The organism is Paenibacillus marchantiophytorum (assembly GCF_014640555.1).
In the GTDB taxonomy this organism is placed as follows: Bacteria; Bacillota; Bacilli; order Paenibacillales; family NBRC-103111; genus Paenibacillus_E; species Paenibacillus_E marchantiophytorum.
Genome location: NZ_BMHE01000020.1, coordinates 57,672 through 115,342 on the forward strand (window position 1 = coordinate 57,672; position 57,671 = coordinate 115,342).

45 protein-coding genes and 1 riboswitch (2 of these 46 cut by a window edge) are annotated in these 57,671 nt (G+C 47.2%); of the genes, 12 read left to right on the forward strand and 33 right to left on the reverse strand.

The genetic code is table 11. From position 1 onward, the window contains the following. The 5 genes from IEY34_RS19080 to IEY34_RS19100 all read right to left on the reverse strand — a co-directional run. Positions 1–936 carry the 5' portion of an ABC transporter substrate-binding protein gene (locus tag IEY34_RS19080; protein WP_189014076.1) on the reverse strand. It extends 420 nt beyond the left edge of the window, so 936 of the gene's 1,356 nt are visible here — the first part of the coding sequence; its start codon is at positions 934–936; its stop codon lies off the left edge, out of view. 168 nt (positions 937–1,104) lie between these two features. Beyond that, on the reverse strand, positions 1,105–2,733 hold the full coding sequence (locus IEY34_RS19085; protein WP_189014078.1) for a response regulator: 1,629 nt from the start codon (positions 2,731–2,733) through the stop codon (positions 1,105–1,107). Next, on the reverse strand, positions 2,730–4,526 hold the full coding sequence (locus tag IEY34_RS19090) for a cache domain-containing sensor histidine kinase (RefSeq protein WP_189014080.1): 1,797 nt from the start codon (positions 4,524–4,526) through the stop codon (positions 2,730–2,732). The genes IEY34_RS19085 and IEY34_RS19090 overlap by 4 nt, the downstream gene beginning before the upstream one ends. 114 nt (positions 4,527–4,640) lie before the next feature. Further along, the gene (locus tag IEY34_RS19095) at positions 4,641–6,077 is read right to left on the reverse strand and encodes a family 43 glycosylhydrolase (RefSeq protein WP_189014082.1); all 1,437 of its coding nucleotides are present in this window, start codon (positions 6,075–6,077) and stop codon (positions 4,641–4,643) included. A gap of 555 nt (positions 6,078–6,632) precedes the next feature. Continuing rightward, complete coding sequence (locus IEY34_RS19100) at positions 6,633–6,992, reverse strand: AraC family transcriptional regulator (protein ID WP_189014083.1); 360 nt, start codon at positions 6,990–6,992, stop codon at positions 6,633–6,635. Between the two features lie 627 nt (positions 6,993–7,619). On the opposite strand from IEY34_RS19100, the gene IEY34_RS19105 reads away from it, so the two are divergent. Continuing rightward, positions 7,620–8,468 (forward strand): EcsC family protein, encoded by an 849-nt coding sequence (locus IEY34_RS19105; protein ID WP_189014085.1) that lies wholly within the window; start codon positions 7,620–7,622, stop codon positions 8,466–8,468. 679 nt (positions 8,469–9,147) lie between these two features. On the opposite strand, the gene IEY34_RS19110 is transcribed toward IEY34_RS19105, so the two are convergent. The 9 genes from IEY34_RS19110 to IEY34_RS19150 form a co-directional block, all read right to left on the reverse strand. Continuing rightward, positions 9,148–11,877: an alpha-mannosidase gene (locus IEY34_RS19110; protein ID WP_189014087.1), complete on the reverse strand. Its 2,730-nt coding sequence runs from the start codon at positions 11,875–11,877 to the stop codon at positions 9,148–9,150. A 3-nt stretch (positions 11,878–11,880) separates the two neighbouring features. Further along, the gene (locus IEY34_RS19115) at positions 11,881–14,994 is read right to left on the reverse strand and encodes a beta-galactosidase (protein ID WP_189014089.1); all 3,114 of its coding nucleotides are present in this window, start codon (positions 14,992–14,994) and stop codon (positions 11,881–11,883) included. Beyond that, complete coding sequence (locus IEY34_RS19120; RefSeq protein ID WP_189014091.1) at positions 14,991–16,310, reverse strand: glycoside hydrolase family 125 protein; 1,320 nt, start codon at positions 16,308–16,310, stop codon at positions 14,991–14,993. The genes IEY34_RS19115 and IEY34_RS19120 overlap by 4 nt, the downstream gene beginning before the upstream one ends. Before the next feature lie 46 nt (positions 16,311–16,356). Next, complete coding sequence (locus tag IEY34_RS19125) at positions 16,357–17,277, reverse strand: carbohydrate ABC transporter permease (protein WP_189014093.1); 921 nt, start codon at positions 17,275–17,277, stop codon at positions 16,357–16,359. A 29-nt stretch (positions 17,278–17,306) separates the two neighbouring features. Beyond that, complete coding sequence (locus IEY34_RS19130; RefSeq protein WP_189014095.1) at positions 17,307–18,245, reverse strand: ABC transporter permease; 939 nt, start codon at positions 18,243–18,245, stop codon at positions 17,307–17,309. A gap of 75 nt (positions 18,246–18,320) precedes the next feature. Continuing rightward, positions 18,321–19,799 carry an ABC transporter substrate-binding protein gene (locus tag IEY34_RS19135; protein ID WP_189014097.1) on the reverse strand — a complete coding sequence of 493 codons (1,479 nt, stop codon included), beginning with the start codon at positions 19,797–19,799 and terminating at the stop codon, positions 18,321–18,323. Between the two features lie 176 nt (positions 19,800–19,975). Further along, entirely contained in the window at positions 19,976–21,496 is a 1,521-nt protein-coding gene (locus tag IEY34_RS19140) for a response regulator transcription factor (RefSeq protein ID WP_189014099.1), read from the reverse strand. After that, positions 21,489–23,312 carry a sensor histidine kinase gene (locus tag IEY34_RS19145; protein WP_189014101.1) on the reverse strand — a complete coding sequence of 608 codons (1,824 nt, stop codon included), beginning with the start codon at positions 23,310–23,312 and terminating at the stop codon, positions 21,489–21,491. The genes IEY34_RS19140 and IEY34_RS19145 overlap by 8 nt, the downstream gene beginning before the upstream one ends. A 143-nt stretch (positions 23,313–23,455) precedes the next feature. Continuing rightward, positions 23,456–24,406 (reverse strand): DMT family transporter, encoded by a 951-nt coding sequence (locus tag IEY34_RS19150; RefSeq protein WP_229757727.1) that lies wholly within the window; start codon positions 24,404–24,406, stop codon positions 23,456–23,458. Between the two features lie 141 nt (positions 24,407–24,547). Next, a riboswitch (FMN riboswitch) is annotated at positions 24,548–24,695 on the reverse strand. A gap of 149 nt (positions 24,696–24,844) precedes the next feature. Between IEY34_RS19150 and IEY34_RS19155 the strand changes: the two genes are divergently transcribed. After that, a complete protein-coding gene (locus tag IEY34_RS19155; protein ID WP_189014105.1) occupies positions 24,845–25,003 on the forward strand; it encodes an asparagine synthase in 159 nt (52 codons plus the stop codon). 79 nt (positions 25,004–25,082) lie between these two features. Here the strand turns inward: IEY34_RS19155 and IEY34_RS19160 are convergent, their stop codons facing one another. After that, entirely contained in the window at positions 25,083–25,952 is an 870-nt protein-coding gene (locus IEY34_RS19160; protein ID WP_189014107.1) for a prohibitin family protein, read from the reverse strand. A gap of 991 nt (positions 25,953–26,943) precedes the next feature. Between IEY34_RS19160 and IEY34_RS19165 the strand changes: the two genes are divergently transcribed. After that, the gene (locus tag IEY34_RS19165) at positions 26,944–27,120 is read left to right on the forward strand and encodes a YjfB family protein (RefSeq protein ID WP_189014108.1); all 177 of its coding nucleotides are present in this window, start codon (positions 26,944–26,946) and stop codon (positions 27,118–27,120) included. 44 nt (positions 27,121–27,164) lie between these two features. Here the strand turns inward: IEY34_RS19165 and IEY34_RS19170 are convergent, their stop codons facing one another. Beyond that, positions 27,165–28,385 carry an MFS transporter gene (locus IEY34_RS19170; RefSeq protein ID WP_189014110.1) on the reverse strand — a complete coding sequence of 407 codons (1,221 nt, stop codon included), beginning with the start codon at positions 28,383–28,385 and terminating at the stop codon, positions 27,165–27,167. A 187-nt stretch (positions 28,386–28,572) separates the two neighbouring features. Between IEY34_RS19170 and IEY34_RS19175 the strand changes: the two genes are divergently transcribed. The 4 genes from IEY34_RS19175 to IEY34_RS19190 all read left to right on the forward strand — a co-directional run bounded on the left by IEY34_RS19175 (position 28,573) and on the right by IEY34_RS19190 (position 31,895). Beyond that, complete coding sequence (locus tag IEY34_RS19175) at positions 28,573–29,268, forward strand: response regulator transcription factor (protein ID WP_189014112.1); 696 nt, start codon at positions 28,573–28,575, stop codon at positions 29,266–29,268. Beyond that, positions 29,261–30,346, forward strand: a complete 1,086-nt coding sequence (locus IEY34_RS19180) for a sensor histidine kinase (RefSeq protein ID WP_189014114.1) — start codon at positions 29,261–29,263, stop codon at positions 30,344–30,346. Before IEY34_RS19175 ends, IEY34_RS19180 begins: the two co-directional genes overlap by 8 nt. Before the next feature lie 98 nt (positions 30,347–30,444). After that, positions 30,445–31,323: a M15 family metallopeptidase gene (locus IEY34_RS19185; RefSeq protein WP_189014117.1), complete on the forward strand. Its 879-nt coding sequence runs from the start codon at positions 30,445–30,447 to the stop codon at positions 31,321–31,323. After that, positions 31,320–31,895 (forward strand): VanZ family protein, encoded by a 576-nt coding sequence (locus IEY34_RS19190; protein WP_189014119.1) that lies wholly within the window; start codon positions 31,320–31,322, stop codon positions 31,893–31,895. The genes IEY34_RS19185 and IEY34_RS19190 overlap by 4 nt, the downstream gene beginning before the upstream one ends. Here the strand turns inward: IEY34_RS19190 and IEY34_RS19195 are convergent. Beyond that, positions 31,871–33,907 carry a Na+/H+ antiporter gene (locus IEY34_RS19195; protein WP_189014120.1) on the reverse strand — a complete coding sequence of 679 codons (2,037 nt, stop codon included), beginning with the start codon at positions 33,905–33,907 and terminating at the stop codon, positions 31,871–31,873. The genes IEY34_RS19190 and IEY34_RS19195 overlap by 25 nt on opposite strands. 297 nt (positions 33,908–34,204) lie before the next feature. Between IEY34_RS19195 and IEY34_RS19200 the strand changes: the two genes are divergently transcribed. Both IEY34_RS19200 and IEY34_RS19205 read left to right on the forward strand, forming a co-directional pair. Beyond that, positions 34,205–34,636, forward strand: a complete 432-nt coding sequence (locus IEY34_RS19200; RefSeq protein WP_189014122.1) for a helical membrane plugin domain-containing protein — start codon at positions 34,205–34,207, stop codon at positions 34,634–34,636. A 22-nt stretch (positions 34,637–34,658) separates the two neighbouring features. Beyond that, the gene (locus IEY34_RS19205; protein WP_189014124.1) at positions 34,659–35,840 is read left to right on the forward strand and encodes an NAD(P)/FAD-dependent oxidoreductase; all 1,182 of its coding nucleotides are present in this window, start codon (positions 34,659–34,661) and stop codon (positions 35,838–35,840) included. A 574-nt stretch (positions 35,841–36,414) separates the two neighbouring features. Here IEY34_RS19205 and IEY34_RS19210 read toward each other — a convergent pair. From IEY34_RS19210 to IEY34_RS19220, 3 genes are all read right to left on the reverse strand, one after another. Further along, positions 36,415–37,158, reverse strand: coding sequence for a WecB/TagA/CpsF family glycosyltransferase (locus IEY34_RS19210; RefSeq protein WP_189014126.1), 744 nt, complete (start codon positions 37,156–37,158; stop codon positions 36,415–36,417). A gap of 96 nt (positions 37,159–37,254) precedes the next feature. Next, a complete protein-coding gene (locus IEY34_RS19215; protein ID WP_189014128.1) occupies positions 37,255–38,463 on the reverse strand; it encodes an MFS transporter in 1,209 nt (402 codons plus the stop codon). A gap of 15 nt (positions 38,464–38,478) precedes the next feature. Beyond that, entirely contained in the window at positions 38,479–39,654 is a 1,176-nt protein-coding gene (locus IEY34_RS19220; RefSeq protein ID WP_373291284.1) for a serine hydrolase domain-containing protein, read from the reverse strand. 171 nt (positions 39,655–39,825) lie between these two features. Here IEY34_RS19220 and IEY34_RS19225 point away from each other — a divergent pair, with 171 nt between their 5' ends. Then, complete coding sequence (locus IEY34_RS19225; protein WP_189014132.1) at positions 39,826–40,284, forward strand: Lrp/AsnC family transcriptional regulator; 459 nt, start codon at positions 39,826–39,828, stop codon at positions 40,282–40,284. A gap of 73 nt (positions 40,285–40,357) precedes the next feature. Here the strand turns inward: IEY34_RS19225 and IEY34_RS19230 are convergent, their stop codons facing one another. Both IEY34_RS19230 and IEY34_RS19235 read right to left on the reverse strand, forming a co-directional pair. Beyond that, entirely contained in the window at positions 40,358–41,488 is a 1,131-nt protein-coding gene (locus tag IEY34_RS19230; protein ID WP_189014134.1) for a sensor histidine kinase, read from the reverse strand. A gap of 291 nt (positions 41,489–41,779) precedes the next feature. After that, a complete protein-coding gene (locus tag IEY34_RS19235; protein WP_189014135.1) occupies positions 41,780–42,973 on the reverse strand; it encodes a beta-ketoacyl-[acyl-carrier-protein] synthase family protein in 1,194 nt (397 codons plus the stop codon). Positions 42,974–43,264: 291 nt separating this feature from the next. On the opposite strand from IEY34_RS19235, the gene IEY34_RS19240 reads away from it, so the two are divergent. After that, entirely contained in the window at positions 43,265–43,426 is a 162-nt protein-coding gene (locus IEY34_RS19240) for a hypothetical protein (protein WP_189014137.1), read from the forward strand. Positions 43,427–43,498: 72 nt separating this feature from the next. On the opposite strand, the gene IEY34_RS19245 is transcribed toward IEY34_RS19240, so the two are convergent. After that, the gene (locus IEY34_RS19245) at positions 43,499–44,998 is read right to left on the reverse strand and encodes an MDR family MFS transporter (protein WP_189014139.1); all 1,500 of its coding nucleotides are present in this window, start codon (positions 44,996–44,998) and stop codon (positions 43,499–43,501) included. A gap of 177 nt (positions 44,999–45,175) precedes the next feature. After that, positions 45,176–46,102, reverse strand: coding sequence for a DMT family transporter (locus IEY34_RS19250; RefSeq protein WP_189014141.1), 927 nt, complete (start codon positions 46,100–46,102; stop codon positions 45,176–45,178). Between the two features lie 115 nt (positions 46,103–46,217). Between IEY34_RS19250 and IEY34_RS19255 the strand changes: the two genes are divergently transcribed. Continuing rightward, on the forward strand, positions 46,218–47,645 hold the full coding sequence (locus tag IEY34_RS19255) for an aminotransferase-like domain-containing protein (RefSeq protein ID WP_189014143.1): 1,428 nt from the start codon (positions 46,218–46,220) through the stop codon (positions 47,643–47,645). 39 nt (positions 47,646–47,684) lie between these two features. Here IEY34_RS19255 and IEY34_RS19260 read toward each other — a convergent pair whose 3' ends face one another. The 9 genes from IEY34_RS19260 to IEY34_RS19300 all read right to left on the reverse strand — a co-directional run. Further along, positions 47,685–47,918: a hypothetical protein gene (locus tag IEY34_RS19260; protein WP_189014144.1), complete on the reverse strand. Its 234-nt coding sequence runs from the start codon at positions 47,916–47,918 to the stop codon at positions 47,685–47,687. Positions 47,919–48,234: 316 nt separating this feature from the next. Next, the gene (locus IEY34_RS19265) at positions 48,235–49,314 is read right to left on the reverse strand and encodes a Gfo/Idh/MocA family protein (RefSeq protein ID WP_189014146.1); all 1,080 of its coding nucleotides are present in this window, start codon (positions 49,312–49,314) and stop codon (positions 48,235–48,237) included. A gap of 27 nt (positions 49,315–49,341) precedes the next feature. After that, positions 49,342–50,247 carry an AraC family transcriptional regulator gene (locus tag IEY34_RS19270; RefSeq protein WP_189014147.1) on the reverse strand — a complete coding sequence of 302 codons (906 nt, stop codon included), beginning with the start codon at positions 50,245–50,247 and terminating at the stop codon, positions 49,342–49,344. Positions 50,248–50,291: 44 nt separating this feature from the next. Further along, positions 50,292–51,149: a sugar phosphate isomerase/epimerase family protein gene (locus IEY34_RS19275; protein WP_189014149.1), complete on the reverse strand. Its 858-nt coding sequence runs from the start codon at positions 51,147–51,149 to the stop codon at positions 50,292–50,294. A 12-nt stretch (positions 51,150–51,161) separates the two neighbouring features. Next, positions 51,162–52,346 carry an N-acetylglucosamine-6-phosphate deacetylase gene (locus tag IEY34_RS19280; protein WP_189014151.1) on the reverse strand — a complete coding sequence of 395 codons (1,185 nt, stop codon included), beginning with the start codon at positions 52,344–52,346 and terminating at the stop codon, positions 51,162–51,164. Then, entirely contained in the window at positions 52,333–53,106 is a 774-nt protein-coding gene (locus IEY34_RS19285) for a glucosamine-6-phosphate deaminase (RefSeq protein ID WP_189014153.1), read from the reverse strand. Before IEY34_RS19285 ends, IEY34_RS19280 begins: the two co-directional genes overlap by 14 nt. Continuing rightward, positions 53,106–54,134, reverse strand: a complete 1,029-nt coding sequence (locus IEY34_RS19290; protein ID WP_189014155.1) for a Gfo/Idh/MocA family protein — start codon at positions 54,132–54,134, stop codon at positions 53,106–53,108. Before IEY34_RS19290 ends, IEY34_RS19285 begins: the two co-directional genes overlap by 1 nt. A 3-nt stretch (positions 54,135–54,137) precedes the next feature. Continuing rightward, complete coding sequence (locus tag IEY34_RS19295) at positions 54,138–54,992, reverse strand: sugar phosphate isomerase/epimerase family protein (protein WP_189014157.1); 855 nt, start codon at positions 54,990–54,992, stop codon at positions 54,138–54,140. A gap of 202 nt (positions 54,993–55,194) precedes the next feature. Next, a protein-coding gene (locus IEY34_RS19300; protein ID WP_229757728.1) for a cadherin-like beta sandwich domain-containing protein crosses the window boundary here: on the reverse strand, positions 55,195–57,671 show its 3' end. Its footprint extends 6,214 nt past the window's final position; 2,477 of the gene's 8,691 nt are visible here — the last part of the coding sequence; its start codon lies off the right edge, out of view; the stop codon is at positions 55,195–55,197.

Sequence of the window (57,671 nt, forward strand, 5' to 3'; positions counted from 1 at the left end):
CGCCCCTTTGCCGCTCATATTGCGGAAGTTCGTGCGGCCAAAATCACCATCGATAATCATGCCCAGCGCGCCCGTGGCGAACATCGGACGAAGTTCAGCCATCGCAGCACCTTTCGGCGAGATCTTGTTATTAATTAGATCCTTCATATAGCTCAAAGAATCTTTCAATGCCGTGCCTTGATCATAAATGATAGTCCCTTGATCATCCACGAATTTCCCGCCGTAGGAATACGTCATTCGCAGCAGCATATTGCCTGTGTAGGAATCCGAAGCTCCCGTTTCGCCGATCCCATAAACAGGATTACCTTTCTCATCTTTCCCGAGCGCCGCAATTTTCTTCGCATACTGGATCATTTCATCCCATGTGGTTGGCGGCTTTTCCGGGTCTAAACCAGCTTTTTTGAACAGTGTTTTGTTCCAAAACAGTGCGCTCGGATGCGGTGCCCAAGGCATCGCCATGACTTTGCCGCTGAAGGTGACTCCCGCCTTGCTGCCGTCCACGATGTCATTAACGATATCCGCGCCGAGCACGTCCTGTGCAGGAGCGGCCAATTTGGCCCCAACGAAGGCCGGCGTGAAGTTCTGATTGGACATCGAAACATCTGGCGGATTACCGCCGGCGGAACTGACCAGCACTTGGTCCTTGAACTGGGCGAATGGAATCCCGATGGATTTCACTTTAATATTCGGATGGCTCTTCTCAAAATCAGCGATCATTTGGTTATAAGCCTCTTTGGTTCCGTCCTCAACAGAAATCCAGTTGGCGAATGAAATTTCTACAGGTTTTGCATTCTTCGACGCATCCGTTGTGCTTTTGGGTTCTGCGGAACCAGAGCCGCCTGATGGTGTAGAATTCGTACTTGATCCACAAGCTGTTAGCGCTGTCAGTAAGCTTAATGCTGCAGCACTCATGGCCATTTTATTCCAAACTTTCATGTGATCCCCCGCCTCTATTCTCATTGGTACGGCTTGCTTATCGTGTGCCGATGACTTCATTATATAAAAAGGGTGCCGAAAATTTTGTTCATATTTTCGGCACCTTTGGTCTTTTATTAGCAATAAAAAATCTGGATTTTCTGTCTATTGTTCCACTCTCGGAAATCTTCACACTTTTTTGCGCTTAAACTCCAGCGGTGTCATGCCTGTCACTTTCTTGAATACTTTGGATAAATAGCTTCCATCCGGATAGCCAACTTTCTCGGAAAGACGTCCGATTTGGGTCTCGCCATCGAGAATCAGCTCTTTCACCTTGTTGATCCGCACTTGGGTCAAATAATCATTATAGCTGTTCCCGGTTTCTTTTTTGAACAGCTCGCTAAGGTAGTTGCGGTTCAAATGAACATAATCCGCTGCCTCCTGCAAGGAGACACCCTCGGCATAATGCTTCCGCACGAAATCGCACACTTTGCGAATCGTATCGCTGTATGGATGCTGCAACGTCTCAGCTTCCGCCAGCACATGACCTGCCCTTGCCAACAGCCACGCGCTGACGCGCTCAAATGTCGGCAAATGAGCAATCTCCTCATGCCAGATATCCGTTTCACGCGCGTGAAAAGCCAGCCCAGCCGTTGTTCTTATTCTGCGAAGTGTTCGCTGCAGCAGAAACACGGCTTCCATGCAGAAAGCTTTGACTTCTTTTTCGGTAAATTGCAGTTCAATGCCAATCGCCTCCATCACTTCGCCAATATCATGGAGAGCCGCAGCAAATTGGTCACGGTCCAATTGTACGGACACCTTTTCGAGACAGGTTGGCAGCAGCGTATAATTTCTTGCCGTTGACGTGCTCGGTTCATCCGAGAACCAAGAAATACTTTTGCGCGCATAGAATCGCTTATGATTCAGCACTTCACTTGCTTCTTCAAGCTGCTGCCCCATAGACGCGATATTGAGCGAAGGCATGCTGATCCCTACTGACACAGATATACCCAGCAGATTCTGCAAGCATCCGGAGATCCGATGCGCATACTGCAAGGTCATTTCACGGAGTGATTTTTCTCCCAAAAGCGCGCAATTGAATACAGCCACATAAGTCTCTTTGTCAAAAACAAAACAGCAGCCGCTATTCGCCTCAGTCAGCAGCGTCTCATCAATAATATTGATCACCGCCGAATCCAAGAGATCGGAATCACGTATTTTAGCTTGATTCCTGGCTTCTATCGGATCGTCGCAGCGAATGGCCATCACCATCAGATGCCTGCTTTTGAGTGGAATCCGCAGCGTCTCCATCTTCTCCTCAAATTCTTCGGCGGCAATACGCTTGCCACGCAACAAATCGCCGAAATATAGCGACCGCAGCGCATACTGATTCATATGAATCGTGCTTTTTAAGCTGCTTACTTCCTGGTTGCGATCCCGCTCCCTTTCGATCTCTGCCTTCGCTTTTCGCAAAGCTTTGCTGATCTCCTCTACCGTGACCTCCGCTTTCAACAAATATTCACTGGCCCCGGCTTTCATCGCTTCCGAAGCGTAGTGAAATTCGCTATATGAGCTTAAAATCAAACATTGAATCGAAGGCCGCTCTGTTTTCAACTGCGTGATGAAGGCAATCCCATCCATGACGGGCATTTTGATATCCGTAATCACTACATGGACGTCCATGTTCCTGCATACCTCTAATGCCTCTTTCCCATTGCTGCATGACGCAATCAGATGAACGGGAATCTCTATTTTCTGCACGAGAATCTCAAACCATCGCCGGATTTGAGCTTCATCATCGACGATAATAATGTTCAACGCTGTTTCAGCTCCTCTATTCGAATAAAAACCGGCCAACTTAATAAAATGCTCGTTCCTTGCTCATTCGACTGAATGACTTCCAACCCATAATTAGTCCCAAAATGTGTTCTCATTCGGCTTTGCACATTGCGCAGCCCCATCCCGCCTGCTGTTTGCAACACTGTATCGGTCAAAGAGCCGCCATCTGTTGAAACTAAGGCAATACCGACACCGTTATCGGAGATTAACAGTTTAATTTCCTCATTCTCCATCCAGCCTTGGACCCGAATCTCTCCCGGTCCCTCCTTAGGCTCGATGCCATGAAAAATGGCATTTTCCACGATCGGCTGCAGCAGCAATTTCAACGTCCGGTAAGCACCTATCTGCTCATCGATATGAAAAAAAACTTGCAGCTTATCATATTGACGAGCCATTTGAATGTTAACATAATTATGCAGATTGTCTATTTCCTCAGCAATCGTTATATATTCTCGCTCATCTGAGAGCGTTTTCCTCAGCAGCTTCACCATGGAAACGATCACGTGATCAATTTTCTCTATCGGTTCCGTCACGAGCATGGAGCGAATGGAAGCCAGCGTATTATATAAAAAATGCGTATTAATCTGAGACTGCAGATTCTGCATTTCAGTTTTCCGTTTTAAATCCTGCTCTACAATGACCTGATCCCGGAGTTCCTCGATCCGTCCGACCATCGAGTTGAACTTATTCGCCAATTCGCCAATTTCATCCTTGCTCTGAATTTCCGAGCGTTCGCTTAAATCCCCCATCTCGACACGCTTCATGCTGGTATACAAACGCCGGATGGGTACGGACAACCGACTTGCGATAACATAAGAAACGAGAACAGATAAGAGCAGCAGAACAGCGAGCACAATCAATGTAAGCCATTTGGATTTATTTACATTCTGGAGCAGCGTGTCCAGAGGCGTGTAAGAAACGATCGTCCAGTCCGTACTTTCCACCTTGTGGTAGGTAACTAACATAGGCTTCCCAGCAATTTTCACATTAAAATGACCTGCTATACCGGCAAAATTGGAAAAATAAGAGTCATTCCGAATCGGACTGCCCAGCTTGCTTTTATCCGCCGCCGAAATAACAATGCCTTTATTATCAAAAATAAGCATCTGCTCATCCGCAGTTGCCGCAGCCGCATACTGTTTATATAGAAAGCTTTCACCAACATTGATCATTAATAGACCTAGCGTAGAATTATTTTCAAAATCTTTGAGCAGCCGAATCGCTGATACATAATGCTCCTCATTCACCGTAGCCGCAAGGGTCGGCGCTGGGTTTGAATCCCAGATGATTCCGCCATTTTGTTGCTCGACTTGTTGAAACCAGGGATAGTTTCTTAACGAGCCGATACCAAATTTCGGTCCATTATAGAAGGTATGAAGTTCAACACCATTGAATCCGAAGATCGAGGTATAATACTCAAGCCATGTATAAGCATACCGATAAGTCACAATAAGTTTCGTTAGAAACTGCTGCTGCAGACGCTCCTGATACGCCCGATCACCAGCGGGACTCTGCAATAATGACCTCAGTTCTTCGTTGGAGAAATAAATAGTCGAGATCGCATTCAAATCGGAAGCCATAATGCCCAGCTTCTCAGAAATAAGTCCCAGTGATTTCAGCTTGGCTGCTCCGGCCTGCTCTTCAATTGTATTTCTTGTTATCGTTAACGAAAAATAACTGAACACACCTAGCGGCAGTACAACCAAGGCAAGGAAGGAAATTAGCATTTTGTGCTGCACACTGCTTCGCTTGATAAACAACCAGTTGAACATGACTTCCCCCTCCGATTCTTAACCTATTATAGCAAAATAGTGCACTGCCATCTGCATCGACTTCTATGCAAAGAGAGCCTCCATAGAGACTCTCTTGTCCTTGCCCTGCGATCTTCATTGCAGCAGCCACTTCGTATGATTGCCTGTATTCGTCGTGTCGACCAATCCAAGGCCAGCTCCATACGGGTAAGCCCTTAACCATTGGCCTGAACTTTTGTGCTGCAGCCTGTAATACCCGCCACCGGCATCCACCAGCTTCCACTGCACATTCGCCCCCGTCCATTGGGGATCGATCAGACTCATCTTGTTGTCGACCGCTGGATCATTATGCAAGTACTTGCCTGTTCGCTTATGCTTGAGGCGGAAGTAGGTCCCATCCACATCCTCTTTGATCCAGGTAGATTCCGCGCTGATTGCCGTGCTCATATATGGGTATTCCCCGTCATAGCTAATGCTTAGATAGGTGTTATCGGGGCCAAAATCTTTCTTGATGACGAGTCCCGTATCCACATTTTGATTCCCTTTATGAATATCTCCGGTAGCGGTGTTAATCGAAATTTTGGGATACCAGCTCATGGAGACATTGGTTTGACTATTGAATTGCAGTTCATGCCACACATACTTGCCATAGTTAAAATGATCTCCGAATGCTCCCGCATGCCGATCCGTCATATACAAGTAGCTCGTTTCGTTCGTTCCGGTCACAGGGACAATGTAATTCCCTTGGCTTTCATAGGTGGACGGACTGCCGATATTCATAAGACTTGACCAGCCGCTGGTGATATTCGTTGAATAGGCATATTTGGCTTGGTTATAGCTCCATCCAGTTGCACCTGAAGTCAGCAGATAATAATAGCCGTCGCGCTTGACCATCGCAGGAGCTTCGCGATAGCTGCCCGGCCACAACGTGGCTACCAGCGTGTCAATGCCGAGGTAGTCGGATGTCAGGCGGTACACATTCAAATCCGCATTGCCCTTAGCCGAAGAGATGAAATAGGCGGTACCGTCATCATCTTTGAACAGCGTCGCATCCCGTGACATATGCGTATTCAGCGGCCTAGCGTGGGATAGAAACGTATAATTCCCATCGATCGTGGAGCTTACGGCAACAGCCGCCTGCGCCAAATTGTAATTGTCGCCTTCTTCATAGTGCATCCACATGACGTATTGGCTCGTTGAGGCATTATACACGATTTTGGGCCTTTCAATTTTGCACCAATTCAAATCCGGACTCGAATTCTGCGTTAAAATGGTATTCAAAAACTCCCAATTTTTCAAATCCATTGAACGATACATATTGATTTGCTTAAAAGTCCAATCCGTGTCCATATTCCTTTCTACACCGATCCAGTAGTAATAATTACCCTCCTTGATCACGCCTCCCGCATGAGCTTGAATCGGATTTCCTGACGTATCCTTCCATTGATTCGCATTGACAAGCACTTGCTCTGCCGCTTCAGCTGTTGAGGCAGCGTGAGTTCCTCCTAGCACGATCAACCAAGCGGCCAATACATGGACAACCCACTTCATAGACAGAAACCTTCTCCTCATAACAGTCCCCCTTGAATTGTTGGTTTGTGACTGCGATTTGGTCACCCCCTAATTGTAAACGCTTTAAATAGAGGGCAATTGTCTTTTGTTCAGGAGAATTGGTCATTTCTTCGCCACTGCGAAAGATGGATCGCTCCGCTGAGGCAGTTGGCTTCGCCGCCCTGAGAGATGAGCCTCTTCGGAGTGGGGGGATCCTGTTAAGGGATTCCTGATGAGAAGGGAATCCTGTTAGGGAGGGAATCCCATTAAGGCGAGTCCTCATGAGGAGAAAATCCCGTTAAGGGAGTCCTGTCAGGGAACTATGGTACTCTATTTAGGCAAATAGCAGGGTTGCCAGGGTAGTAGCGGAACTACAGTGCCTTATTTCCACGAAATGCGCTGAATTTCCCCCGCAAATAGCATAATAGCGTATCATAGTTCCCTTACCCTAGAAATAATGCCGCTTTTTGCCACATTAGCGCACTGTAGTTCCCTTTCGTTCAGCTTACTTTATTCCCGGCTCAGCGAACCACGCCATCACTCGTTGGCTCCCAAATGCAGACTTCGGAATAGGATTCACTCGCCGGCACAGCATTCGGAGGAATGAACCGGCCTCGTCCCAGTTAGCGATAAGACTTCATCAACGTAGTTGCCGATTTCGGAAATGCGTTCATCCGTTTCCAGAATTCGCTTGGCGGCAATGACCATTTTTAACTCCGTCAAAAATTCACTCGGTGACTTCCCGGTTTGCTGTTTGAATAATCTTCGCAATGAGGACGTGCTCAGAAGGACCATTTTGCTCATATCTTCAATGGTGATGTTCTTTTGATAGTTGCTCAGCATATGTTCCACGATCAGTTCCACGCGATTATCATTTTTATTATTCGACTTTAAATAATTTAAACGAAAAGCTTGAAGAACATGATGATCAGACATAATGTGCCGCTCCTTTTCCGGGAATTTCCGTGACACTGTTGGAAGACAAAAGGATGTTCCCACCTCTTATCTTAGGTTGAATAGAAAGGGAGCGACATACCTGTATATTGACATTTTGGGGTGTATTTTTACTTCCTGCGTTGTTGCCTAACTGAGCACTTCCGAGACTCCTCCTCATCATTCTGTCATTCTAACGAACTGTATCATGCTTAAAGTCGAGAAAATGGCTACTCTGGCGATCTAATGAACTGGATTATCGTTATGGAGTAGCTATTAGGCGGAAAAGGTGATCATTTGCAGGGAGTAACGTGTCTAGAATTCATTAGATTTTCAAAACCAACCATTTTGATCAAATACAGGTTATTGAGTTCGTAAAGAAATAAGAGCCCTTAGACACCAGACTCTTATGCGCAAAAAGAAGCGCCTATGATCTCAGACCACGCGCTTCTCCGCCTTGCAACTGCCTATTGGAAAATATCCGTATTGATCTTCACAACAACTTTGGATGATACCTTATATACCATCACTTATCATAGTGTAAGGCTAGCTGCTTTTGACTAGGATTCCCTGAAATTGCATCCAAATGTGGATTGAAACGTATACAAACTCAAAGGAGTTGTAACTATCATGAATGACCCTATACCGTTGAATCGACTGGAAACATATAACGAGCTTAGGCAAGCCCTCCACGACATAGAGGCTTGGGAAGCTGAGCAAAAAGATCTTTGGTTTTGGGAAAAAATCGGACGGATTCCTTTTCAGGTACTGGACCGCTTGACACCAAAATTTTTGAACAAGAAAATGGGCGAGGCATTGGACGAAATCGGAAATTATTTGCAAGCCGGAGGCCGCTATCTGATTTCGGAGAAAGGCACCTTGAAACATATCGAGAAAGTGCGACTGCGTCATGAAGGTTTTGAAACGGAGGATTTGACCGTAAACAAAGTGCGATTGCTCCCGCTGTCCATCCTGGATCAAACCGCAGATGAAATCATCCAAAGCAGTACCAAATTTGCCACGCTCCAAGGCGCGACAACAGGAATTGGCGGAATCCTCACGCTCGCGATCGATATTCCAGCCATCCTCGGCTTGTCTTTGAAAACCATCCAAGAGCTGGCGATCTGCTACGGATATGATCCCAACGACAAGCAGGAACGCATTTTCACAATCAAATGCCTGCAATTCTCTTCCTCCGATATCGTTGGCAAAAAGGCCATCCTCGATGAGTTGGCCGATTATGCGGCAATCGATAAGAAGAACACCCAGATGATCTCTCAACTCCAGGGCTGGCGCGAGGTGTTCATGACTTATCGCGATAACTGGGGCTGGAAAAAACTTTTCCAGCTAGTTCCAATCGCCGGCATCCTATTCGGGGCATGGATCAACCGCGGTACCCTCAAGGATGTGGGCGAAGCCGCAAAAATGTTGTATAAAAAGCGGCGGATTCTTGCGCGATTGCAGCAGATTGAAGAATAATCGCCTGAAACCAGCGAAGCCTTCTGGCATGCCAAACACGGACCGAATCGCCGCCACAGCAGCAGTTATCATAACGTCTATCCGAATCGCTGCCACTCCTCATCTGACAACTACTCCTCATATAGTCATCAGCAAGGGCAGCGTTATTATACAAATAGACATCATGGCTCAAGTTAATCCCAAGCCGCGAAAGCGGCTTTTTTTGTTGCTCACAGCCTCAAAACAGCGTCCAAATCTCTGATTAAAGCTTGTGCACCCCCATATGCTTCAGCACAATCTCCCGCGAGCTCGCCAGATCTCGGCACAAGTACGTCAATCTATAGCTGCCCATCCCAAGGAAGCGTTCAATCCGATAGCGATTTTGCAGCACTTCTCCCACGCGTTGCGGATAATCAATCCAAGCTTATTCGGGTTAAAATGCTTCGAATTAAATTCTTACGAGCTCCAGAGTCGCTATGCTATGTAATTGCTCACCAATTCGCCCCTATGCTACTCAATAACGCCGATTCAGTTTCTTAGAGTAAAAAAGCAGCCAATTTTCTAGCTATACACACAATGGAGTTCGTTAGCGCAACAGCCAAACAAATATGAGAGAAACATCCGCCTCTCCCTTAAAAAACAAAAAAAGCCCGCAAAGACCATAGCCTAAGCTACTCATGTCTTTGCAAGCTGATAATGACTACCGCTGAATCCCAATCGTTACGATCTCACAGGGACCCACTGGCAGCGTCAAGCCGTCGTCTGCCTCTACGGCCAAACGCTCACCTTGTGTTTCCAAGATCGTACTCTTATAGAAATTTCGCTGCGGAAGTTGCGTGCGGACCTTAACCTCCGCATGCTGTGAACGCAAGTTGTACCAACGAAGCAGCAAATCGCCTGATGCTTCATTCATTTTCATTGAGGAGAAGGCTAGCCCTTCACCCTGCCATTGGAAAGGAGCATATGTCGCAGCGATTCGACCATAATGGATGCCGGTTTGTGCCAATGTCCAAGGAATCTGGAATTGGTACGCAGCCGTATAAGCTTCATATTGTGCGCCATCACCAGTGTGCGGGAAGATCGCCAAGCGAACCGTATGTTCCCCCAGACACTGAGCCTCCGGAGTCGGGAACAAGCCCCAATCGCCGAGTTCGCCAACCGCACGCAGAAGCGTAACGGCGATCGTATTCCGCCCATCGCGCAGAACTTCGTATTCGTTCAATCCGAGATTGGCAACGACCAAGCCCGCTCCCGCTTCGCTGACATCAACGAATGCCTGTTGATGCTGGGTATTGCTTGGGTTCTCCCACTCTGCAGCCGGCGTATTATCCCGCTGCACAACTTCAAACATCGAATCGACATGATGCGTTTGCGCAGTCAGATCGGTTGGGAATAACATCCGCAGACGATGATCCTTCGCCTGATTGTTGAAGGATGACTCGATCTCAACCCCTTGTCCGGCGCGACTCAAGCTAACCACCGTGCGGATGCGCATCGGAATCATGCGCGTTGAACGCTGCGCTTGGCGATGCGGGTAGTAAACCAAGTCACGTTGTTCAATCTCCAGCATGTCGTCGCCTGAGGCAGGAATTTCCCAGTCATGGACAATTTCGACGGAAGCTTGGTAGGCCGTATCTTGAAGCACACGGATTTGTGCTTGTAATCCGCTCGTCGTCAGCGGCTTTTCGCCATCCGGTTGGCGGAACATATACTCGTTGCCGATATCTCCGGTATTCTCGTATACACCCAAATCCCGGTACGTGCGGCCGCTCTTCTTATCCGTCAACGTGAATGAACCGTTATCTGTTATTTCAATCTTGATCGCAGCATTTTCCATTGCCCGCTCACCTGCGAACAACGAGGAATCAGCCCATTCAGCTTCCCTCTTCACCCATGCGTAAGTCTTCAATCCTAATGCCGGCACGTTGCCTGCTTCGAAAGTCAATCTTACTTTCCGGCACATATACGGCTGACGGAACTTGTCGTCCGGCAAATCATATCCGAATTGCAGGCCAAGATCCTCGACCGTGCATGGCAGAGGCTGCGAAGTCGCATCCACGAGTACTCGTCCTGTGATATCCGCCGCTTTGACAAAAGCGCTTGCTTCTTCCAGCGTATACCCATCTCGGAAATAGAGGCGTAAAGCATCGATCTCGATACTTACAACCCCCGAGCGTTCCCAACCCGACGTATTGAACACGACTACGGGCAGAGCACCTTCGCCTGCGAGCGTAAAGTCGGACGTATCGATCATATCCGCAATGGCTTGCTTGCTGTCATCTACAATGGCTTCAGCAACATGACGGCTCTTATCGAAACGCGTGACCATTTCACGGTGTACTTCGTCCACGGAGCAGCCGCAGATGCTGTCATGCGGATGGTTTTGCATCAAGGTTTTCCAAGCATAAGTGAATAGATGATGCGGGTACTTCTCCCCGACTTTGAGGACATGGGCGAAAGCCGCCAGCGGCTCTGCCACTTTCTCCAACATCGCTTGTCCAAGCTGATTCATCTGTTTCAAATACACGCGCGCCGAAGCCGTATTGACAAGCGTTGACCATCCGTCCGTCCGCTGGCTGCGCAGCTCGCCTTTGACCGTCGAAAGTTCCTGCTTGCCTGAACGCTGAACTGCCGCCAAGTAATCGTTAAAATTCGAATGAACAAAGGTTGTGTCCGGGAAAAGCTCACTCGCAGCTTGAATCGCTTCCGGCAGATCCAACTGAACAGGTTGATGATCGCAGCCGTTCATGAAGAGCAGTTCGCCTGTGGAAGCGTATTTCTCAGCGTCCGCCAGTTTGCGTTCCCAATATGCTTGTGCCTCTTCCTTGTCAACCGGGATCTCATTACCGTTGGAATACCAGTTGGCGAATAGAATGCCCAGCACCTGGGAGCCATCAGGCCCCTCCCAAATCAGCTCCGAGAAGGAGGATTCAAAATCACCGTCGGAGACCGTATTATTGAATCCCGTTGGCTTCACGCCTCGGCCGAACAAGGCATTCGTGATGCCCGACTGCTGCATCAATTGCGGCGTCTGACCGACTAAGCCGAACGTGTCGGGAAAATAGCCGATTTTCGACACATCGCCATAGGCTTTCGCATCTTGATGTCCAATCTGCATATTGCGGACATTGGCTTCCCCGCTCGTCAAGAAGGCATCCTGCAAAATATACCAAGGTCCGATGAGAATGCGGCCATCCCGAATGAATTTGCTTAGGCGATCCTTCTGCTCGGGTCTGACCTGCAAGTAATCCTCCAGAATAATCGTCTGACCGTCCAGGAAGAAACTGCGATAATTCGCATCTTGATCCATTTTATCTAATAAAGTATCTACGAGTTTAACTAGACGCACATGGTGCTTCTCATAAGGTAAATACCACTCCCGATCCCAATGGGTATGGGAAATGATATGAGCCGTTCGCTTGGTACTCATGGGTTAGCTCCTCTCAATATGGACTTCATCTGGGCGGTAAATGGAAATAACTTGCCCTCGTCTATCTGCGGCAAAGAGCACAGAACGCTCTTTCTCCAGGGTAAAAGCATATGTCGTCTCACTATCGGTGTCCCGAACTTTAACCGTGACATCCCAGGCAAATTCGGAGACAAATACATACAAGAAACCGCCCTTGAACCTCAGCTTCCTTCCGTAAACCCCAGCGATATCGCCTTGAATCCACTGCAATCCGCTGCTGCAACCCGCGGCATTCACCGCATATCGGTAAAGTGCCGCTACCGTGTCCATTCGGTCGTTTAGTTCCACTGGCAGCGGACTCCAAATCAATCGGCCATTGCCCAAAGGAAGATCGACAACACGATCCCCAGCAACGCCTGACTTCGCTTCCAAACTTCCAAGCCGCACCTCTTTTAACGTTTCAGCAATTCGGCGCCGACCATAGGAGACATGAAGCGAAGTACCATCCAGCTCAAGCATCTCTTCACGACGTACATTGTGAAGTTCAGCTTCACCCAGCTCACCCTGGAGTCGCGGCATTTGCTTCCAGTACGCGTCCAGACTGATTGGACCTGTTGCCAATAATGTCGCACCTGTGCGCTTTACTATATCTATCAGCTTATTCCATGCTTGTTCATCCAAATTATGCGCGCTTGGGAGCATAATCAGCTTCGCCGGCTGCTGCTCCAGCGCCTCCAAATGATACTCCGAAGCCGCGCGGAACGGCAGCTTCAACTCATACGACAGCACGCGAGTCATGGACGTCGTGGCATCGAACGCCAATTTTCGGTTGGAGAAATCGTTGGAATAAGGGAATACAGCCACGATATCTTCCAGCTCCCGCTCCTGGAATAAATCTCTGATCTCGGCCATAAAGCGGCCGAATTCATACGAAACATCCGCTTCCGGCTTCTCCGTGCCATCGGCACGAAGCGCTCCGATATGCGACTCGTTCGCGTTATCCATATAGAAATTGGTGTTCCAAATCCAATGAATAGCTCCCGCGCCTCCGGTTGCGAAGGCGTAGGCATATTTGCGCTCCAACATGCTGCGCAGCTCGATCTCCGAACGCTTAGCACGTCCATCCGGGGTTTCTACATACATAATGCCAGTCTCTTGAATGACATTCGGTTTATTCGCTGTTTTGGCAAAGATGCCATCCCAAACGAGGTTATCGTTCAACCACCACGAATGGACAGTTGTGTAATCCACCGCTTCTTCGTAGAAAAGCGGTGAAGGCCGCTGCGCGCCAAGCGCTTCATCCTGACCAACTACTACGAGATGTTCAGGCACGATTTCTTTGATTGTGTCATACAGCTGTTTGGCCCACTGGTTATGCATCTCCATGGAGAATAAGCAGTAATCCAGCCAGCGTGTCCCCTTTTTCGCCCGGTGCATATCCTGCACGTCGAAATTGATGTCAGCCGCCTCTGGAATCGCCGCAGCTTCATAAGTCGGAAGCTGCACAGGCGTCATATTCCAGCGTTCTTGCAGCAGTTCGATGCTCTCATGACGCTGCTTGAGCCACGTGATGAAAGCTTCTTTCTCATACTTATCCCGACTGGAACGAGGGCCATCCGAGAAAATCTGAGCTGGATCGAACATCGATGGCTCGTTGATCAGATCCCAATCCACATGAGTCGTTGCCTGATGTCGGGAAACGATGGAGCGGATAAACCGCTTCTGAGCTTCCACACTTTGCGGATCGAGATAGGGATTAACCCCTTCCCAAGTTTCGGGTGTGAAGGAGAAGAAGGTAAACGTCACCTGCAGCTGATGTTTTTTGGCCGTCAGGAGGAAGGCGTCGATGGCTCTCAATACTTCTTCTGAAGCATGGCCATCCACCTGCATGATATTACGGTAGGCGGTCCAAATGCCCGTACGAATCCAGTTGATGCCTGCTTTGGCCATTTGGGCCATATCCCGATCCCAGACATCGCTATTAGGCAGGAATAGGAATTTGCGAGCCACGTCGGACGTCATGTACGTCATGCCAACCACGGGCAGCGGACGACCATCCTTGATGAAATAATCGCGTCCGCAAGTGATTGGCTGTCCCTCTGCGAGCAGTCCCGCATCATGCCCCCAGAATCCTTGGCGGAGATTACGCAGCTCGCCATCCTCTGAGGCTGCCTTGCACGTTACCCGATATAATCCTTGCTGTATATCAAGCGGTACCGGAATGCGCACCACATTGAATTCTTTGTTGACTTGAACGGTTAGACGATGAGTCCAAGCATCTTGTGTACCCTTCTCATGCTCGACACGAAGATCCAGTGTCCACGCCTTAGCGCTATCTTGATCCCCGATAAGTTGTGTCTGAATCGTCAGCATCGCGTGCTCGCCAGGTTCATAACTGGCATAATTCGGCTTAATCCACAGCTCCGTCACACCGCTCGCACAGAATCTCGCCCATTGGACCAAGCTCTGCGCACCGCCTTCGCTCCAGAACGAGGGACTCAGCGGCACATTGACGAACATCCACCGCGAACCGATAAACACACCGCGCGAGTTCTCCCATAGGACGACAGGAGCCGCTACTTCGCGGCCTGTCTTGCCGATGCTCTTCAGCAAGGGATAAATCTGCGTGCTCATCGTACCCGCCGCGCCCATCTGATGAGGCAAATCACTGTCACGCGTCGTATGCGGCACCATATTCCAAGTATCAGCAAGCGCGAATAAGGATTCTTCCCCTTGCAGCAGCGGTAAAGTTTTTAATGCGCTATAGGAACGGATTGGTGTACCTTCAACTCGCAGAATTTCATGAATATGCAGCTGCTGGTGGTAGCCAGTCTGCTCAGATTCCACCTGCCAATTCTCGTCTTCCCAGCGGACAGGGCGCTTGAAGGCTGCGCCGCCAATACTCAGCAGGCCGCCGCCGCGCTGCAAGAACGCCAGAATATCAGGCCACGCCTCTTTCGGGAAATACGGCGCATGCAAATTGACGAAACATCCGCCAACTGCTGCTCGCAGTGCCTCTCCAAGTGCATGGGCACCTACCACAACCGCCCCTTGCGCCGTCAATTGCTCGATATGCACATCGCTAAATGAGCTGCTCGGGAATCCGGGTTCATGGAATATAAGGACAGGACGACTCATAGAAGACCATCCTTCATCGCTTGATAAACTAACTGAGAGAACAGGCTGTTCGACCATGCAAACCATTTGCGCGTGAAAATCGTTGGATCATCGACGTGAAAACCTTCATGCATGAATCCTGTATCGGCATCTGTCGCTTCCAGCATCGCTATCATCGCCAGCTTCTCTTCCGCCGTCGATGCCGTAATGCCTTGCATGGACAGAGCCATATGCCAAATGTAGTCGTCCGGCGTATGCGGACTGCCGATTCCTCGAGCTACCTTGCCTTCGAAATAAAACGGGTTCTCTTTGCTAAGCGCAAAGCGCCTTGTGTTTTGATAAATAGGGTCGTCCGCGGCCACATAGCCTAAGTAGGGAATCGACATCAGACCCGGAGTCCCTGCATCATCCATGAGGCAGTAATTGCCGAAGCCGTCAGTTTCATAGGCATAAATAGGACCAAATGTCGGATGACGATAAATCCCATACAATTGAATCCCATGATCAATGTCCGCTTCCAGAGCTTTGAGTTGTGCCAGGAAATCCATATCCCGGAACACCCATTCCGCGAATTCTTGCATATGGCGCAGGGCAACTACCGCGAACATATTCGCTGGAATGTTGTAGTGAAAGTCACACGCATCATCGCTGGAACGAAAGCCTGACCACACCATCCCCGTATAATTCACCGGCATTCCCAAACCATTATTGCGCAGAGAATCGGTCGGTATCCCGTTATTGCGGGTAAACCGATAAGGCGACTGTTCGAAGTGATGCTGTTCGGTTAGGAACAACTCATAAATCTTAACCATCGCTGCTTTAAAGCCAGCATCAAAAATATCCGTCAATTCGGTTTCCTTCCAATACGCATAAGCCAAGCGCATCGAGAAGCACAAGGAATCGAGCTCAAATTTACGCTCCCATACCCATGGCGACATCTCCGTTTGATCTGCCTTGTTCCAATGCCAGTCATTGGCCGACTCATTAAACGCATTCGCATACGGATCGATGTGGATGTACTGAATATGACGCTTAATTAAACCGCTAATGATGCGCTGAAGATCCGTATCTTCTTTGGCAAAAGGCACGTAATGCATGACCTGTTCGACAGAATCACGCAGCCAGGACGCCGGAATATCTCCCGTGATTACGAAAGTGGTGCCATCTGGCATCAACTTAGTTGTCGTTTCTAATGTATTGGGAAAACAATTTTTAAATAATTGCAAAAGTTTAGGGCGATGCGCCAGCTTTTCTTCAGCTTCCAACAAGACATCTTGAATGGCTTGTGGCAGTTCCAGCTTGGGCATCGGAATTTTCGGCAGTCTGAATTGTTCCATGGTAAATCCTCCACATCTCTATAGTCCACGAAGTTGGTTACAGCACTTACTCTTTTACAGCACCGATCGTCAAGCCTTGAATAAAGTAGCGCTGGAAGAACGGATAGGCGAAAATAATCGGTCCAGTCGCAAGCACAACCATAGCCATCCGCGAAGTATCCTGCGGCAGCGATTGCAGCAAGCCTATGCCAACCGACGGGTTGCTCGTGTTCTGGAGCAGAAACTGCATACTGTTCTCAATCCGCATCAGCATCGATTGCAGCGGCACCAAATTCGGCGTGTCGATGTACAGCAGCGCATTGAACCAATCATTCCAGTACCCCAAGGTACTGAATAACCCGATCGTCGCCAGCCCTGGCAGGGATAGCGGCAGCACGAGCCTGACGAAGATACCGAATTCGCCGGCTCCGTCAATTTTGCCGGATTCAATAATAGCATCCGGTACGGATGTAACAAAAAAAGTACGCATAATCATGATATAGAAGGCGTTGCCCGCTAATGGCAGAACCAAAGCCCACAGGGAATCCTTGAGCCCGAGCAATTGTGTCATGACAATATAAGTCGGCACTAATCCACCGTTGAAAAGCATCGTAAAAAAGGCGAAGAAGCCAAAGAAATTACGGAATTTAAAGCTTTTCCGGGAAATCGCATAGGCGAACGTAGCGGTGAGAATCAAGCTGACAAGCGTACCTACGACCGTCACAAGGATCGTGACCCCATAGGACATCAGCAGTTGATCGCCAGCTTTGAAGAGATACCGGTACGCTTCCAGGCTCCATTTCTCCGGGATGATGCGATATCCGTTCGTATTCAGCGATTTCTCATCGGTGAACGAAATAATCGTCACAAACAGAAACGGGAACACACAGGCAATGGTAAAAAGACCCGCGGCCACATGAGCGAACACATTCAACAAGGGCGGTAATTTATGAAAATCTTGTTTTTTCATCGCTTTGACAGCATTCATAGCCAGTTCCTCCTTTCCACAATCCTAGGTTAAAAGAGTGCATTGTCTTTATCAAATTTTCTAACGACATAGTTCGAAGTCATCACGAGAGTGAAGCCGATCACAGACTGATACAATCCAGCCGCTGTACTCATGCCGATTTCTCCTGTAGATTTAAGGCCGCGGTATACGTACGTATCGATAACATTTGTTACGGGGTATAACGTCCCTGAATCTCTAGGCACTTGCAGGAACAAACCAAAGTCAGCATAAAAAATTCGTCCGATCGCCAGCAGCGTCAGAATTGTCATTAATGGTTTTAACATGGGGAAGGTAATGTTGCGGATTTGCTGCCATTTGCTCGCGCCGTCAATCATGGCTGCTTCATAAAGCGATTTATCGATCCCCATGATCGCCGCCAAATACACAACACTGCTGTAACCGACTGATTTCCAGAGGTAAACGAGAACAATGATAAGCGGCCAATACGTCTTGTCGTTGTACCAACGAATCGGATCCACGCCAAACCAGGGAAGTATATGATTAAGCATTCCTTTATCCACACTTAGGAAACTGAATACGAAATAGCCAACGATGACCCATGATAAGAAGTAGGGCATGAACATACCTGTTTGATAAAGCTTAGCAAGCTTTTTATTCGTAATTTCGGATAACACAATGGCAAGTCCAACGGACAGCACCAGACCTGCAATAATGAACACAATATTGTATAGCAAGGTGTTGCGCGTAATGATATAAGCGTCATTCGTACTAAAAAGAAATTTGAAGTTCTGTAAGCCAACCCACTTGCTCTCCACAATACTTGCCCAAAAACCATCACGGCTGTAACGGTACTGCTTGAAAGCAATCACCATGCCTGCCATCGGTAAATAAGAGAAGAACAGGAACCAAAGTGTTGCCGGTAATGCCATGAGCAGCAGCACTCTGCTTTGTTTAACATCTTTGAAAAAAGTTCCTATTCTGTTCATACAATCACCCCTTCGCTGATGACAAGACAAAGATCAGGTGAATGCAGAACATTCACCTCATCCTTAAACTTGCCTCTATTTTTTATTAGCTGTTTTCCAAGCATCAATTTGGCTTTGTGCTTCTGTCATAATTTTATCCAATCCGGCTGCTTTGAATTTCTCGTTTGCCAGCGGAATGTATTTGTCTGGATCAACGGTACCCGTCATGAGTGTTGCCCAGAACTCTTCTTTCACGTTCTGTACAGCGGCGATTTCGTTGATTACTTTGGTAGGATCGAAGTTAAAGCCAAGCAGCGGAGCAGGTACGCCTGTATCGTTAAATTTCTTGAACTCTTCCCATTTGTTCGCAGGATCTTTGACATCTTTGTAGGTTAACAACACATTACCAAGGGAGAAAGTCGGCATATCATAGTTTTTGGATGCCGGTAAGTTTTCCATTTTGTCGTTGTCGACTTTTTTGTAGTGCTCGCCTTCAATACCGGAATCGACCATGTTGCGAAGTACAGGATCTGTGTTGAGCAGGTTCAGGAATTCCATCGCTTTTTCCGGATATTTGGAGTTGGCCGAGATCGCTTGCATGGAGCCCATAACGGACCAGTTATAAATTAAAGCTGGGCTTGCTGGTTTGGATACGACCGGGTACCCATAGCTTGCTGACCAAAGGTTGTCCGCGAAAGGTTGATTTGTCGCTTTATCGGAGAACCACTTGCCAGTCACTTGTACGTCATTCAACGATGTCAGCGTGGACGCTTCCGTTGGAACGTAGCCAGCTTTGTAGTATTTATTCATTGTTTTCAAAGCTTGTTTCATTTCTGGCGTATCCAGAATGTTAACAACTTTCAAATCTTTGCTGTCTACGCTAACAGCCATTGGCATTTTCTCAATGATGTAGTCATATGGCACATAAGGCATGTAGTTTTTATCAACAGCCAGTCCGTAAATGTTCGGCTCTTTGGCTTTAATCGCTGATAGCAGCGGCTCTAAGCTTTCCAGTGATTTCACGTTATCCAAGCTAAGGTTATATTTGTCAGCCAAGTTTTTGTTGAAACGCCATACGTCTTGTGCTGGCAGCTCTTTATTCGCTGGAACTCCGTAGTTATGTCCATCTACTTTGGAACCGTTTAGGAAAGCAGGGTCCAATGCTTTGACAATACCCTGTCCATTTTTTTGCAGCAGCTCGTCAATCGGCTTGAAAGCGCCTTTACGCGCATTTTGCACATAATCAAATGCCCATGAAGACGTGAACATAATGTCCATAGGTGTGCCTGAAGCGGTCATAACTTGCATTTTTTGAGCGTAATCGCCCCAATCCGTCATATTCATTTTCACCGTAACACCGATTTTCTCCGCGGTGTACTTGCTGACTTCAGCCATAACGCGATCCACATCTTTCTGTGGCGTTCCGATCGTATACCAAATTAATTCAACGGGTTTATTCGCTGCCGCATTTCCTTTTGCATCGCCGGCCTCTTTGCTGCCGCAAGCGCTAAGCGTCATGGAAACAGCTAACGTCAATCCTAATGTAGTGACCAAGTTTTTTTTCATCTTGCTCATTTTTTGAATCCTCCCTAGTGAATACTCGTTTGTCTACGCCCGTAGGGGCTACATTTACAGTACCGCATGAAAGCAATTACAAATAGACGATAAACTAAATGAACCCTGTCTAAAATAAAGAAAAAAACGCTATCATATCATTTTCGCGCAAAAAAAAGACTGCTTCTAAGTTTTCCCTAGAGCAATCCACGATAATCCGTCGGCGAGATACCGACATACTTTTTGAATTGTTTATAAAAATAACCCAATTCGGAGTAGCCTACCTCTTTGGCAATCTGATGAACCTTCGCATGCGTTGTCTTGAGCAGTTCTTTGGCCTTCTCAACCCGGAAACGATTCATATACTCCGTGAATGACTCATTAATCTCTTTGTGAAACAATTGCCCTAAGTAAACAGGATGGATGTGGTAGTGAGCGCCCAGCATTTTGAGCGAGAGCTCCTCCGCATAGGACTGTTGAACATATTTCAACACCTGCTGCACAATCGGACTTCGAACGTCCGAAATCAAGAAGCCAATTGTCGTCTCGGCAATCTCCAGAATGGCAGCTTCCAGTTCTTCCAGCGCGACCGCCGCGCGAATCTGGTCAAAGGCAAGATGATAGGCCTCCAGTTCTTCTGTATGGCGGATTGCTTTGATTTCCAGCTTGAAATGAATGACCATCTCGAAGGCGATATTCTGAAAATCGTGCGGCGTAATTCCCGGCAAAGCTTGAATTCGCTTGAAGTCGCTACGAATGCAAGCACGCAGGTTTTCTATATCTTTGGCAATAATAAGCTTCGCATAGGCCGGCCAATCAATGATCGAGAAATCCACCTTCGGATTGTCTTGGTGCATGGCCAACTCCTGATAATCAATCAAGGGCAGCTCAGGGTAAATCCAGAAATACTCCTGTGCTTTTTTGGCGGCTTCATAGCTTTGCGCGACCTGATCCGGCAGGTGCCCGAGTGTCCCCATCGAGATGCGCACCGTTTGGTCTTGAAGCGCGGCATACAGCTGCTGAAGCAGTGCCGTCAGTTCTTTTTTCCCCTCTTCCATCTGATCCATGGACGCAAGCAGCACGATATCTCCGTCCAAATCGAGGAAGACGGTCACCCATTGGTGAGCATCCAGCCGGGCAGCGATAAATTCCAAGCCCTTATCTGCATCGATAGGCATTCGCAGAACGGCTGCTACCATATAGGCGCACGCTAAGTTGATGCCTAGAAGTTCTGCACGTTCGTAGAACTCCAGCGGCGCAATCTGATGCGTCAACCAACGATGCAGCGTGTTGTCCTTCAGAATTTGCTTGCTGTAGGCCTGAACCAGCTGAGTCTCGTTCATCGTATTCAGCTTCTCAACGGTATTTTGCAGCGAAGCCTTGAGTTCTTGAATGTTAATGGGCTTGAGCAAGTAATTTTCGATGCCTAGCTGCATGCCCTCTTTCAAATAAGAAAACTCATCGAATCCACTGAGCACGATCACTTTCAATTCCGGGTGAACCGACCTTGCGTTCCGAATCAAATCCAGCCCATTCATGATCGGCATGGAGATGTCGGTCACCAAAATATCGACGGATGTTTCCTGCAAAGCGTCCAAAGCCTTCTGTCCATTGCTGGCATGCCCCACAATTTCCAATCCCACTTCCGCCCAATCAATAATGTCATACAACCCTTCGATAATGAAAGGTTCATCGTCCGCAAGAAAAACCCTAAACATCGTCCACCCCCGCTCCACCGTCCATCGGCAACCAGATATCAATGATCGTTCCTTGGCCTGGTTGGCTATGTAATTTCACGCCGTACTCACTGCCGTACAGCAGTTTAAGCCGTTGATTAATGCTTCGCAACCCGAAAGACTCCCCTTCCAATTCCTCATCTTGCAGAAATAACGCCAATTCATTGAGCCGCTGCGGCGAAATCCCGTTGCCATTGTCTTCTACCTGCACATGTAGAAACGCCTCTACCTGCTTCACCCGGATGTGAAGCTGATTATCCGAGCTTTCGCTTCGCAAACCATGCACAATGTAATTCTCAATTATCGGCTGCAGCGACATTTTCATCACACGCACAGACCCGAGCCGCCTGTCCCAATCCATAGCATACGTAAATTTATCCTTATACCGAATTTGGAAAAGTTCCAGGTACAGGCGACAGGCTTCCAACTCATTTTTGAGCGTGTAGATTTTCTTCTGTTGGACAAAACTTCGGAACAGCGCCGATAGGCTGTAGATCATTTCCCCAACGTCATGTGCGCCTTGCGAGATTGCCCGCATCCGAATCACTTCCAGCGTATTGTACAGGAAATGAGGATTGACCCTAGCTTGCAGCGCCGTCAGTTCTGTCTGCTTTTGTTTGATATTCGCCTTATAAACCCGATCAATATAAAGGTTCAATTCCTCAATCATCTCGTTAAAGCTCCTTGAAATTTGCCCGATCTCATCCTCGCGCACATCGGGTATCCGCACGCTCAGGTCGCCTTGCTTCACCTTTCGCGTGAATCGGATGATTTGATTGGTCCGCTTGGCGACACTCATCACCACCAGGAACGGAATCAGGATGGCGAAGAAGATGCATATCGCGCTGATGAGGAGAATCGTACTGCCGATTTTCTTCGAAGAGGCATCCAGCTCTTTGCGGGGGATGATGCTGACAGTGCTGAAATTCCCTTTGCTTTGCGTAAGCTTCGTCACATAGTCGCCTTGGCTGGAACCACGGTTCTCATACAACGCATTGATCTGATCCATGTGAGGATAGGGCTTCCCAACGTACTGATTCGAAGAATCGAACAGCACACCGCCGTCCGGGGCCAAGACAAGAATGATCCCTTTCAGCTCATCCTTATCGTTCTGCAAAATCTTCCAAATCCCATCCGTGCTAAAATAAACGACCTGCTGGCCGATCGTCTTCAGCGTTAGCTTGTCCGTGATCGGCGTTCGGATCGCATATAGGTTCTGATCCCATTGACCGATCGCTTCGCGCACCCAAATATTCGGCAGTTCCACACTCTTGCTTTCGAGAGCCATCACATCCGGGATATAAGAGCGGGCGCGATTGGTGGGAACGAATTTCATCTGCCCATTTTGCCCCAGTGCATATAAAGTCTGCTGATCCTCGCTATATAACAGCAAATTATGGATATCTTCGTTATCTTCCACCTGATTTTTAAAATATTGCAGCCCATCATTCCACATGCTGTTGCCGCCCAGATTATACTGTTCCAAACTGTGCTGCACATACTCTTGAAAAGGATGCTGCAGCATAAAAGATACACCCGAGGCCAGCGAACTATCCCGGTAGAGGCCAAACAGGATCGACTGGGCTGAATCATATTTTCCACCCAAATAATTGTTAACGTTCGTCAGCGCTTTCTTCTGTATATCCAACTCGCGATTGATCGCCGCTTGCGACATCGAATAGTACATAAAATAAGAAAACGAAATAATCGTTACGACCGTAATCATGGAAAAGAGCAGCAGCAGCCTCATAAACAAATTATTTTGCAAATAATTCCGATACATCTTGCGCAGCGCCATCCAGTTATCATCTCCTGCTGTTAATCCGGTTCATTATAGCATAACAATCGCGAGCAGATGAATCTAGCTCCATGCACACAAAAAAACTGCTCTCATGAAGTCGTTGAAGACCAGACGGGAGCAGTTATTATTTTATTGCTAAATTAAACGGAAACATTCCTTTGACTTCGACTCATTAACCACAGGGTTAACCAGATAAGGATGAAGCCAGCTAGCTGCCCCATCGTCAGCTTTTGACCAAAAACGATCCAATTCAAGCATACACCCATGGCTGGAAATGCGAGTTCGGCCAGTGTTGCAAAGAACGCTTTAGTCGATGACAACCCTTTATAATATAACAGCATGCTGAGCAAGCCAGGGAAAAAGGCTTGGAACAGCAAGTTTACCGCGATCATCGTCAGTTCACTGCCGGATCCAGTAACCTTCCAAACATCGCCGCTTGCCAGAAGAATAACGGACAGCAAGGGGATGGCTAACAGGAACCGGAGCGCGGTCACGACAGGGAAATCTATGTTTTTTTGCAGCAGGAATTTCCCCATAACGGTAGACCCGCCCCATAAAACAGCTGCCAATATTGAAAACAAGCAGCTTATTGTTCCCAAATCCTTCAAGCCCATTTGCGGTGAAGCAAGACCGAATGTCAACAAATACGTGCCCAATAGCGCAATCCCGATATAGGTGAAAAATTTGGCTGGCAGCGTCTCTTTCAGCATCACGCGAGCTAAAATGATCGCAAACAAAGGCTGCAATTTCTGCAATAGCAGGACAGCATTGGCACTGCCGTGAGAGAAGGCCGCGGTAAACAATACGGTGGCAATCGCCGACCCCCCCCAAGAGATGAAGAGCAGCGCACCAATCACGCCGAGCGTTAATTTGCCGGTTAAGGTCTTGCGGTATTTGATTAATACCGGCAGCGCATAACAAGCCAGGAGCAAATGTTCAATAAATACAATTTGTGCAGAGGTAAAACTTTTCAACAACAGGATGCGAAATAAAGGATCCGCCCCCCACAAGGCAGCGCCAAGTGCAACGTACCAAATTCCGTTGATGGCGCTCGTGCGCGAAGTCAATCCATTCACGCGCTTACTTTCCAGCTTCCATGCATTTTCCAATTCAAAAACCTCCTGAGGAATGTTTTGAATTGAACCTTTCAGAAAGAAATAAGGCCCCCGCGAATTCATCTGCGGGGGCATCGACAAACAGACTTGTTAAACGACTGCGTTTAACAAGTTGTCCTTCACCTTCTCCCATCCGGACTTTCACCGTCGGCCCTGGAATTCCACCAAGTCAGTCCCAGCCGATTAAGCTGGGAGTCGCGGGCTTGAGATACGCATTCGTATCCTCACCGCCGGTAGGGAATTGCACCCTGCCCTGAAGGTTCAATCTTATAAAATTCACTTACTAAATATAAGTAACGTTGAAATTTATATTAACACCATAAAATGAAAAAAGCAAGGATTTTCATGTTTATTCATTCGTTTTTGAAGCACACTAAGATGTCTCACCAAACAAAACCCAAAGGAGTGTTGTATATGCGTGAAGGGTTGATTCCTACTGTTCTTGGAACTGTGGTTTCTGCTTCAGGTGCTACACTGCTAAGCAGCAAGTATAAACTTGTTGGAATCGGCGTCCTCGGCTTTGGTCTTGCCCATGTTGTTCTAGGCGCAATTGATTTGGTTGAACATCGGTAGGTTTGGCGAGATAAGCAGGGAGGCTTCATCGCCTCCCTCATCCATAGGTCATCAATTCCCCGCCCGCCCGCTTAAAAGATTACTTCTTAGCAGCTTCAGCAGGCACCGGAGTTTTACTCGGCAGCATGTTGATTAACGAACCATTGCCCCAAGCATCAGGAACATCGCCTTTCCACGTTTCAAGGAATTTATAATCTACCAACTCCGCAGTAATTGACTTCGCTAACTCCAAGTTACCCTTTGCCTTTTGTTGCGCTACATATAGATCAGCATCCGCTTTAGCTTTCGCGGCAGTAGCGTCTGCTTCTGCTTTAACTACATTTTGTTGTGCATCGATCTTTGCTTTATCCAAATCGTTCTGAGCTTTCATTGCATTTTGAGCGGCGATTTGTTTCTGCTCTATCGATTGGTTGAAGGCATCGGAGAATGTGAAATTAACAATGGAAATATCCCCTACTTGAATGTTATAGGCCTCCAGCGATTTCTTCAGCAACTCGTTAGTCTCTAAGGCAACTCGTTCACGTTTTGAGATTAACTCCTCTGCACTGTACTTAGCGGTAACTTCCTTAAATATCTCCTGCACGTGAGGACTGATTACTTTGGCGTCGAAGTCTAAACCTACGTCATGAAGCAACTTGTACGCTAGTCCTTTTGGGATAGTAAAGTTAACAGCTACATGACTATGGACAGGTTGCAAATCTTTGGATGACGCCGCTGCATCAGATTCTGACTTCGCCACTTGCGTATTGACTTCTACAATGTTTGAAATAAACGGCCATTTCCAATGAGGCCCTGGCTCAAGTACAGTGGGGCTAACACTTCCCAATGTTTTTCTGAATCCAACATGGCCGTTCTCCACCGTGCTAAATGCAGTTAAAGCTATAAGAATTATGGCTGCTCCGCCTACGCCGTATGCGATCACTTTTCTTACATTCTTCCCTGTTTCCATGAAAGCACCCCCTGATTAGTGAATGGATGGAACCATACCTGCTACATTCAAAATATGCGTAATTCACACATCTCATCACTGGAGCCTAGGAGAACACCTCTTGCATGGCGCTTTCGTTGAAAAATCACTACAACTTTCAGAAAAAAACTTCAATTTAACGAGTATTTTCGACATTTTTTGTTAAAAATCAGACAGAAATTAATTGGCATTCTTGTTATGATGGACTGACTACAGTAAAAGGCGATGGTACATATGGTACAAGGGATATGGTTGCTGATCTTTGTCTTGTTCTTGCTTGTTGCATCCGCTCGTAAAGACTGATGATAGTTACTCTTTTATTCAAAGCCCGACTGTGCCAATTAACTAGTTACTCCAATCAACTACCAATTACCAGACGTGCCGCCGCACAGTCCGGGTATTTCAGCTACTTTCCCTTGCATCTACTCTCACCTTTCTTCCAACCATCTGTCTAAACTAGCTAACTTCCATTCTGCACCAAACTAACAGGAGGAATATCATTACATTGGATTTATCCAATGTAATCGTGAATTTGGCAGCCCATCGGGCTGTTGGATTGGATTTATACATTGGAATCCTCAAATGTGCAGCCTATATGGCGTTTTTTATCAGATACTATTGGATAAATCCAACGTAGATGCGAAATTAAGCGCCTATACGGCTGTTTGATTGGATTTATCCAATCAACAACGTGAAGCGCCCCTTAGACATTGGACGTGCTGCCGCACAGTCCGCGTATTTCTGCTACTTTCCCTTGCACCTACTCTCAGTGTTCTCCCAACCATCAATCTAACTTCACCATCTAGCTGCCAAGGAATCGTAGAGGCGCTATATGGGCAAAAACAGCCCAAATAGCGTCTTCTGAAGATCGTCGTCCCTTTTCAACATCACCATTTCCTGCTTTGTGCTAATGAATACAAAAGGACTATCCGATAGATAACATGTAAGATAATCCATTCGAAGGAGGAACCTCATGGACATTCCTGCTCTCTCAATGTCTTTAGCGCAGAACAATTTAGGCCAAGCTGTTGGATTAAGTGTGCTGAAACTGGCTAAAGATCAATCAACTGAACAAGCACAACAAATGGTTCAAATGATGACACGTAGTGTGCAACCAAATTTAGGTGGAAATCTCGATATCAGTGTTTAATTTTGAAGGAGTTGTGCGAATTCGTCGTACGGCTCTTTTTTATTTCAAAAGACAGTTAATCTTTCCCCGCGCTTTCCTCTCCCCAGAAACACATTCAACCGCTCCGAAAACAAGAGCATTGCCACGGCTGAGAGGCCGATAAAATAAGGGAATATCCCGATTGTCGCAAAAGAAGCCAGCAAGCCGAGAAACGGAGGCATGAACGTGCTGCCCGTGTAGGCGACAGCCATTTGGTAGCCCATGATGGTCTGGGCGTGTTTTTTTCCAAAACGTTCAGGAGTCTCATGCAGCATACATGGAAATATCGGTGCCAAACCTAAGCCTACAATCATCAAGCCTGCAAGCGAGAATTCTGTCGGCAAAGGAAGGAATAGCAGTGCTGCGCCGGCTAATGCTGTCACTTGACCACTGCGAATGAGAGTAAGATTGCTAAGTTTGAACGTAATAAATCCGGTAATAAATCTACCGATTGTAATGCCAGCATAGAAGAGGGATACCCATTGCGCCGCTGTGGAGGCCGGTAATTCCTTGCTGTTAACGAGAAAGCTGCTTCCCCACAGCCCCACCGTTGCCTCCACCCCGCTATAAAACAAAAAGGATAACAGAGCGAACTTGACTCCCTTTATGTGCAAAGGTTTAATTGGTTTGGAAGCTGCATCCTCAGCGCCTATTGCTATATCGCCATCCGCTTGCGCTGAAGCAGCTTTACTTATTTTGGCAACCCGATCCCATAAGGGCAATGTGAAAAACAAGATAATAACCAATAGAATCTGGATTCCTGCAACCGTTAGGTATCCTTGTCTCCATGCGTTTTGCCCCGAGATATACTGGGCCATAATCATGGGGCCAAGCGTAGCCCCGACTCCCCAGAAACAATGCAGCCAACTCATGTGATGCGCTTTGTAATGAGCTGCAACATAATTATTAAGGCCTGCATCTACGGAACCTGCACCTAATCCGAGCGGGATGGCACATAGCATTAACCAAAGAAGTGATGGTGATAATGAGAACCCTAGCAAGGCACCAGCAGTCATTACACAACTGACCAGGGTGACTTTCCCCGTTCCGAATCGCTGAAGGACTGTTCCGCTCAACAAACTGGAGACAATGGTGCCAGCTGCTATGGTCATAGAAAGCAGTCCTGCCGTCTCCAGCGGTGCCCCAAAATCCACTTGCATAACGGGCCAAGCTGCTCCTAACAAGGAATCAGGCAGCCCCAAGCTGATGAATGCCAAATAAATGATGATCAAAAAAAATGTAGCCATATCTTTTACCTAATCTCCTGTTTCTTTTCTAGTTTCTAGTTTCTTTTGAGTTTCTTGTTTCTTTTAGCTTCTTGTTTCTGAGATCATTCAAGCTTAAAAGTAGAGCTTAAGAGGATGAATCGGTTAATATAAGGATGCACGGCTTACACTAGTCGTTTAGGTTACTTTATTATAGGAGCTGGAATGGATGAAACGAACCACGATTTTGATCGCGGATGATGAGAAGGAAATTGCAGATCTGATCGCTTTGCATTTAGAGAAAGAGGGCTACCAACTTATCCAAGTTTATGATGGGAAAGAGGCTCTTCATGCGATTCAATCGCAAGCGATTGATTTGGCGATTTTAGATATTATGATGCCCAAAATGGATGGGTATGAAGTGACTCGCCAAATTCGCGAGCAGTATCATATGCCGATCATTTTCTTAAGTGCCAAATCCTCTGATTTGGATAAAATTACTGGATTGGTCATGGGCGCGGACGATTACATGACCAAACCGTTCAACCCAATGGAATTGGTTGCTAGGGTGAATGCGCAATTACGCCGATCTACGCGTTTGAATCAACCAGCGTCTGGCCTTAAATCCGTCTTGGAATCAGCCGGCTTAACGATGGATCCCGACCAACGAACCGTTATTCTCTATGGGAAACAGGTTGAATTAACACCCAAAGAGTTTGATATTCTTTATCTGTTAGCCAGTCATCCTAAGAAAGTTTTTAGTGCAGAGCATATTTTCCAGGGGGTCTGGGGGGAAGCCTACTATGAAAGTGGCAACACAGTTATGGTGCATATCCGTACCCTGCGCAAAAAACTTGGTGAAGACACCAACAAGAACAAGTTAATCAAAACGGTTTGGGGGGTGGGATATTCATTCCATGGCTAACATGCTTCGCAGTTTCCGCTCCAAAATGATTCTCCTATTAGGTCTCAGCATGGCGCTGTCCGGAACTATGACCTTCATCCTGTATAAGGTGCTTCAACTTTACTACACGGGCGTTCGATACGAAGATCCCTTAGCCAAATTTCGCCATATGATTTACAAATTTGGGGATTTCAACTTCTTCCTGATTGTGTTTATTCCACTGGCCATCTTGTTTTTCTTTTTCCTCACGAAGCCGTATGCAACCTACTTTCAAGAGATATCCACAGGCATACATCGTCTGGCCAATGGGGATTTCCAAAGTCGGGTTCACATTTCCTCGAATGACGAGTTTAAGGCGATTGGCGAAGACATCAATATGGCCAGCGAGAAGCTGCAAAAGGCGGTAGAACGTGGCGATTTTGCGGAAAGCAGCAAAGACCAGCTGGTCTTGAATCTGGCTCACGATTTGCGCACGCCGTTGACGTCTGTTCTAGGCTATTTGGATATTATACTTCAAGATGATCAATTGACGAAGGAACAAATCAAACATTATACGACGATTGCTTATACCAAGTCCCAGCGGCTGGAGAAGCTGATTGATGAGCTGTTTGAAATCACCCGGATGAACTATGGCATGCTTACACTTGAAAAAAAGCCAATTGATTTAAGCGAACTCCTCATCCAATTGCAGGAAGAATTATTCCCGGTCTTTGAGAAAAATCAGCTGATTGCCCGCATAGATGTCCTTCCGCATTTGGAAATCCTAGCGGATGGCGAGTTGTTGGCACGCGTCTTCGAAAACCTACTGACGAATGCCAATCGTTATGGAAAAGACGGCCAATTCGTCGATATCCATTGCCAACTAGACGCAGAAGACGTGGTCGTACAAGTCATTAATTATGGCGACAGCATTCCAGAGGAAGATCTGCCACATCTCTTTGATATGTTCTATACCGGGGACCAAGCGCGAAGCCATCAAGGCGGGAGTACGGGTCTGGGCTTATTCATCGCAAAAAATATTGTTGAGCAGCATAACGGAAAGATTTCGGTCCAAAGCAATGTCATTCGTACACTGTTCGAAGTGCGATTGCCTCTGTGAATCGCCAAATTTAAGAAAAATTTTATTTTTGCCCCACTTCTTTCTTAAACTGTTTTCCTTATCCTGAAAGCAAGCAAGGTGAAGGAGGAAACAACGAAATGAAGAAGTGGGTATTTTGGCTTGTTATTGTTCTATTGCTTGGTTTTGAAACCTTTTATCAACAGCCAGATGAAGTCAATAATAATCCTATTGAAGTAGCAAATGTTCAGACGAATGAAGCGACTCCCCAAAAGGACGATCTACCGATAAAAGTAGGCAAAGACCAAATCTATCAAGGAAATCTGGTGTTGATTAATAAAGAGTATCCCGTACACCCGGCGGGGATGAAATCCGATGTGGTCAACTTATTTCAGCATAAAGAATTGATCAAAGGGTTCGGATTGCTGGATAGTTCGATTCGCTTGTCGCAGAATGTTGTACAAGCCTTTTCCACGATGCTCGCGGCCGCAGACAAAGATGGGATTAACCATTTTATCATCAATAGCGGTTATCGTGACAATAAAGAGCAGAGTCAGCTTTATAAAGAAATGGGGGCTGATTATGCACTTCCAGCGGGATACAGCGAACACAACCTGGGACTAGCGCTTGATATTGGCTCTACGCAGATGGAGATGAATCAAGCCCCTGAAGGGAAATGGTTAAAAAAAAATGCGGGCATCTATGGATTCATTTTGCGGTATCCCAAAGATAAAACAGATATCACTGGCATTCAGTATGAGCCATGGCACTTTCGTTATGTGGGTCTGCCGCACAGTATGATCATGCAGCAAAAGAATTTAACTTTGGAACAATATCTGGACTTCCTCAAGGAACAGAAGACGTATTCAGCGAAGATTTCCGGCAAGTCCTATACGATAACTTATTATCCTATTTCCAAAAATACAACTATTGGAGTGCCGAAGAACCGTCATTATGAGCTGTCAGGCAATAATATCGACGGCGTTATCGTTACGGTGTCTGGCGAGGTAACCAAATGAAACGCCACCAATTAAAAGATGATGTTATCGCGCCTGCAATATTTGCCTTATATCTCTATGCGGTTTTTAAAATTATTTTATTTAAATTCCAAGCGATTGATTTCAACTTTTTATGGCATCAGCTTCAAAGGAATTTGGGTGATCTTTCTTTTATCAAGGAGCGTTTGCACAGAGCAAATTTCACTCCATTTCAATCCATATCGAGTAATGTGCAGATGGTCTCCAGCCATAACATAATCAATTTGTATGGGAACATTGCCTTATTCATTCCTTATGGTATTTTCCTGGTTTACCTAGCCAAAAAGCAAAGAATTTCATTCCTTGGCGTGTTTATGCGCGCTTTGGCCCTAAGTTTGAGCTTGGAAATCTTGCAGGTTGTTTTCGCTATCGGAAGTTTTGATGTCGATGATCTTATTCTAAACGTATTCGGCAGCTTGATTGGCTGCTTCGCAGCCAGGTTATACCGCTTCTCGCCGCGGATCTTCAAAGTAAAGAGCCCTCCTCCCCATGTTCGCAATGGTTCAGACGGCTCCTTGATTCAATCCGATCAACCAATTTCCTCAAGTTCATAGAGCGACGCTTCTCTGTTGCGGATCACTCGGCGAAGCAAGGCGGCCAAATCACGTGTGATATCTCCGCGCTCGAAGAATACCTGCACCGCATCGCGCTCCGCCTGAATCGCAATCCAGTGAAGCTCGCGCCGGCAGTCCTCGAAGGACCTGTCTTTGCGCCGCGACCCCATTGTGAATCTGCGAAGCCTTTCGAGCATCTGCTGATAATAGTCCAGCACGCCTTCGGTGGCTTCATCGCTTTGAATGGTACAGCGTCTGGAGAACTCATCAACGACGGCTTGGCTGCATTGCATTTTGAGCGTGCGCAGCGCTGCCATGTCCGGCTCAATGAAACCATTGGCTATGCTTGGCTTGCGTATGATTAGCAGCATTTTGAGACGCCGCCATAGGGTCTTCATAATAGCTTTACCCAGATCCAGCTTGTTGGCCAAAATAAGTTCTACTTGCTCCAGCATTTGCAAATAATAATTCGCCTGATCACGACTCACCTGACCGCTTTCCAGTTGATCGTTCACATATTTGCGTTCAATCCCTAGCGCCATGAGACGCATGCCTGCTTGTTCCTGCTGGTATCGCGGCAGGCGTTTTACTTTGCTGTCCTTTTGACCGAGCTGCTGCATCATAATCTTGTAATCGCTGATCACCGTAGTAACCGCGAACTCATTCTTCTCATTGCTCGACCCCTGAAGAGCCTTCACAGCGGCAGTCATAACCTCGATCTGCCACTCTCGCTCGATGCGTTCCTTCTCCGCATCATCGGCCGTACTTTTCTTCTTCGCCAGTAGCGGCAGCACGATGCTGGCTGTCAGCAAAGATAACAGAATAACGGATGACGCCAGGAATAGGATGAGATCTCTTTGCGGAAACGGCTCGCCATTTTGCAGCAATAGCGGAATCGAAAAGGCACCGGCCAAGGTGACTGCGCCACGTACGCCCGATATGGCGGTTAGCATCAGAATTCGCAGACTAGGCACTTCCTTGCTTTGGTTCCCAAACCAACGTCCTCCTCTAGAGAATAGGAACGTCCAGCCAAACCGAAGAACCAGTAACATCGCATAAATAAGAATGGCATAACCGATAACTCTGTAATTATTGAAGGTCGGGTCAATGAGGATTGTGTTGGATACGCCTGGGATCTGCAGCCCGAGAAGGACGAACACCAATCCATTCAGAACAAACAAAATGACCGACCATGTCGGATTGGAGACGTTTTTGAGATTGGGCATCGTAAACGCCATGCGTTCATTCTCGATGGCATGTACCAATCCGCCTGCTACCGCGGCGAGAATCCCCGACACCCCTAGCTCCTCAGCAATCAAATAGAGCAGGAATGGCGTCAGAATTTGCAGCAGCATATGCATCGTTTCATCCTCAAGACCTGCCCGGCGCAGCAGCTGTCTTAGACCGATGATGAGGAATGCAACCAAGGCTCCTATAATCAAACCACCGATAGAAATAACGAAGAAGCTTAAACTTGCCTTGGGAAAGGAAAAAACACCTGTGACCGCCGCCGCAATGGCGAACTTAAAGGCAACTAAACCCGAAGCATCGTTCATCAGAGCTTCCCCTTCGAGCAGCCGTTTCAAGCTGCGCGGCAAATGGATACGGCCAGCCAAGGAACCGACTGCTACTGCATCCGTCGGAGACAGGATAGCGGCTAATCCGAAAGCAGCCGCGAGCGGGATCGAAGGTATCATCCAGTGGACACTGTACCCAACGACGAGCACAGTAATGAAAACCAAGCCCACAGCCAACAGCAATATAGGAGCTCGCAATCTCCACAGTTCATCCCGCGGCGTATGTTTGCCATCATTGTACAGAAGCGGAGCGATGAATAAGATGAAAAACAATTCTGGCTCCAAATGCAAGTGAATACCGAGAGGTACCATCACCAGAGAGGCGCCCAGCGCAATCTGGATCAGTGGAATAGGTATGAAGGGCACGAAGCGATGTACGACATTGGACACTCCGATTAGAACGAGCAGCATAAGAATAATAATAAATACTTCCAAATGGACTTCCCTCCTATTGATAACATCTCCTACTCGCTATCTTTTAACACCCTATTTACATCTCAGATTAGCGTACAAACAAATATTAGTTTCATGTTCACGAATTTGCAATATTTTCTTTTTAAATTTTTTGTCAAAAGGTGTAGAATATCTAGATACGGTTTAAATCCAATTGTGTCGATGTTGATGAACATTTTACTATGTGAAAAATGTTACAACGATTGTAAAAGATCGTATCGGCTTTTACACATTGTGACAGTACCCGATTATTTTAACCCGCAAAGGAGGATTTTTCATATGTCACAGACATCTGCTGTTCAAGAAGTAGCAGCAACACTTGCTGCTGAACCCAAATCATTAGACGTACTCGACCAATTGCTAAAGCCTGAGGTGCAGCAATCTTTGACAGTGCTGGTGGATAACCTGCCCAAAATGGTAGAAATGATGAGCGTGTTAACAAAAGCCTACGATTTCGCACAAAGCGTAGCTACTGACAAAGTATTGATTAATGATTTTGCTCAAGGTCTTGGTGAATTCATCAAACCTGTTCAGGACAAAGCGAAAGACATCGCATCGGCAGCGATTGAAGCTGGTGAACGTTCACAAGCTGAAGCAGGAACAACAATCGGTCTTTTTGGTATGCTAAAAATGTTGAAAGATCCTGAAGTGCAGAAGACTCTTCGTTTTGCTCAAGCATTCTTGAACGTGCTCTCCGAACGCAAAAACTAATACGGGTAAGGGATGGATAATGATGGCTAAACAAATACTTATTCTTGGCGGCGGTTATGGCGGTCTGCTTACCGCTTTGACGGCACGTAAACATTTGACGGCTGGAGAAGCCAACATAACGATCATCAACCGTTATTCAACACACCAAATTATTACTGAATTGCACCGCTTGGCGGGTGGCACAATCAAAGAACAAGCGGTTGCGCTTCCTCTTCAAAAATTGCTTGGCGACAAAGATGTCAATGTTGTTGTCGACACAATCAAAGAAATCAAACCTAATGACAAACAAGTACTTACAAGCAGCGGCGCTGTTCACAAGTACGATACGCTCGTTGTTGCTCTGGGCAGCGAAACCAACTACTTCGGTATCCCAGGTCTCGAAGAGAACAGCATGATCCTCAAATCCGCGGCAGATGCTAACCGCATTCGTGAGCATGTTGAAGCTCGTCTGGACGCTTACAAGGCTTCCGGCAACAAAGCAGATGCAACGATCGTTGTTGGCGGCGGCGGTCTAACGGGCGTTGAGCTTGTAGGCGAATTCGCTGATAAGCTTCCTGAAGTTTGCCGCAGCAAAGGCATCGATTTCAGCGATGTTTCCATCTACTGTGTAGAAGCTGGCCCAGCCATCCTTCCTGTATTCCCTCCAGTCTTGATTGAGCGCGCGGTAACGAGCCTTGAGAAGCGCGGTGTTACTTTCTTGACAGGCGTAGCGATTACAGAAGCTACCAAAACTACGGTTGCTCTGAAGAGCGGTCAAACCATCGAGTCCAACACGATCATTTGGACTGGCGGCGTAAAAGGCAATCAAGTCGTTGGAAGCTGTGGAATCGCAGAAGATCGTGGCCGTGCAACGGTTACATCCACCCTGCAATCAACTTCCCATTCCGATATCTTCCTAGCAGGCGACTGCGCGGTAGTATTCCCTGAAGGCAGTGAAAGACCTTATCCGCCAACCGCACAATTGGCTTGGCAGATGGGTGAAACGATTGGCTACAACCTTGCGGTTCAAATTAAAGGCGGCGTCATGGATAAGTTCGTTCCTGTATTCTCTGGAACATTGGGCAGCTTAGGCCGTAAAGACGGCATTGGTACAATCGGCGGAAACAACACGAAGCTCAAAGGCTTACCGGCTTCGCTTATGAAAGAAGCAAGTAACGTTCGCTACTTGTCCCACATTCATGGTCTGTTCGCTTTAGCTTACTAGAACGAAGTATAAAGAAAAACGGCTTCTCCGCCCTGATAGATCAGTCTTTTCTTAGCGGCAAAACCTTGTAAGGGAACTAGAGGACGCTAATTAGGCAAAAAGTAGGGATGCGTGGGTAATAGCGGAACTACAGGGTCTTATTTCCACGAAAACGTTGAAAATCCCCATATAACAGCAAAATAACGGACTGTAGTTCCCTCACCCCCGCGATATGGGTACTTTTGGCTAGAATAGCGGACTGTAGTTCCCTCCCACTGTTCGCACAGGGCAGCTGGAGTAACTCCGCGTTCACTCCAAAACATATAAACTCTTATATTTTGAGAAAACCTCAATCGAGGCCATTCAAAGATGAGCGAGCGCGTTTAGAGGTAGGTTTTATCGCCAAAACAAAAGAGGCTGCTCCCTAGGTTTTCAACCTTCGGAGACAGCCTCTTTTGTTTTACAGCATTAGCGCCATTAAATGTTCATCTGCGTATTGCCCATTCGTGGTCAGCGAGCTCAAGCGTACTTCTTGGTACAACTTCGCATCGGCTTCCTGCAATATTCGTTTGTTCATGCTTCACTCCTGAGTCTTCTATTCGAGTTTTCGCTCTTTGAACAATAAGGCTCGCACTGCGAAGCGGGGCAGAATTAATTGTCTTCGCCATCTAGAAGGTTGATTGATTAATCGATACAGCCATTCTATGTTTAACTTCTGCCAAATAGCGGGTGCTCTTTTTACAGTCCCCGCAATGACATCCAGACTTCCCCCAACTCCCATAGCAACCTTCGCATTCAGTGTATTTTTATATTTGTGAATCCAGAATTCAGCTTTCGGAGCTCCAAGCGCAACGACTAGAATATCTGGACTTAAGGCGGCAATTTCAGCAACAATGCGCGGCTCATCCTTTTGCTCAAAAAAGCCATGCTGCCTGCCCACAACGGATACGTTGGGGTATTTCTTGCTGATCACTTCCTGCGCCTTTTCACTCGTTCGCTCATCCGCGCCCAATAGATAAACGGACCAATTCCTTTGGGTTCCCCGCTCCAATAAATGGATGAGAAGATCACACCCTGTCACACGTTCAGGAAGCGGATTACCTTTCAGTCGGGAGACCATCACAATCCCCGCACCATCTGCCGTTAAGTGGCCTGCCTCGTCGATGACGGCTCGCAGACGTGTGTCATGTTGACAGGACATCGTGATTTCCGGATTAAGGGTTACCACATGAAAAAGCTCCGCTTGCTTCACCGTAATGACTTGATCAATTAAATCGACGGTATTTTGCATTGTTATTTTGGGTACTGGAATTCCCATGATTTGCGAACTGCTATGCATTGCATCCATCCTTAGCCTTTTTGACCATTTTAACATAATCCATTATCTCAAACTACGCAGCGCTCCCAAGTGAAATTTTCCATTACCATTTAGACGTTATTCCTTTTTTCCGGGAAATCCGTGATCTCTAGCACGCAACGCTGCTAGCAGCGCAAGGAGTAGTAGAATAAACAATACCCATGGGAAAGAACCGACGCCAAGTGTTTCGATAAGTATACCGCCTATCACTCCCCCGCCGCCAATGGCAAGGTTCCACGCTGTTACCAGCATAGATTGGGCCACATCTGCACTCTCCCCAGCAGCTTCGGCTACTGCTGTCTGCAGCAAAGTCGCTGCGCCCCCGAACGTCAGCCCCCAGACAGTAACCACGAGATAGATGACAAGTGGCTGACTGCTGCCAATTGCTAATAGGAAGGACGCCAAGGAAAATGCCGCGAGGCTGATCAAAACCAATGGCCGCAGGCTGCGGTCGATCCAAACCCCGATAACCCAAATACCCGCAAACGCTGTAACGCCAAAAATAAGCAAGACCAAGTCCACACGTTGATTAAACCCAGCCTGGACAAGATACGGCGCAATATAGGTGTATAAGATGTTGTGTGCCAGCACCCAAGTCAGAACGACAAACAGTACCGGTCGAACTCCTGGGATAACGAAAACCCTTCGGAGAGGGAGCCGTTTGTTTGCGGCCTCTCCGGGATAATCCGGCAGCTTCCACAGCACCCAGGCAATCAATAGAAGAGACAGCAGTGACATCAACCCTAAGACAAGGCGCCAGCCAATAACGGAACCAAGAAGTGTTCCAGCAGGAACACCAAGCGCCAAGGCTAGCGGCGTGCCGACCATTGCCAATGCCATCGCTCGTCCTTTAAGCGACTCCGGTACCATACGCCGGGCATAGCCTGCTATCATTCCCCATAGGATACCAGCGGAGACGCCCGCGAAGAAACGGGCTGCGAGCGTCAGTGTATAGTTGGCAGAAAGTGTGGTGATCGTGTTGAATACGAGAAAACCAACGATGCACATGAGAAGCAGCGGACGACGACGCCACCCGCGCGTCGCAGTGGTCAGTGGAATTGCAGCCACTAGCGAACCAAGGGCATACAGGGTGACTAGTTGACCTGCAAGTGCCTCCGAGACTCCAAGCCCTTCACCTATCTGGAGCAATAAGCCGGATGGAATCGTTTCGGTTAGAATACAGATAAACCCTGTCATTGCAAGGGCGAGCAACCCAGCCCATGGAAGACGGCCTGAAGAGCTGCTGTTGGAGATACTCTGTGTGGCAGAAGCTGTATGTGAGCTCATTTCAGAAACACCTCTTTAGTTTTTTATGCTGTCATAAACAGCTTCACAAAGGTCAACAGTAAACTGACCTGACATTCCTTCCAGTGCCGTGTTGGTGAACGCCACTACGCTGAGCCGCTGCTTAGGATCGACGAACCACGAATGGCCATAGGTCCCCCCCATGCGCCATGTACCCGGGGATTCCCGAGTGTCAGCAGCGACTGGATCCTTGAGCACCGTAATGCCTAGCCCGAAACCTCGGCCCGGCCAAAAGGCCATTGGCAGATCACCGATCTGGTTGGTTGCTAGTTCGCTAACCAGATACTCAGGCAGCAGAGGGGCTCCGCCCTTGCGCAATGTTTCCAACAGTAGCAAGAAATCTCCGGCGCTGCCGACCATGCCCGCTCCACCAGAAGGGTAGGCAGATCTGTCAATTGCCCGGCCAGGAGCAAGCGTGAAGCCCGCCGTGTTCTCCAAGAAAGCGACTCTATCTGGGTCATCTATAATCCGCGGCTCTGGCACATCATTGGTGTACGCTCTGGTAAGCCGTTCTGGGTCAACTGCGAGAAAACTAGTGTCGCTCAAGCCAAGCGGCTTTGTCACCAGCGAGTGTATAGCCTCGCTGAGCGATGTCTCTGCAACTTTGGCTATTACCGCTCCCAGCACATCTGTCGCAATGGAATATTTCCACTCGGTTCCTGGTGTATAGAGAAGCGGTACAGAGGCTATACGACGCAGGTTCTCGTCCAGGGTAACTCCAGAATTGTCCATTCCATCCGATACGCCAGCTCGCTCATAAGGACCATTCTCTTCTTGAAAAAATCGGTAAGTCAGACCGGCGGTGTGCGTCATTAAGTGGCGAATTGTCATAATCGCAGATTCGCCGTTCGGCAAAAGTGGCTGAAACGCTGGAAGCCAACGATCAACGCGGTCGTCCAACTGTAAGCGACCTTGCGCAACTAGAACCAGGGCCGCCGTTGAAACGATAGGCTTCGTAACCGAGGCAAGTCGGAATAACGCATCTTCTTGCATGAGCCGGTTCATCTCTCGATCGGCATAACCAGCAGCTCGGCTATAAACCAGTACCCCGTCTAACGCTATTTGAATGACAGCGCCGACCAACCGCTTGTCAGCAAGCGTTTGATCGATTACCTCGTCAATGCGACCTGGTGGAAATTCTGAATTCATTCGGTTTGAATATAACTTACTCATATACTTCATCCTTTCGGGATAGTTAAAGTGATAATCACTTTACTATTGTAAGTTTATTATATAAAATTAGTTATACTCATTACATAAAGAAATGAATTGAAATATACGGTTTAACGATGAAAGACAAGGTAGTTTGCAAGGAAAACCTTAAATTTAAAGGAGTCGAATGTGATGGACCAGATTGACAAACAAATCCTTTTTCACCTTCAAAATCAAGCGAGAATTTCTATGACGGAACTAGGAAAGTGTGTCGCTTTATCACAACCCGCAGTAACAGAACGAGTTCGACGCATGGAGGAAAAAGGGATCATCAGCGAATACCGCACGATTGTCTCCCCTGAAAAAATAGGAAAACACGCTTCAGCCTATATACTTTTTCATTCAAGAAATTGTACTGCTTTCCTTGAATTCTGCCGCTCGTCTCCCGATGTTGTCGAATGTTACCGGATTAGCGGGGAACACAACTACTTATTGAAAGTCATATCCGACTCTACGCGATCTCTTGAGGAGTTCGGAAATCAATGTGATAAATACGGAACCTATACGATTCTAATCGTCATGTCGTCGCCTATCGATCATAAATTTGTTCTCCCTTCCCTAGAAGAAGGAAACCTAAACTTGCTGAGTTAGATAAACATAACAAAAAGGAATCCGGTGTCGAAACGGATTCCAAGCTCTTTACACCCTATTCAACTCGAGTCAACTATCTGGCTACATCCATGATTTGTTCGTAGTCGATCAAAGGTATCGTGACTTTAATTTCAGTTCCCTTTTCATCACTCTTTACGATTTCAATATATCCGCCGTGAGAATTAAGAATACGCTGAGAAATGGACAATCCCAAGCCCATACCTGCTTCTTTGGTTGTATGGAAGGGCGCAAATATTCGATCCCATTCATTCTTAGGGATTCCTGATCCCGTATCTGTAAACACAATATTCATGGCATTGTTGCTGGCATAGATCGTAATTTTGATTGTTTTCTGCTCTTTTTCATCCATTGCTTCTATGCTGTTGTTGATTAGATTAATGAACACTTGTCTCATTTTATCTTTATCTATTTTCACAATCCGACTTTTTTGTTCATTCACATCAATGAATACGTTCTTTTCTTTAATTTTAATAGACGTTAATACAAGCGATTCTTTAATAATTTCCATGACATCGGCATCTTCTGGATTAATCTTACCACTTTTAATGAATTGATTATAATTTTTGATGATACTGTTCATATGGGTACCGGCTATTTTAATTTGACTAACCATTCCTTTGGCCTGAACATCCAACTGCTCATTCCGTGACAAAAGATCTGAATACCCTTTCATTATCGTCAAAGGATTACTGATCTCATGAATTAACCCCGAGGTCGTTATTTCAACTTGTTCTTCTTTTTCTTTCCTTTTTAGTATCTGGGTCGTTTCTCTAATCATCTTGGTGCTCAAATGCACAAAAATAAAGAAGATAAAAATGGAGAAAATCATCACAGCAATTTGACTTGAATAAATAAATGTTCCTGCTTGTAGATTTAATACGCCAATCATATACGTCAATAGGAACGTTAGACTGAATAAAGTCAGGAAATTTTTCACATATTTATCCGTCACTTTTCTGCTCGAAATCAAGGTTAATAGAATACTGACAATCAGTAGTTTGATGTGGTTGACAAATAAGGAACTCAAGTCTCCGTAAACTGGGTAGAGAACGGTAACCGTGCTGCCAAAACCTTCAATATTCTTTAAGCCTAATAGACCGTGATCGGTCCAATTAATCAAATAAATGAGTAAAGACCAAGTTGCATAAGCGAATAGGGTATATTTATTAATAATCCAGTTCATCCATTTCGCTTCTTCTTTGCTCAGATATTTCAGTATGACATATCCCACATATAAAAAAGCCGGAGGAAGCATAATTGAACCTATTCGAAAAAGTTTAAAAAGAAAAAATATGACATCTTTATTTAGTATGTCGACACTATATAAAACACTGACATCCAATTGCCATAAACTCACAAAAATCATGAATACTAACATGGCGTTTGTTAATTTTGTTTTAAACAGCAATTTACAGGACATTCCCAAGAACAGCGGTACCAAGGACATTGCTGCCATAAGGATAAAATTCATACCTTAACCTACTTTCGATACCACAATTGTATTATTATTTCCGCCGTAGCCATGAGAAGTAATTGCGATATTTTGAACGTCACAAAATGTAGTCTCTTTGACAATGTTCAGGTGCTCATACCCGATGAAATCACTATTTGTTGTTGCAGGAATAAACTGATCTCTTAAACTTAATAAAGATGAAATTAGCTGCACAACCCCTGAGACAGCGAAAGCATGACCGATCATCCCTTTTATAGATGTGATTGGCGCAGAAGTTCCCAGCTTTTTGAGATGATTTTTGGCTTCATTGGCATCTTGCAAATTCAGTCCCAGTGCTAAACTGCTTGTATAGGAAATGATTTTAGTTCCCACAGCCTGATCCAAGGTTTGGTATAATCGCTCCCCATCTTCGTCCATTTGATGAATATTTACACCGTCATTATTCGCCGCTGCGCCTGTAATATAGCCATACTTGGTTTTGCTTTGTTGGTCTGCATGCTGCTCCGTTTCCAAAACAATAACCGCAGCCCCTTCCGAAATGACAAATGAATTACTATTTTTGGAAAATGGATTGCCTGTTTCTCCGATATTGGCATTGAATTTAATTGCTCGCTGCTTGGCAAAACTTGCAATGGCTGAATCACAAATAGGTGTCTCAGCTGCGCCGACAATGCATATATCAACAATACCATTTTCTAATAAAGTTTTCCCTAAAAATATCGCATCTGACCCCGACGCACAGCCGTTGGTTAATGTAAATACAAGATTGCCATCCCCCACGCCAAAATAATTGGCTATCCCCGAAGAAAGACTATGGATGTTGGTCATTCCTGCATTGAAAGCACTTATTTTATTGTATTGATTATTTCTATACAGATAAGAACCTTGTTCAACTTCAGGAAGACTCGCGGTCGAAGTCCCCATAATAACGGCTACTCTAGCTTTAGGACTCGCGATTCTTGCATGTTCAACTGCCTCTTTGGTCGCAGCGATACCAAGCAGCGCCGCTCTTGGATATCCTCGCAGTTTTTTTTCCTTGGCTTCTTCCAGTTCATCTTCAATAATTCCACAAACCATACTTTCTTTTTTGGGGCCTATTCCAGTGACAATCGATTGTGTATTAGTACCATTTCTAAGCACTTTTTCGAATTGCTCAACGTTTTGGATTTTAGGTAGTTTGAGTCCAAAACCTGTAATTACTGTCTTATTATTCACAGTCTGTAGCCCCTTCACTTGCAATAAAATAGACTTACAACGGTTTATGGTTGTAAGCCCAGATCGTGTTAATTGGTTATATGTATAGGTCTAACGCTTCACAGTTACTTGATAGATTCTCTATTAGAGAATTTAATACGCGAGAATTATACCATATCTTTCTTTCTTGTGGATATGATAATTATTGCTTATTGCAAAAGAATTTAACGTCATGAATAACGTTGTCTGAATAAAAACTTGGTAATGTGGAAAACTATTCCTTGTTGTTATTTTACTAAAGGAGGTGTTCACATGCCCAATTCAGATCATCAGGCAACGAAGGCAGAAGCGCAATCAACGGAGTTAAACAAATTACCTGTTCCAGGTCAAGAGGATACGGAATTTTCCGCAGAAGAAGCGGCGGAGGCATTTCAAGAAAATCAATCCTCCAGCAGCAAATCTCAAGATCAATAATTAACAATGCTGGCAAAAAAAAGCCCGGTTCCCCATGAACCGGGCTTTTCCTCTTTGAAAAACAATGTCTGATTAATGACCCACCATAATTGGGATTTCGGCACCTTCTGTGGACTCGCCCTCTGCTCTCTTAGGCTTGCGAAGCATAAGTCCAAGCAGACCACCGAGAACTGCGATGCCAAGCAGAATTAAGAATGTATATCCGAAAGAAGAAGCATACAAATCTAAATCAGGCTTTTGTTTACCTGATTCAACCATAAGATTCTTCATCTTGGTTGTGAAGATCGTCATTAGAATGGCGATTGCGAAGGACATCATAACTTGCTGCGCGGCATTCGTGAGAGACGTTACACGTCCCACCAAATTCTGCGGCGCCGATTGGATCAAATGGTTATTGAGCGGCATCATAAACAGTCCCATTCCAGCTCCTAGCAAGGTAAGCGGCAGGATTACAGCACCTACGCCTGAATCGCCGGAAATATTGGACAGTAACAAGGCTGAAATCGTTGTAAGAGCCATCCCAGCTAAAACTAGCGGACGCGCGCCGAAACGATCGGACAATTTACCGCCAATTGGCATGAATAATCCGGAAGCCAGCGCTTGCGGAAGCATGATAAGTCCTGTTTTCAATGGACTATAGCCATGGGCTTGTTGTAAATACAGCGGAACAAGGAACATCGTTCCGAACATCGCAATTTGAGAGATCCATTGCACGATGATCCCTTTGGTAAAATTCCCTGAGCGAAAAACGCGCAGCTCGAGAAGCGGATTCTCACGTCTCAATTCCACAATAACGAATAAGATGAGCGCCACAATTCCGATTCCTGAGCCGATCAGGGTATCTGCATCCATCCAAGTGGATTTCCCAGTAATCGGGTCAATACCACCATTAGAAACGCCGTATACTAGCGCTGCAAAGGCAACTGGCCCCAGCAGCATGCCAAGTAAATCCAAGGAGGCAACAGATTGCCGCTGGATATTCGGCAAGGTACGAATGCCAAGGATAATACCGATGACACCGATAGGCAAATTAATCAGAAAGATCCACTGCCAGCTGTGATATTCAACTAACCAACCTGCAACGACGGGTCCAAGAGCTGGTCCCAGCAAAATTGGAATCCCCATCATCCCCATCACGGCCCCAACTTTTCCTGGTGGCGACAGGCGATAGATGAACGCCATGGCAATAGGTACAACAACACCGCCACCCAGACCCTGGATGATACGGTAAGTAATCAGCATTTCAACTGTATTAGCCAGCGCACATAAACCAGAACCGATTGTGAAAAGACCTACCGAGATCAAGAAGATTTTCTTGGCGCCAAATCTGTCTGAGAGCCAGCCCGCTAATGGAATAACCGCCGCTTGAGCCAGCGCATAGCCAATCACGGTCCATTGCACCAAGGACAAATTCAAGAGATTAAATTCTTCCTGCAGCTTAGGAAGAGCAACGTTTACCGCTGTTCCATCCAAAATGACCATGAAAATCCCAACGACAATTGCGACCAGCGGCCCTAATATGCTGCGCATAGAAAATGGGGCGTCTGCTGCAATCGTTTTTTCTGATGACATCTAATTCCCTCCATCCGATTCGAGCATCCTTTGTTTATTGTGCTCTCTCTTGTCTAACTTTTTTTACGGACAATTGTCCGTATTACAACACTGATGCTAACCAAATATTGTTTGTTTGTCAATAGAACGACACGGCTTCACAACCATAGCTTACCATAGTAATACTTGCTTTATTTCTTATGGATTGCGAATTTTGGATAAAAGAACACGCCATCCAGGAGAATGCAGCTTTAAATTATCCGAGTTGGCATAAATCGTTCCAGCTATAATGATGATTACGCCAACTGCCGAAACCCACGTGATCCTTTCTCCATAAAACAATACCCCGCATGTGAGGGCGATGGTTGGCGAAATATAAAGCCATGTGGCCGGAAAGATCGGGTTCGTTTTGGCGACAAGCCAATAGAACAGACTATGCCCCACCATGGAACCGATTATGATTAAATATAGAAGCGATCCGATGGCTCGAGGCGTTAACATGCCTCTGACATCTATATGCTCCGTACATAAAGCCAATGCGAGAAGCAATAAGCCGCCATAGATCATCTGGACGGCATTAAGTGCGATAGGCGATGCTTGCGGGAATTGTTGAATGACTTTTTTCGCATAGAGAGCGCCACCCCCATAGAAAATTTGCCCCAATATAATAGCGCAACAACCTAGTAACCACATGATATCAGCAGTTACGGTTAGCTGCGGAAGCACGAGTAGAATGATGCCAACAAACCCAAGAAGACAACCGACAATAGCGTTAGCATTCGCTCTTTGACGCCATACTAGCATTTGCAGCACTAAGATCATCATGGGTGCTGTAGCCGATAATACGGCAGCGATCCCGGAAGAAACATATTGCTCCGCCCAATACAAGGTTGCAAATGTACCAAATGTCAATCCGATGCCGGTAAGCAGCATTTCTTTGTGCAGGAGAAGTTTAAAGCTGGCTTTCTTCCTCCACACCATCCATAGGAACAATAGAAGACCTGCCAGAAAGAAGCGGATTCCCGCTGAGAAGAATGGTGGCGCCGAGGCGTCGACCCCCACTTTTATCGCCAAAAACGTCGTGCCAAAAATAAGACATATAAGCAAGTAATTAATAATGATCATGGATGCTCCCCCTTTTGCTCTGTATTATACAAGGCCTCGAATAGAACAGATGCAAGATGACAGAACAGATCATTCGCTTTTGCTATATAATAAAAACAGAAAGGGAGAACGCGTGATGATACTACATACACAATCTTGGACAGATACAAACAAATTGCTTTTTAAACAAGCCTACGCCCATATCGTTGCCCGAATCGAGCGCGGAGAGTTGAAAGCTCATGACAAGCTGCCTTCGATTCGAATGCTCGCCCAGGAGCTCCAAATCCACCGGTTAACGGTTTTCCGGGCCTACCAACTTCTGAAGGAACATGAGAAAGTGTATGTCAAAGAGAAATCAGGTTACTATGTACACCCTGGCTTTATGGAATCTGACCTGCCCGAGCAGACTGACAGAAGCCCTGTCCCTTCTTCCGGCTTTTTGAGCAACGCTTTGTCCGAAATTCAGCAGATACCGGTTATCTATCAATTCTCGCAATCGCTGATCGATCCCAATTTGCTGCCCAATCTGTTTCTATCTGAATATGTGAAGAAAGTTTTCGACATTTATCCGAAATTAATGGGCACCTACTCCACTGCTCAAGGCGATGAGGAACTTCGTGCGTTTCTTTGCAGCTATATGAAGCAGCACCATCGCATTGAATTGACTGAGAGCGATCTATTGATAACAACAGGCGGGCAGCAGGCGATTGACTTAATCTGCAGGGTCTATGTCAGGTCGATGGATCATATTTTGGTAGAAAGACCCACCTACAGCGCAGCGCTTGACATATTCCGGCAACAGGGAGCGCGATTCATCTCGGTGGATATTCACCCTGACGGCTATGATTTGGCCAACATTGAAATGCTGATGAAACAGTACCGACCTCGCATTTTCTATATGAATCCTACTTTCCATAATCCAACAGGGTTCACGGTTCCCGCTGCTCAACGCAAGCAATTAGTCGAACTGGCTGAACGTTATCGCTGTTTACTGATTGAAGATGATGCGATTCACGAAATGTATTTTGACCAGCCGCCTCCTGAGCCTATTTTCTCTTATGACACCGATGGTTGGGTTGTGTATCTTCGCAGCTTCAGCAAATATGTAGCGCCCGGACTCCGTATTTGTGCTGTCATGGGGCGTCCTTCAGTCATCAAACCACTCACTACCGCAAAATCATTGGCTGATAATGGCACCCCTCTGGTTAACCAGAAAATTTTCTTGCATTACTTCGACTCCGAGCGAATAAGAACACATTTGGATAAACTGCGTATCGCGCTTCAAATAAGAAAAGAAATTGTGGAGCAGGAATTAGCTGGCACTGGATGGACTTGGATCAGTCCAAAAGGCGGTTTTAATCTATGGTTAAAGCTGCCCGAGAGCATACCGATGGAAGAATTCTTGAACGAAAGTATCCGGCAATCGATTTCCTTTGTACCCGGACTAATCTGTGATCCGCTTAGAGAAATGCGTTCTTGGATTCGTTTAAGCTATTCCTTCGTCAATGAGGACCAATTGCGGGAAGGCGTCAGACGACTCGTTGCTCTTTCTCGCAAATATTAGCAGGGGAGAGAACGTCTCCTCTGAGGGACCGTAGTGAGGCTATTTCCCCACACCCCAGAGCAAGGTAACCACTGCAAATAAAGAAGTTGCGGCAATAACGATAGATGTATCGGCTAATCCAAGCCCCCAATTATAGCTAACTAATGCCACTGCATCGAGAATCCCCACCTGCATGCGGCCAATCCAAACCGTCCCCCCCCCCCAAGCACAGCTTGCGGATAGCGAAGTCCGAAGAACGCCGCCCCCAACAAAAGCGCAGCCAGTATCGCACATAACACGCCGCCCTGATAGATCAGTCTCCTCTTAGCGGCAAAACCTTGTAAGGGAACTAGAGGACGCTAATTAGGCAAAAAGTAGGGATGCGTGGGTTATAGCGGAAATACAGGGTCTTATTTCCACGAAAACGTTGAAAATTCCCATGAAACGGCAAAATAGCGACCTGTAGTTCCCCCCTCTCGCGATATGCACACTTTTTGCTATAATAGCTGATTGAGGTTCCCTTATCTCTCGCGAGGCCGCTGGGTAACGCCACGATCATTCCTTTTAAAAAAAGCCTCTTAACCGAGGTTTCGGTTAAGAGGCTGTTCATTTACGTCAAATAAATGTGTGGATTTTGTTTTTGACACTCTTCGATGACCAACAACTGCTGGCGTACCTGCTGCGGTGTAATTTCAAGATGAGCCCCTTGTGTCAGCGTCCGATGGAGCATGAGGTACAATTGCTCCGTCATATGGCTCATCGTATCGCGGTCTTCGGCAAGCACAAGATTCCAGCTGTCCGAATGCCAAGTCAGTGTTTCGCTGCAATAAGCAGGCAGACCGTTCGCATTCACCAGCGGCTCCTTAATAAGCTTCTGCTCCGGCGCTTCCTCCGGAACAAAGTATTTCCATTCCAGTTCCTGGCCTGTTCCTTTCAACCCGCCATTCGTGCCTTGGATGTGAAAGGTTTCACGCGGGTACGCACACGTCGAAGAGATTTCCAGATCAATCGTCGGACGCCCCGCTCCACGCATGATCAACTTCACATAATCTTCCGCATCTCCGAAAGTGTTGGCCCGATCCATGATACACGTGATGAGCGGCATGGTGTCCGTCCCAAACAATTGCAGCGCTTGATCCAGGGGATGAGGCCCCGTATTCATTAAGCTTCCGCCATTGTTGCTTTGCAGTGTTTGCCAATCCCACCTGCGGGCGAAGTTGTTCAACGTGAAATTAATCTGCACAATCCTTCCTAAGACGCCCGACTCCATCACTTTGCGAATTTGCACAAAGGCTGGCTGGTAACGGGATTGTTGAAAGACAGCCAATATTTTCCCATTTCGCTCAGAAGCTTCTATTAATTGGTCCACTTCTTCGGCAGTTTTGGCAAGCGGCTTTTCGCAAAGCACGTGGAATCCCCGATTCAGCAAGGCAAGGGAAATCGAGAAATGATGGTGGCTCACAGAGGCATTAACAACCAGATCGAGCTCCTCTCGTTCTACCATTTCCTCCCACGTGGAGTAAGCGGCACAGCCATATTCTTGGCGGGCGAGTGCTTGACGCTCAGGGATGGCATCAGCAACGGCGACAATCTTGTAGTAATCCGTAATTTGGGCCAGCAAATTTCCATGGATATCGCGACCACTGCGTCCTTGTCCAATAATGCCAATTTTCAATTGTTGATGGCTCATATGTAAAGACCTCTATTCTAATCAGATTTATGGGAAATTACGAAATGTTTTCTTATACTCGGTCGGCGTGATCCCGGTTCGCTTCTTAAAGGTGCGAATAAAATGGCTCAAATGATGGAAACCAACCTGAAAACCAATCTGCGTAATCGAGTGCGCATCTCGGCGTATTAGCTCCATAGCCCGCTCGATACGAACTTCATTGACGAAATCAATAAACGTCTGCCCCGTTTCCTTCTTGAATACATGACTGAAATAAGCCGGTGCCATATTGGCTAGAAAAGCTCCATGCTCGAGTGGGATGTCTTGACTATAGTTGTCATTGATATAACGTTTCACTTCATCAATCGGCTGCTGCTCGACGAGTGTCGGTTGTTTAGCCGGTTTTCGTTTGGCCTTGCGACACTCACGATCGAATAAGATGAGCAGCTTGGCCAGCGTTATCCGGATCGCATATTGATAGCCGAGCTCCCTATGCTCAAACTCATCTTGCATATCTTGCAGGAGATGCTCGAACAATATTTGCTTGTTTTTCCCAATATGCAGCCACGGTTGTGGGATTGCTGCGCCCTCGACGTTGTCCTCAGAAGGGTACAGCAGCGGCCCTAAGGTACCTGAAAAAGGTTTTAATTGTTCAGCTATAAGAAAAGGCAGAAAATCAATTAGCACCAATTCAAACTCTTTGTCTTCGATAGCACGGAAACTGTGCTCAAGGCCCGGAGCAATAAGGAAGACGTCACCTCGGCTTACGGTCAATGATTTACCGCGCAACTGGTGATTGCAGACGCCATTAAGCACATAAGCGATTTGAACGTAATCGTGAATATGCATAGGCTGCTTAAATAGCTGACTGGAGTAGCGAAATATTTTGAAAGGAAAATCCTGATTCAATTGGGACTTGCTTTGCAAATAGGACATGCCATTCCCTTTATCCATATTCCGACCACCTTCCCCGAGCTGATTGACTACCCAAGCATATGTTATGCATGTTCCCAAGACAACATTTTTTTGACTATTTGAAAATCATGCGCAAGCCGCTCGTAGGCAGGATACGGCGCATGACATTCCAAGGTTATCCATCCGTTATAACCGACTTCTTTGAGCGCATCGAACATGGGCTGATGATCGGCTGCCCCTTCGCCCAAGCGACTTTGCAGAAAACCCTCTTCTCCGCGATGCGTCAGGTTAAGGAAAGTGCCCGGTGCTCCAACCTCCGCCACACGAATCTCATCTTTGACATGGACATGGAACAAATGCTTGCCCAGATTCACGATGGAATCCCTGCCATAATCCGTCTCCGTAATATACATATTACCCGCATCATGAATCATCCCGACATGGTCATGTTCGATCAGATGCAGCAGTTTCAAGCTGCTGTCTACGGTTTCTACAAGCGACTGATTGTGAATTTCCAGCACGAGTTTTATTTGATATTCTTGAGCCGCCTCGGCGCATTTATTCAGCCAGTGAGCCGCTTTGGCATAATGGTAGTCGTGCGCTAAGAAAGCATTCGGCCCTCCCGGTGCTACTCGAATCATCGATGATCCCAGTTCTCCGCCCATGTCCAACAAACGATTAAAATCGTCAAATGCTTGCTCACACTCTTGATCGCTCGCTGTCGAGAAGCCGCCCATATAGCCGGCAAGCACCGGGATTTCCAGACCCAAATCCGCTGCTAGCGCCTTGATTCCCTTGATCCGCGGAGCACTCGTTGTGGGTGAGAGATGTGGCTCGCGAGCAGCAATCTCGATCCCATCCATGCCCAGCTTTTGGGTCAACTTCATAGCTTCTTGAATGCTGTGTGCAATAAAAACACCGCTAAATGCCGCAAATTTCAAAGATAGCTCCTCCTAGTGATGAAGTGAATTCCGCTTGAATACACATTCACCTGATTTAAACGTTTGTTCCACGCGAAGACGGCTTCCTTCTTTACTGAACAAGACGAAGTCAGCAGGCGCGCCGGGCGACAAACCTGCCGCTGATGATAAGTTCATACAACTCGCGGGTCCGAGAGAGGCCATATTCCATGCGTCAGCCAAGCTTGCGATCCCCCGATTCAACAGGTGCTCAATTCCCCAAAGCTGCATTTGCGCGGAACCAGCCAGCAATTGCTCATTCTCTGCCATATGCAGCCTACCCTCAGGGGTAAGCACAACGTTACCACCGATATGAGACGTGTACGCGCCTGGCGCCAATCCGCTGATAGAAACCGCGTCACTGACAAGCACAGCCTTGTCTCCTTTTACTTTAAGCACGACCTTTAAGATTTGATCAGGCAAGTGAAAGCCGTCAGCGATCAGGCAGCTCCACAAAGACTCCTGTGCAAGCTGCTCCCAGATGTAATTGGGATGACGCGGCAGGGATAGCTGTGCACCATTCCCCAAGTGGGTAGACATGCGCGCTCCACACGCGACTGCTTCCTGAATTTGTTCCGATGCTGCAGACGTATGTCCGATCGACACCGTAACGCCGCTTTCCGAGCACCGAAGGATAAAATCACCGCTCCCCGGCCATTCCGGGGACAGGGTGAGAAGGCGAATTCTTCCTCCGGCAGCTTCCTGCCAACGGCAGAACAACTCCCATTCCGGAGCCTTGATATACCTTAGGCTATGCGCCCCTCTTGCGCCGTCATGCGGAGAAATGAAGGGACCCTCCAGATGAATGCCTGCGATGCCGGCAGCAGCAACCGGGTCTTCCTCACAGGCGCGAGCTATCGCTTCCAGACCCTGCGTAATAGCTTCATCGCTGTTCGTTATCAGCGTTGGATAGCTGGTTGTCACACCTTCTCGCCAGAGCATTCGGATCACATTGCCGACCAGATCTTCAGGCATCGAACCTTGGTTGAAATCACAGCCTGCATAGCCATTAATTTGCAAGTCGATCAAGCCTGGTGCGACTATCGCCAGCTCGGATTTCTCATGCTCCTGCAGAAGGACTGGCTCTATTGACTGGATGAATCCGTTCTCGATATCCATCACAACGGGCTGCTCTGTCGCATAATCGATGGCCTTCACTTGCGTCTTAGACAGGTCCATAAGCGTCACGATCCACATATAAGGTGCAGTCTGAGTGGTTCCTTAGTATCGTCGAAGGACATTCCGTGGAGATAGATCCATCCAATGTTCGCCTAACCGCTTGATGCTTCGTCCTGCCCGGAACGATACAAAATAAATGAGCGCCAGCGAGAAGAGCAGGAATCGTAAGGGTTAAGGCATGCGTTGGGACATCTGCAAAAGAAGGGAAACAACCATCATTTACCTGCTGCTGACGGCATGCGTCGTCCAGTTCAACTCTTTTGATCAGCAAAGGATCATTGAAATCAGCTACTGGCGGATCATTAAAAGCAATATGTCCATTCTCCCCGATGCCCAGACAGACGATATCAATGGGAGCTTCCTGAATAAGTTCGCTGTAGCGAAGGCATTCTGCCGCGCTCGAATTCGAGCTGTCAATCAAATAAACAATGCCCGGATTTACGCGTTCAAAGAGGCTTTTGTTCAAAAAATGGCTAAAGGTTTGCGCACTATTTTTCGGTAATCCGATATATTCATCCATATGAAAAGCTGTGATACGCGACCATTCAATCGTGTTGTCTGCCACCAAATGGCCTAGCAGTTCATTCTGTGAAGGTGCAGCAGCAAAAATCATCCGAATCGATGGTTTGACCAGCAGCAGCTCTTTGATTTTCGCGGCAACGTCAGTTCCTGCTGCAGCTCCCATGACATAACGATCTGAATAGACCAGTACCTTCAATGCGTCCACGACGTGCTTCGTACCCTGCTGTTGCTTACTCATTATGTTCCCACCCCGTTTTGTATCTGCGCGCCTATTGCCGCACTCTCATAGATCATTTCAACCAACTGCAGCGCCTTCCAGCCATCTTCCCCGGTTACCAACGGTTCTCCCCCGGTTTCAATCGCTGCGATCACATCAATGAATTGACTTTGATGGAAATCAGAAACAATGCTTCGCGGATCTGAGATGCCGCCATACATATGGCTTTGTGTCCAACTGGGCTCACTCCAGCCCGGCACCGACCAATGGACAATGGTAGATCCTTCCAACTTGATTGTCCCCTTGTCTCCGTACAGATTCATGGTTGCTGGGAATCCAGGCTGAATGCTGGTAGATGCCATGATCGTTCCGAATGCGCCATTCTTGAATTGCAGCAAAGCAAGTCCCAGATCCTCTGCTTCCATTTGATGCGTTTGTGTTGCTATTTTGCCGAATACGCTCTGAATCTCTCCTGCAAACCACAACAATAGATCCAGCCCATGAATGCCTTGATTCATCAAAACGCCGCCATCTTCCTTACGGGTGCCGCGCCAATCAGCGCTTTCATAATAAGCTTGGGAACGAAAGAACGGAATCGACAATTCTGCCAAAAGCAGCTTGCCTAAGCCTCCCTCATCAAGCACGCGCTTTATCGCCTGATTCTGCGCTTCAAATCGCCTCTGCGAGATGACGGAGAGAATAACACCGCGTTCTTTTGCTGTACGTACGAGTTCCATTGCCTCTTGCGAATTCATCGCAATGGGCTTTTCGATGATGAGATGCTTGCCGGCATTCAGCACATCAAGTCCAATGCGGGCATGACTGCCGCTGGAGGTCGTCACACAGACGATATCGACATCCGCACGGCTCAGCAGCTCATGATAGTCCGTCGTCCAGGCACAACTCTCTTGTTCGGCATTTTTTTGCGCTTTCGCTTCGTTGCGGCTCGACACGCATGTAAGCTCAGCTTCCTCCATCTGGCGGATCGCCTCGATATGGAAATCTGCGACTGAGCCGCAGCCTATAATTCCGAATCTCCATTTCGTCACGGGCTACACCTCGCTCATTAGAACACGAAGTGCTTGGAGTGACATCAAGGTACCCATCATCTGATTGCCCCCGACTGGCACATAATGTGTCTCGATCGTAAAAAGTCCGTTATAATCGTCTGCGAGCAGCGCTTTCAATTGAGCAATCACGGGCACATTGCCTGAACCTAGCGGAACACAATGAGGCTGTCCGTCTTCACGGATATAGGCATCCTTGAGATGAACATGCGCAAGCACATCCTTCATAGCAGCGTATCCAGCTGGAAATGCCTCCAGACCGCCGTAGGCCTCATTGCCCGGATCCCATAAACCACGAAGAGCAGGCGATGCAACCGCACGGACAATCGCCGCCACTTCTTCCGCATAACCCCCGTTGCATGCTGGCTCATTCTCCAGTAAAAGCTGAACACCCTGGACCTCTGCCACCACTGCCGCCTGCTGCATATAACGAACGATTTCATCTCTATGCAAGGCAGGGTCCGCTTCCCGCCAAAATGAAAAGATACGAATTCTCGTTGTACCAAGCATTTTCGCAATCGTGATAACCCGGTCTAATTTAGCAAAATGCGACTGCACGCTTTCTTCCCTTTGACCAAAAGTATCCCCTGCGGCAACTTGCCTTGAAGGATCCAGCGCACACTTAAACAATGGCGAAGCAATTGCTGAGATGAACAATCCCCGCGCCTCAACCTGACGCCTAATTTCACTTACTTGCTCGTTATCCAAATCGGCTGCATTCTGTCCGTTGATTACGCGAATTTCAACATGCTTCAAGCCCTGTTCAGCTGCCCAGTCCAACGCCTCTTCGAAGTGGGCAGACACTTCATCCGTTAATACGCCCAAACGCTCCCATATCACCCTGAGCCCTCCTCATTGACCTGTTCCCAAGTTTCTTCTGATCCTGTCTACTACTATATCAACATTGCTTTTCTTAAAGTTGACTTTTCTTTCGAAATAAATAGACATTTTTTATGGTTCGCAGGCGATATGGCAGCAGCAAAAAGAGGGGCTGCTCTCATGGTCATGTGACCCTGAGAGACAGCCCCTCTGCAATTAACGCTTATTCATGGTTTGGCACTATTTTGACACGGCCACCTGGCAGCAATTCTACACTGCCGGAAGCCGACTCAATTTCCTTGAGTGCCCAATGATCTTGGTGAACGTCTGGCCAACTGGAAGCCTGTACAACGGCCGTCGGTCGTCCAAACAATCGGTTCAGCACTTGCACCGCTTCAGCGCGATTCAGTCGGTTATCAGGTTGGAACGTGCCATCTGGGTAACCTTGCAGAATACCCATTTTCGACGCTTGTCGGATGGCTTCCGCAGCCCAATGCCCCTGAGTATCGCTATAATCACCGGTCTGTGCAGATCCATCCGCAGCAGTTCCAGCTAGTCTTGCTGCAATACTGGCTATTTCCCCGCGAGTCACTGAATCTTCGGGGCGGAACAAGCCATTGTTATCGCCAAGCATCACGCCTGATCGCTGCATATGAGCGATAGCTTCCATCGCCCAATGTCCTTGGGCAACATCTGGATAGCCTGCTGCAAGGCCGGTACCTTCAGCACCTTCCACACCAACACGATGCAGAATAGTTGCTAGTTCCGCACGCGTAATCGCTTGTGATGGTCGGAATGTGCCATCCGGGTAACCGGACAAGTAAGGTTTCAGCACCTGTTGCGCATTCTTTTGAATGATCGTGAACGTACTGAACTTGCTCACTTGAATGGCAATACCGGCTTTGCCTTCGGCGTCATACCGGATTTCTCCTTGCGCAAGTTCCTTGTCACCGTCGCTATGTTCAATATACACCGCGAGTTCTGCTAACATTCGTTTAGCGGCAGCCTTATTGGCTGGCAGTTTCAAGTTATCCAGCGGGAATAAAATCTCAGTCTTGTAGCCTGTGTAATTCGTCTCAATCTTAACTGGTTGACCGATAACAGCGATAGGTTGCCCTCCTGCTGCTTTTAGCACCAGCTCAGCCGCTTTCACCCGTGATGCAACCTCGCTGCGCTCTTCAGCCGCTCGAATCGGAACCACTCGGAAATAAGCGTCTTTCCCATCACGGCTCATCTGCTGCAGAGACTCCGCAGATAAAACCAATTTGGCGTCTGGCAGCATAAGCTCAAGCGACATAGCGCCATCCGCAAGCAGTTTCAGAGATTCAGCGCTCAAACTTACAATCCGCTCATCTGCAGGTGCATCCGGCAGGTCAGTGACATAAATGCGTGCAACTTTATCCTTGTTCTGCTCAGCTTTCTCCAAGATCGTGCGCGCATTCAATTCATTGAGTCTCACCGTATCAAGGATCTTCCCATCCGTCGAAGTGGTCCGAACGATTGACGTTTGGAACGTCCAACCCCCATTGCTGCCAGTTATCGTCGTATCACGTACTTTCGGAGGCGGCTCGCTGGAATCATCTAAACGAACTACACCAATAGCGTACATTTGTGATGACTTCAAATCTACCGATTCAACACTTACGAGAATGGTATTCTCTCCAAGATTGAGGTTCGGCCCAAAGCTGCCGCCACCTTTCAAGGAAACGCCATCTATTGTTACAATAGCCAGCGGATCATTGGCCTTTGCTATTACCAATACACTATTGTTCGTTGTCTTTCCTTTGGAACCATAGTTAAGCTTGTATGGATTGAACTCACTATCGAGAACAGTACTTACCTCCAAGCTCGCCAGCAAAGGCGGTTGAACAGGCAATGTCTGTTGTCGCAGCACAGACACACTGTAAGTGAGCGTAGTGCCGTCCTGCGCGCGGACCTCAATCGCATACGTTTGGGCATCTTTTGCCAAAGGAATCGATACGATATTCCCGTTCGTTACCGCTTGGCCATCCAAACGAATTACGGCATCAGACTGCTCAGCTACAGGAAGCAGCTTGAACGCTGCTGTCGCGTAAGGAACAAGTACCTGATAGCTCATAGTAGTGGGCTTAAAGGCCGACACCAGCTGCGCTCCATCAGTAGCCAGCCCCAAGCTCTGAAGCTGGGCATTGCCGCTTTGTTCCCGCATTACACGGACTTGATAGCTGCGCGTTTCCGCTCTGTCTGGTGAACTAACCGTCACAGGAATTTGATTTTCGCCGACTTGCAGCTGAATCGTCTGGGAAGCTAGACCGCTTTGAACGGACTGTCCTTTCACTTGAATGCTGGATCCCGCCATAAGAGCGCCAGGTGTCAAAGTAACGCTGTTGATTGTGTTATCCACATAAACAGCATAGGAATCTTCTGCTCCCGTGAACGTTTGGGCAGGCAGTACTTCACCTGCTTGCGCTGCTGTAGCGTTATTCAGTTTCAATGTGTTTAACAAAGCTACATTGGATCCGGTTCCGCCCACTTGCAGACTATACTGCTTGTCAGCGCCAGCGGTTGGATGAACACTTACAGCCACGGTTCTTCCAGCAGCAGGCACAGCCACGTCCACATAACCTGTATCCTGGAGTGTTTGTCCATCTACCTTCACGACCGAGGAGGCATCCATCGGCACTGCGTATACGCGCACCTTGTCAGCGTAAGCCGAAGCTT

What these genes read in the sequence shown, in the direction of transcription:
- IEY34_RS19090 (WP_189014080.1), bottom strand. Translation starts at nt 4,526, where the DNA reads ATGTTCAACTGGTTGTTTATCAAGCGAAGCAGTGTGCAGCACAAAATG.
- IEY34_RS19095 (WP_189014082.1), bottom strand. Translation starts at nt 6,077, where the DNA reads ATGAGGAGAAGGTTTCTGTCTATGAAGTGGGTTGTCCATGTATTGGCC.
- IEY34_RS19100 (WP_189014083.1), bottom strand. Translation starts at nt 6,992, where the DNA reads ATGTCTGATCATCATGTTCTTCAAGCTTTTCGTTTAAATTATTTAAAG.
- IEY34_RS19105 (WP_189014085.1), top strand. Translation starts at nt 7,620, where the DNA reads ATGAATGACCCTATACCGTTGAATCGACTGGAAACATATAACGAGCTT.
- IEY34_RS19110 (WP_189014087.1), bottom strand. Translation starts at nt 11,877, where the DNA reads ATGAGTACCAAGCGAACGGCTCATATCATTTCCCATACCCATTGGGAT.
- IEY34_RS19115 (WP_189014089.1), bottom strand. Translation starts at nt 14,994, where the DNA reads ATGAGTCGTCCTGTCCTTATATTCCATGAACCCGGATTCCCGAGCAGC.
- IEY34_RS19120 (WP_189014091.1), bottom strand. Translation starts at nt 16,310, where the DNA reads ATGGAACAATTCAGACTGCCGAAAATTCCGATGCCCAAGCTGGAACTG.
- IEY34_RS19125 (WP_189014093.1), bottom strand. Translation starts at nt 17,277, where the DNA reads ATGAATGCTGTCAAAGCGATGAAAAAACAAGATTTTCATAAATTACCG.
- IEY34_RS19130 (WP_189014095.1), bottom strand. Translation starts at nt 18,245, where the DNA reads ATGAACAGAATAGGAACTTTTTTCAAAGATGTTAAACAAAGCAGAGTG.
- IEY34_RS19135 (WP_189014097.1), bottom strand. Translation starts at nt 19,799, where the DNA reads ATGAGCAAGATGAAAAAAAACTTGGTCACTACATTAGGATTGACGTTA.
- IEY34_RS19140 (WP_189014099.1), bottom strand. Translation starts at nt 21,496, where the DNA reads ATGTTTAGGGTTTTTCTTGCGGACGATGAACCTTTCATTATCGAAGGG.
- IEY34_RS19145 (WP_189014101.1), bottom strand. Translation starts at nt 23,312, where the DNA reads ATGGCGCTGCGCAAGATGTATCGGAATTATTTGCAAAATAATTTGTTT.
- IEY34_RS19155 (WP_189014105.1), top strand. Translation starts at nt 24,845, where the DNA reads ATGCGTGAAGGGTTGATTCCTACTGTTCTTGGAACTGTGGTTTCTGCT.
- IEY34_RS19160 (WP_189014107.1), bottom strand. Translation starts at nt 25,952, where the DNA reads ATGGAAACAGGGAAGAATGTAAGAAAAGTGATCGCATACGGCGTAGGC.
- IEY34_RS19165 (WP_189014108.1), top strand. Translation starts at nt 26,944, where the DNA reads ATGGACATTCCTGCTCTCTCAATGTCTTTAGCGCAGAACAATTTAGGC.
- IEY34_RS19170 (WP_189014110.1), bottom strand. Translation starts at nt 28,385, where the DNA reads ATGGCTACATTTTTTTTGATCATCATTTATTTGGCATTCATCAGCTTG.
- IEY34_RS19175 (WP_189014112.1), top strand. Translation starts at nt 28,573, where the DNA reads ATGAAACGAACCACGATTTTGATCGCGGATGATGAGAAGGAAATTGCA.
- IEY34_RS19180 (WP_189014114.1), top strand. Translation starts at nt 29,261, where the DNA reads ATGGCTAACATGCTTCGCAGTTTCCGCTCCAAAATGATTCTCCTATTA.
- IEY34_RS19185 (WP_189014117.1), top strand. Translation starts at nt 30,445, where the DNA reads ATGAAGAAGTGGGTATTTTGGCTTGTTATTGTTCTATTGCTTGGTTTT.
- IEY34_RS19190 (WP_189014119.1), top strand. Translation starts at nt 31,320, where the DNA reads ATGAAACGCCACCAATTAAAAGATGATGTTATCGCGCCTGCAATATTT.
- IEY34_RS19200 (WP_189014122.1), top strand. Translation starts at nt 34,205, where the DNA reads ATGTCACAGACATCTGCTGTTCAAGAAGTAGCAGCAACACTTGCTGCT.
- IEY34_RS19205 (WP_189014124.1), top strand. Translation starts at nt 34,659, where the DNA reads ATGGCTAAACAAATACTTATTCTTGGCGGCGGTTATGGCGGTCTGCTT.
- IEY34_RS19210 (WP_189014126.1), bottom strand. Translation starts at nt 37,158, where the DNA reads ATGCATAGCAGTTCGCAAATCATGGGAATTCCAGTACCCAAAATAACA.
- IEY34_RS19215 (WP_189014128.1), bottom strand. Translation starts at nt 38,463, where the DNA reads ATGAGCTCACATACAGCTTCTGCCACACAGAGTATCTCCAACAGCAGC.
- IEY34_RS19220 (WP_373291284.1), bottom strand. Translation starts at nt 39,654, where the DNA reads ATGAGTAAGTTATATTCAAACCGAATGAATTCAGAATTTCCACCAGGT.
- IEY34_RS19225 (WP_189014132.1), top strand. Translation starts at nt 39,826, where the DNA reads ATGGACCAGATTGACAAACAAATCCTTTTTCACCTTCAAAATCAAGCG.
- IEY34_RS19230 (WP_189014134.1), bottom strand. Translation starts at nt 41,488, where the DNA reads ATGAACTGGATTATTAATAAATATACCCTATTCGCTTATGCAACTTGG.
- IEY34_RS19240 (WP_189014137.1), top strand. Translation starts at nt 43,265, where the DNA reads ATGCCCAATTCAGATCATCAGGCAACGAAGGCAGAAGCGCAATCAACG.
- IEY34_RS19245 (WP_189014139.1), bottom strand. Translation starts at nt 44,998, where the DNA reads ATGTCATCAGAAAAAACGATTGCAGCAGACGCCCCATTTTCTATGCGC.
- IEY34_RS19250 (WP_189014141.1), bottom strand. Translation starts at nt 46,102, where the DNA reads ATGATCATTATTAATTACTTGCTTATATGTCTTATTTTTGGCACGACG.
- IEY34_RS19255 (WP_189014143.1), top strand. Translation starts at nt 46,218, where the DNA reads ATGATACTACATACACAATCTTGGACAGATACAAACAAATTGCTTTTT.
- IEY34_RS19260 (WP_189014144.1), bottom strand. Translation starts at nt 47,918, where the DNA reads ATGTGCGATACTGGCTGCGCTTTTGTTGGGGGCGGCGTTCTTCGGACT.
- IEY34_RS19265 (WP_189014146.1), bottom strand. Translation starts at nt 49,314, where the DNA reads ATGAGCCATCAACAATTGAAAATTGGCATTATTGGACAAGGACGCAGT.
- IEY34_RS19270 (WP_189014147.1), bottom strand. Translation starts at nt 50,247, where the DNA reads ATGGATAAAGGGAATGGCATGTCCTATTTGCAAAGCAAGTCCCAATTG.
- IEY34_RS19280 (WP_189014151.1), bottom strand. Translation starts at nt 52,346, where the DNA reads ATGGACCTGTCTAAGACGCAAGTGAAGGCCATCGATTATGCGACAGAG.
- IEY34_RS19285 (WP_189014153.1), bottom strand. Translation starts at nt 53,106, where the DNA reads ATGAGTAAGCAACAGCAGGGTACGAAGCACGTCGTGGACGCATTGAAG.